48 protein-coding genes, 1 tRNA gene and 2 pseudogenes (2 of these 51 cut by a window edge) are annotated in these 57,671 nt (G+C 62.5%); 11 read left to right on the top strand and 40 right to left on the bottom strand.

Annotated elements, in window-relative coordinates; translation table 11 throughout:
* A protein-coding gene (locus tag PBR20603_RS15705; RefSeq protein ID WP_150560446.1) for a LysR family transcriptional regulator crosses the window boundary here: on the bottom strand, positions 1–788 show its 5' portion. 127 nt of this gene lie to the left of the window's left edge; the window shows 788 of its 915 coding nt (coding positions 1–788); its start codon is at positions 786–788; the stop codon falls past the left edge of the window.
* A 206-nt stretch (positions 789–994) separates the two neighbouring features.
* Between PBR20603_RS15705 and PBR20603_RS15700 the strand changes: the two genes are divergently transcribed.
* Positions 995–2,071, top strand: a complete 1,077-nt coding sequence (locus PBR20603_RS15700) for a sigma-54-dependent Fis family transcriptional regulator (protein ID WP_150560445.1) — start codon at positions 995–997, stop codon at positions 2,069–2,071.
* A 79-nt stretch (positions 2,072–2,150) separates the two neighbouring features.
* Here PBR20603_RS15700 and PBR20603_RS15695 read toward each other — a convergent pair whose 3' ends face one another.
* Complete coding sequence (locus tag PBR20603_RS15695) at positions 2,151–3,149, bottom strand: aldo/keto reductase (protein ID WP_217425971.1); 999 nt, start codon at positions 3,147–3,149, stop codon at positions 2,151–2,153.
* Between the two features lie 439 nt (positions 3,150–3,588).
* Here PBR20603_RS15695 and PBR20603_RS15690 point away from each other — a divergent pair, with 439 nt between their 5' ends.
* Both PBR20603_RS15690 and PBR20603_RS15685 read left to right on the top strand, forming a co-directional pair.
* Complete coding sequence (locus tag PBR20603_RS15690) at positions 3,589–4,344, top strand: 4'-phosphopantetheinyl transferase family protein (protein WP_150560443.1); 756 nt, start codon at positions 3,589–3,591, stop codon at positions 4,342–4,344.
* 457 nt (positions 4,345–4,801) lie between these two features.
* Positions 4,802–7,378 carry an autotransporter outer membrane beta-barrel domain-containing protein gene (locus PBR20603_RS15685; RefSeq protein ID WP_343041943.1) on the top strand — a complete coding sequence of 859 codons (2,577 nt, stop codon included), beginning with the start codon at positions 4,802–4,804 and terminating at the stop codon, positions 7,376–7,378.
* A 139-nt stretch (positions 7,379–7,517) separates the two neighbouring features.
* Here PBR20603_RS15685 and PBR20603_RS15680 read toward each other — a convergent pair whose 3' ends face one another.
* The 14 genes and pseudogenes from PBR20603_RS15680 to PBR20603_RS15615 form a co-directional block, all read right to left on the bottom strand.
* Positions 7,518–8,177 carry a GntR family transcriptional regulator gene (locus PBR20603_RS15680; protein ID WP_174977941.1) on the bottom strand — a complete coding sequence of 220 codons (660 nt, stop codon included), beginning with the start codon at positions 8,175–8,177 and terminating at the stop codon, positions 7,518–7,520.
* 25 nt (positions 8,178–8,202) lie between these two features.
* Positions 8,203–9,012 (bottom strand): alpha/beta hydrolase, encoded by an 810-nt coding sequence (locus PBR20603_RS15675; RefSeq protein ID WP_150560440.1) that lies wholly within the window; start codon positions 9,010–9,012, stop codon positions 8,203–8,205.
* Positions 9,013–9,029: 17 nt separating this feature from the next.
* Complete coding sequence (dapA, locus tag PBR20603_RS15670) at positions 9,030–9,917, bottom strand: 4-hydroxy-tetrahydrodipicolinate synthase (protein WP_150560439.1); 888 nt, start codon at positions 9,915–9,917, stop codon at positions 9,030–9,032.
* A 44-nt stretch (positions 9,918–9,961) separates the two neighbouring features.
* A complete protein-coding gene (locus tag PBR20603_RS15665) occupies positions 9,962–10,708 on the bottom strand; it encodes an ABC transporter permease (protein WP_150560438.1) in 747 nt (248 codons plus the stop codon).
* 10 nt (positions 10,709–10,718) lie between these two features.
* A complete protein-coding gene (locus PBR20603_RS15660) occupies positions 10,719–11,273 on the bottom strand; it encodes a VOC family protein (protein ID WP_150560437.1) in 555 nt (184 codons plus the stop codon).
* Between the two features lie 77 nt (positions 11,274–11,350).
* Positions 11,351–12,007, bottom strand: a complete 657-nt coding sequence (locus tag PBR20603_RS15655) for a malonic semialdehyde reductase (RefSeq protein WP_150560436.1) — start codon at positions 12,005–12,007, stop codon at positions 11,351–11,353.
* A 65-nt stretch (positions 12,008–12,072) separates the two neighbouring features.
* The gene (locus tag PBR20603_RS15650; protein ID WP_150560435.1) at positions 12,073–13,161 is read right to left on the bottom strand and encodes a porin; all 1,089 of its coding nucleotides are present in this window, start codon (positions 13,159–13,161) and stop codon (positions 12,073–12,075) included.
* Between the two features lie 68 nt (positions 13,162–13,229).
* Complete coding sequence (locus PBR20603_RS15645) at positions 13,230–14,105, bottom strand: ABC transporter ATP-binding protein (RefSeq protein ID WP_246174736.1); 876 nt, start codon at positions 14,103–14,105, stop codon at positions 13,230–13,232.
* Complete coding sequence (locus PBR20603_RS15640; RefSeq protein WP_042116895.1) at positions 14,102–14,503, bottom strand: VOC family protein; 402 nt, start codon at positions 14,501–14,503, stop codon at positions 14,102–14,104. The genes PBR20603_RS15645 and PBR20603_RS15640 overlap by 4 nt, the downstream gene beginning before the upstream one ends.
* Before the next feature lie 105 nt (positions 14,504–14,608).
* Positions 14,609–15,604, bottom strand: a complete 996-nt coding sequence (locus tag PBR20603_RS15635) for an ABC transporter substrate-binding protein (RefSeq protein ID WP_150560434.1) — start codon at positions 15,602–15,604, stop codon at positions 14,609–14,611.
* A 63-nt stretch (positions 15,605–15,667) separates the two neighbouring features.
* The gene (locus PBR20603_RS15630; RefSeq protein WP_150560433.1) at positions 15,668–16,597 is read right to left on the bottom strand and encodes a fumarylacetoacetate hydrolase family protein; all 930 of its coding nucleotides are present in this window, start codon (positions 16,595–16,597) and stop codon (positions 15,668–15,670) included.
* Positions 16,598–16,950: 353 nt separating this feature from the next.
* Positions 16,951–18,446: pseudogene (gene mctP / locus PBR20603_RS15625) on the bottom strand (monocarboxylate uptake permease MctP).
* On the bottom strand, positions 18,447–18,626 hold the full coding sequence (locus PBR20603_RS15620) for a DUF3311 domain-containing protein (protein WP_150560432.1): 180 nt from the start codon (positions 18,624–18,626) through the stop codon (positions 18,447–18,449).
* Between the two features lie 253 nt (positions 18,627–18,879).
* Positions 18,880–19,224: pseudogene (locus PBR20603_RS15615) on the bottom strand (LysR substrate-binding domain-containing protein); the annotation flags it as partial.
* Between PBR20603_RS15615 and PBR20603_RS24175 the strand changes: the two are divergent.
* Positions 19,202–19,399 carry a hypothetical protein gene (locus PBR20603_RS24175; protein ID WP_174977933.1) on the top strand — a complete coding sequence of 66 codons (198 nt, stop codon included), beginning with the start codon at positions 19,202–19,204 and terminating at the stop codon, positions 19,397–19,399. The pseudogene PBR20603_RS15615 and the gene PBR20603_RS24175 overlap by 23 nt on opposite strands.
* Positions 19,400–19,665: 266 nt before the next feature.
* Here PBR20603_RS24175 and PBR20603_RS15610 read toward each other — a convergent pair whose 3' ends face one another.
* The 12 genes from PBR20603_RS15610 to PBR20603_RS15555 form a co-directional block, all read right to left on the bottom strand.
* Positions 19,666–20,895, bottom strand: coding sequence for a porin (locus PBR20603_RS15610; RefSeq protein WP_150560431.1), 1,230 nt, complete (start codon positions 20,893–20,895; stop codon positions 19,666–19,668).
* Between the two features lie 128 nt (positions 20,896–21,023).
* Positions 21,024–21,776, bottom strand: a complete 753-nt coding sequence (locus PBR20603_RS15605; protein ID WP_150560430.1) for a response regulator — start codon at positions 21,774–21,776, stop codon at positions 21,024–21,026.
* On the bottom strand, positions 21,773–24,436 hold the full coding sequence (locus PBR20603_RS15600) for a sensor histidine kinase (protein ID WP_150560429.1): 2,664 nt from the start codon (positions 24,434–24,436) through the stop codon (positions 21,773–21,775). The genes PBR20603_RS15605 and PBR20603_RS15600 overlap by 4 nt, the downstream gene beginning before the upstream one ends.
* 41 nt (positions 24,437–24,477) lie before the next feature.
* Positions 24,478–26,559: a potassium-transporting ATPase subunit KdpB gene (gene kdpB / locus PBR20603_RS15595; protein WP_150560428.1), complete on the bottom strand. Its 2,082-nt coding sequence runs from the start codon at positions 26,557–26,559 to the stop codon at positions 24,478–24,480.
* Positions 26,560–26,573: 14 nt separating this feature from the next.
* A complete protein-coding gene (kdpC, locus tag PBR20603_RS15590; protein ID WP_150560427.1) occupies positions 26,574–27,248 on the bottom strand; it encodes a potassium-transporting ATPase subunit KdpC in 675 nt (224 codons plus the stop codon).
* An 11-nt stretch (positions 27,249–27,259) separates the two neighbouring features.
* Positions 27,260–28,963, bottom strand: a complete 1,704-nt coding sequence (gene kdpA, locus PBR20603_RS15585) for a potassium-transporting ATPase subunit KdpA (RefSeq protein WP_150560426.1) — start codon at positions 28,961–28,963, stop codon at positions 27,260–27,262.
* Positions 28,964–29,103: 140 nt separating this feature from the next.
* Positions 29,104–29,193, bottom strand: coding sequence for a K(+)-transporting ATPase subunit F (gene kdpF / locus PBR20603_RS24610; protein ID WP_150560425.1), 90 nt, complete (start codon positions 29,191–29,193; stop codon positions 29,104–29,106).
* An 801-nt stretch (positions 29,194–29,994) separates the two neighbouring features.
* Positions 29,995–30,085, bottom strand: a tRNA-Ser gene (locus PBR20603_RS15575).
* A 103-nt stretch (positions 30,086–30,188) separates the two neighbouring features.
* Positions 30,189–31,493 carry a serine--tRNA ligase gene (gene serS / locus PBR20603_RS15570; RefSeq protein ID WP_150560424.1) on the bottom strand — a complete coding sequence of 435 codons (1,305 nt, stop codon included), beginning with the start codon at positions 31,491–31,493 and terminating at the stop codon, positions 30,189–30,191.
* A gap of 163 nt (positions 31,494–31,656) precedes the next feature.
* Positions 31,657–33,063 carry a replication-associated recombination protein A gene (locus tag PBR20603_RS15565; protein WP_150560528.1) on the bottom strand — a complete coding sequence of 469 codons (1,407 nt, stop codon included), beginning with the start codon at positions 33,061–33,063 and terminating at the stop codon, positions 31,657–31,659.
* 123 nt (positions 33,064–33,186) lie between these two features.
* Positions 33,187–33,837, bottom strand: a complete 651-nt coding sequence (gene lolA, locus PBR20603_RS15560) for an outer membrane lipoprotein chaperone LolA (RefSeq protein WP_150560423.1) — start codon at positions 33,835–33,837, stop codon at positions 33,187–33,189.
* A 5-nt stretch (positions 33,838–33,842) separates the two neighbouring features.
* Positions 33,843–36,164, bottom strand: coding sequence for a DNA translocase FtsK (locus tag PBR20603_RS15555; RefSeq protein ID WP_150560422.1), 2,322 nt, complete (start codon positions 36,162–36,164; stop codon positions 33,843–33,845).
* A 409-nt stretch (positions 36,165–36,573) separates the two neighbouring features.
* Between PBR20603_RS15555 and trxB the strand changes: the two genes are divergently transcribed.
* The 3 genes from trxB to PBR20603_RS15540 all read left to right on the top strand — a co-directional run bounded on the left by trxB (position 36,574) and on the right by PBR20603_RS15540 (position 39,042).
* On the top strand, positions 36,574–37,530 hold the full coding sequence (trxB, locus tag PBR20603_RS15550) for a thioredoxin-disulfide reductase (RefSeq protein WP_150560421.1): 957 nt from the start codon (positions 36,574–36,576) through the stop codon (positions 37,528–37,530).
* Between the two features lie 106 nt (positions 37,531–37,636).
* Positions 37,637–38,314 (top strand): Smr/MutS family protein, encoded by a 678-nt coding sequence (locus tag PBR20603_RS15545; RefSeq protein WP_150560420.1) that lies wholly within the window; start codon positions 37,637–37,639, stop codon positions 38,312–38,314.
* A 107-nt stretch (positions 38,315–38,421) separates the two neighbouring features.
* Positions 38,422–39,042, top strand: coding sequence for a trimeric intracellular cation channel family protein (locus tag PBR20603_RS15540; protein WP_425495824.1), 621 nt, complete (start codon positions 38,422–38,424; stop codon positions 39,040–39,042).
* Positions 39,043–39,186: 144 nt separating this feature from the next.
* Here PBR20603_RS15540 and PBR20603_RS15535 read toward each other — a convergent pair whose 3' ends face one another.
* From PBR20603_RS15535 to PBR20603_RS15525, 3 genes are all read right to left on the bottom strand, one after another.
* On the bottom strand, positions 39,187–39,525 hold the full coding sequence (locus PBR20603_RS15535) for a P-II family nitrogen regulator (RefSeq protein WP_150560418.1): 339 nt from the start codon (positions 39,523–39,525) through the stop codon (positions 39,187–39,189).
* A gap of 114 nt (positions 39,526–39,639) precedes the next feature.
* Complete coding sequence (locus PBR20603_RS15530; protein WP_150560417.1) at positions 39,640–41,739, bottom strand: NAD(+) synthase; 2,100 nt, start codon at positions 41,737–41,739, stop codon at positions 39,640–39,642.
* 155 nt (positions 41,740–41,894) lie between these two features.
* On the bottom strand, positions 41,895–43,031 hold the full coding sequence (locus tag PBR20603_RS15525) for a GNAT family N-acetyltransferase (protein ID WP_150560416.1): 1,137 nt from the start codon (positions 43,029–43,031) through the stop codon (positions 41,895–41,897).
* Between the two features lie 176 nt (positions 43,032–43,207).
* On the opposite strand from PBR20603_RS15525, the gene PBR20603_RS15520 reads away from it, so the two are divergent.
* Entirely contained in the window at positions 43,208–43,822 is a 615-nt protein-coding gene (locus PBR20603_RS15520; protein WP_150560415.1) for an NAD(P)H-dependent oxidoreductase, read from the top strand.
* Positions 43,823–43,844: 22 nt separating this feature from the next.
* On the top strand, positions 43,845–44,447 hold the full coding sequence (locus PBR20603_RS15515; protein ID WP_150560414.1) for a TetR/AcrR family transcriptional regulator: 603 nt from the start codon (positions 43,845–43,847) through the stop codon (positions 44,445–44,447).
* 123 nt (positions 44,448–44,570) lie between these two features.
* Here PBR20603_RS15515 and PBR20603_RS15510 read toward each other — a convergent pair whose 3' ends face one another.
* Both PBR20603_RS15510 and PBR20603_RS15505 read right to left on the bottom strand, forming a co-directional pair.
* Positions 44,571–45,386 (bottom strand): YggS family pyridoxal phosphate-dependent enzyme, encoded by an 816-nt coding sequence (locus tag PBR20603_RS15510; RefSeq protein WP_150560413.1) that lies wholly within the window; start codon positions 45,384–45,386, stop codon positions 44,571–44,573.
* Positions 45,386–46,609, bottom strand: coding sequence for a benzoate/H(+) symporter BenE family transporter (locus PBR20603_RS15505; RefSeq protein WP_150560412.1), 1,224 nt, complete (start codon positions 46,607–46,609; stop codon positions 45,386–45,388). Before PBR20603_RS15505 ends, PBR20603_RS15510 begins: the two co-directional genes overlap by 1 nt.
* Positions 46,610–46,716: 107 nt before the next feature.
* Between PBR20603_RS15505 and pdxR the strand changes: the two genes are divergently transcribed.
* Positions 46,717–48,207: a MocR-like pyridoxine biosynthesis transcription factor PdxR gene (gene pdxR, locus PBR20603_RS15500; RefSeq protein WP_150560411.1), complete on the top strand. Its 1,491-nt coding sequence runs from the start codon at positions 46,717–46,719 to the stop codon at positions 48,205–48,207.
* Positions 48,208–48,392: 185 nt separating this feature from the next.
* On the opposite strand, the gene ppa is transcribed toward pdxR, so the two are convergent.
* Both ppa and PBR20603_RS15490 read right to left on the bottom strand, forming a co-directional pair.
* Complete coding sequence (gene ppa, locus PBR20603_RS15495) at positions 48,393–48,920, bottom strand: inorganic diphosphatase (protein WP_150560410.1); 528 nt, start codon at positions 48,918–48,920, stop codon at positions 48,393–48,395.
* Positions 48,921–49,022: 102 nt separating this feature from the next.
* Positions 49,023–50,207, bottom strand: a complete 1,185-nt coding sequence (locus PBR20603_RS15490) for an alpha-hydroxy acid oxidase (protein ID WP_150560409.1) — start codon at positions 50,205–50,207, stop codon at positions 49,023–49,025.
* A gap of 151 nt (positions 50,208–50,358) precedes the next feature.
* Between PBR20603_RS15490 and PBR20603_RS15485 the strand changes: the two genes are divergently transcribed.
* Positions 50,359–51,234, top strand: a complete 876-nt coding sequence (locus PBR20603_RS15485; protein WP_150560408.1) for an IclR family transcriptional regulator — start codon at positions 50,359–50,361, stop codon at positions 51,232–51,234.
* Positions 51,235–51,274: 40 nt separating this feature from the next.
* Here PBR20603_RS15485 and PBR20603_RS15480 read toward each other — a convergent pair whose 3' ends face one another.
* From PBR20603_RS15480 to PBR20603_RS15460, 5 genes are all read right to left on the bottom strand, one after another.
* Positions 51,275–52,186, bottom strand: coding sequence for a dihydrodipicolinate synthase family protein (locus PBR20603_RS15480; protein WP_150560407.1), 912 nt, complete (start codon positions 52,184–52,186; stop codon positions 51,275–51,277).
* A 47-nt stretch (positions 52,187–52,233) separates the two neighbouring features.
* Positions 52,234–53,940 (bottom strand): ABC transporter permease subunit, encoded by a 1,707-nt coding sequence (locus tag PBR20603_RS15475; protein ID WP_150560527.1) that lies wholly within the window; start codon positions 53,938–53,940, stop codon positions 52,234–52,236.
* Positions 53,941–54,039: 99 nt separating this feature from the next.
* Complete coding sequence (locus tag PBR20603_RS15470) at positions 54,040–55,161, bottom strand: ABC transporter ATP-binding protein (protein ID WP_150560406.1); 1,122 nt, start codon at positions 55,159–55,161, stop codon at positions 54,040–54,042.
* Between the two features lie 45 nt (positions 55,162–55,206).
* A complete protein-coding gene (locus tag PBR20603_RS15465) occupies positions 55,207–56,334 on the bottom strand; it encodes an ABC transporter substrate-binding protein (RefSeq protein ID WP_217425970.1) in 1,128 nt (375 codons plus the stop codon).
* Between the two features lie 108 nt (positions 56,335–56,442).
* Positions 56,443–57,671, bottom strand: the 3' portion of a protein-coding gene (locus tag PBR20603_RS15460) for an FAD-binding oxidoreductase (RefSeq protein WP_150560405.1). 208 nt of this gene lie beyond the right edge of the window; only the last 1,229 of its 1,437 coding nucleotides appear in the window; its start codon lies off the right edge, out of view; the stop codon is at positions 56,443–56,445.

The raw sequence follows: 57,671 nt of genomic DNA, 5'->3' as shown, positions 1-57,671 counted from the left end.
GGCGCTTGCAGCAGCGGCACGAACTGCACGTTCTCCGCGCGCGTACTGCGCATCGAGCTATGCACGAGCGCCACGCCAAGCCGTTGCCCCACCAGATTGACGATCGTCTGCTGAAAATTGGTCTCGAGCCGCACGCGCGGCGTGAAACCCGCCTGGCGGCAATGATCGGTAATGGTGTTGTGAATGAAGGGCGAGGCCTCACGCGGCGAAATGATGAACGGATCGTCCCTCAGTTCTCCGATTGAAATGGCAGAGCGCGCCGACAACCGATGCCCTGCAGGCAGCGCCGCGACGAGCGGCTCACGGAAGATGGTCTCGGTGCATAACTCGTCGCTTGCATCGGACGAATACATGATGCCCACGTCGAGCCTGCCGCAACGCAGTTCGTTGGCAAGATCCGTCGGAATCGTTTCCTTGAGTTTCACCTCGATACACGGAAATGCCGCAGCAAAATCGCGCGTAAGTACGGGTAGCACGCTGTAAGCCACCGCGAACATGAAACCCGCGCAGAGCACGCCGGTCTCGCCAACTTCCGCCGCGCGGGCGTGGGAGCGGGCCTGGTCGAGGGTCGCCAGGACGGAACGCGCATCGCGGTAGAAGCGCCGCCCCGCAGCGGTCAGGCTCACACTGCGCTGCGTGCGTTGAAACAGTACGACGCCCAACTCCTCTTCGAGCATGGCGATCTGGCGCGACAACGGTGGCTGAGAGATATGCAGCAGGTTCGCCGCGCGCCCGAAGTGGAGTGTTTCAGCCAGGACTACGAAATAGCGAAGTTGCCTCAGTTCCATGGAGCCCGCTCCTGTAAAGAACATCGGTTTCTATTCATAGCAAACCCGTATCAGTCGTCACATCATATGGTATTGGAGACCTCTCACGAATCGAACTATGCTTGCTCTTGCTTTATGGAGCACCCCCCAATGGCAATCGCAACGATGCGGTAGCGCGCCGCCACACGCAGCGCGTGCCTATTCCTATAAAGTCAATGAGAGACGCTATGTACGCCCACGATCCACTGGACCGTTCAAACGCAAGCTTTCAGTCCTCCCTACGTCCATCCCTCGATCAACTCTGCGGTGACGACCCTGCGATGCTGGCCACCCTGGCTCGCGCCCGCCTGCTCATTGATCGTCAGCTACCCGTGCTTATCCTCGGAGAAACCGGCACCGGCAAGGAATTCCTCTCACGTGCCCTGCACGACTACAGCGCTCGCCGACAGGCCTCGATGGTGTCGGTCAACTGCGGCTCAATTCCGGAACATCTCATTGAAAGCGAGCTGTTTGGCTATCGGCGCGGCGCCTTCTCCGGCGCCCTGAATTCCGGAATGAAGGGAAAGGTGGAGCAGGCCCACGGCGGCACACTATTTCTCGACGAAATCGGCGACATGCCCGCAGCGCAGCAAACCCGTCTGCTGCGCGTACTCTCCGAACGAGAGGTCACGCCGATCGGCGCCGCCAAACCGGTAGCCGTCGATCTGCAACTCATATGCGCGACGCATCAGAATCTCGAGTCGCGTGTTCAAGCGGGATCGTTCCGCGAAGATCTTTACTACCGGATTGCAGTCGGGATCGTACACCTGCCCCCACTACGACTTCGACAGGACCGCGCCTGGCTGCTCAACACGATGATCGTCGCAGAGTCGCGCGGCAGCGCCAGTCTCGCTTCGCTTGACGCCGAAGCGCGCGAACTGCTGCTTTCGTGCCCGTGGCCGGGGAACCTTCGCCAGATGCGCGCCGCCGTTCAGTACGCCTGCGCAGTCAAGAGCGAGGACACGATCCGGCTGCGCGATCTGCCGGCGAATCTTGTAAAAAACGCCTCATTGCCCGCGACTGACGCGGCGCCATCGGTGGCGCCAACCAACGTCAACATCACGCCTATCGCCTCGCTGTCGGCCATCGCCAACGGCGAGCGGGAGATCATCATCCGAGTACTTTCCTCGCGGCGCTGGAATATCTCGGCGGCCTCGCGCGAGCTTGGCATCTGCCGCACGTCGCTCTATCGGAAGTTGCGTGAATTGCATATTCCGCACGTCCGCGACGTCAGCAGCGAGGTGCTGCTCGGCCCGCATCGCTGATCGCCGGACGGCGCCTGCCAGCAGGCGCCGTGACAAACGAGCCGGGGTTTCACGCCCCGCGCCCGCCTGCTCGCCGAGCTCAAGCCCGGTCCGCCAGCAATGCCATCATGGCCGTTTCCTTGTACCGCGGCCCGGTCGTCGCACCGGCCGAAAACTGGGTATCGAGCGCGCGCAGCATCGCGGCATCGATTCGCGCGTGCGCAGCCGCCAGATTCTCCTCCAGTCGGCTCACACGGCGGGTGCCCGGAATCGGCACGATGTCGTCGCCTTGCGATAGCAGCCAGGCGAGTGCGAGCTGTGCCGGCGTCACCCCCACTTGCCTGGCATAGTCCGCCAGTGTTTCTGCCAGACGCCTGTTGGCCTGGAAATTCTCCCCTTGCAGACGAGGATCGGATGTCCTGCGTGAGTCGCCTTCAGGGAAGTCTTCCGCACGGCGTGCAGTGCCTGTGAGAAAGCCCCGTCCGAGCGGTGCGAACGGCACGAGCCCCACGCCAAGTTCCCGCAGACATGGCAGGATCGACGTCTCGATCTCTCGGTGCCACAGAGAGTATTCGCTTTGCAAAGCGCTTACCGGATGAACGGCGTGGGCGCGGCGGATCGTGCGCTCACCGGCCTCGGACAGGCCGAAGTAACGCACTTTGCCTTCCCTGACGAGATCGCCGACGGTGCCTGCAACCTCTTCGATCGGCACCTCGGGATCGACGCGATGCTGGTAGAGCAGATCGATGTAGTCGGTGCCGAGCCGGGCAAGACTCGCGTCGACCACCTCGCGAATGTGCGACGGCCGGCTGTCCGCGCCCGTCACGGCACCGTTATCGAAACGGAATCCGAACTTTGTCGCGATGACCGCCTTGTCGCGGCGTCCTTTGAGCCAGCGTCCGAGGAGGCGCTCGTTCTCGAACGGCCCATAGACTTCCGCCGTGTCAAAGAAATTGCATCCCAGCTCCAGCGCTCGTTCCAGCACGCGAACCGATTCCTTGTCGTCGGACGGCCCGTAGGCATAGCTCATTCCCATACAGCCAAGCCCCATAGCAGGCACCTTCAGCCCTTGCGTCCCAAGCCGTCGTGTTGGCAGCATCATGCAGCTCCTGTGCGATTTGACATTTTGTTCGGTTGCCGAATCGTCCACCCGGCACCGCGCTCCTGACGATGCAAGTTTCGAACCAATCTTCAAGATATTTTTCGAGCGCCGATTCGAACCCGCTGGCTTCGACAGCCTCGCATCGACATGACCCGCACGCCAGCGTGATCTCGCGGCGCAGGCGAGGGGCAGATTCCGTCTCGTCGCATCAGCTCAGGCGGGCAGACTTCAGTCGAACCGTACGTGCGACATCTGTCCGATGCTGCGACACCTGTCGCACGCTGCGACAGGTGTGTGTGTCGCTGGCTTCGCATTGGGCGACGGATTTCCCCGGGCATTGGCCGCTTTCGGTTCGTCATGAGACTCGTGGCATCCAAATTGCTTGGCATCCGTCGTTCCTATCACCCTGTGCCAGGTCTCTGGTACCCGACTATCGATGACCCACTCCATGACGGCTGGACCGGCCGGGACGACGCTTGCGCTTTACGGCGAAACTCGCAACGTGCTGGCCCGATTCGGGGGATGGACGGCCTACTTGACCGGGGACGAGCGCAAGCGCGCTGATGCGTTCTCCCGACCTGACGACCGGGAGGACTATGTTGCGGCGCACATACTGGTTCGGGTCGCCGCCGCGCGTATCACCGGAAGCCCCGATATCCCGGGTCCCGCGGCGCGCACTTATGGGCTCGTGCAGCGCTGCGAGCGTTGCGGGGGGGCACATGGACGCCCACGTCTGCCGGCGCATCCCGGGCTGCACGTCAGTTTGAGCCACACCCGCGGCGCCGTGGCAGCGGCGTGCGCCATCGTGCCGATCGGGATCGACATCGAGCATTGGAATGGGGCGCTGGACGCAGACTCGGATTTTCCGGGGACGAACGAGCGAGAGCGGCTACGTCTGGACGCATTTTCGAGCGTAGCGCACACCCATCACGCGCCCTCCCCCCGCGCACTGGCGTGGCTGCGCCTCTGGACACGCAAAGAGAGTCTCGTGAAAGTCGGAGAAACGACGTTGGACGCAATGCCGGACGTCGACATGTCGAGGCTGCCGATGAGCGAAGTCCCGCTTCGCACGTGGCAGCGCCGCGTTGCTCATGGAAGGTGGGCGATGACGGACTGGCTTGATCCCGGACTACGCGTGACGGGCACCGTTTCCAGCGCGGGCGCTGTGGCGATCGAGCGGGTCGTGCCCTGACGCGTCCTCAATTGCTCGTGAGTGCCGAAGCCGATCTCACCGGCGGGGAACGCAGAGGCTAGATTGGCCGCAAACCTCTCTGCGCAAGTTTTACGCCCGCTGAAGCCCACTCGCCACCTCGGCAATCCCAATGAGCGCCAATGCGTAATCGCTTCGATTGTCTCGAAGCCCGAAATATTATTCCGTCCAGCAAAACAATTCTGCTCCCCACCAAAACCCACGCATTTTTTTAGAGAGATTGCAAGGATAGGATGCGGCGTTCGCAAAAAATATTTCCCGTTAGGGGAGACCACACCAGATGACCCACGAACGTCGCCACTTCAAACTGAAAGCACTGCCCTTGGCCATTGCCGCGGCCCTGTCTGCAATGACCTCTTTAGCCGACGCTACGCCGGCGCCCTGTTCCGTAACGTCTGCAACGAACGCCACGGTATCCTGGAGCTCGGGAGATTGTCAGGTGAGCGCCCCCGTTCAGACTGAGGACACAGCGATTTACGTCTCGGGAACGGTCGGCACACTCACCAACAGCAGCACCATCATCGGAAACAACGCGATCAATATCGAGGCCGGCGCAAACGTTGCTGCGGTGGTCAATAGCGCGGGCGGATTCATCTCGAACCAGTACATGTACGAGGTCGTTGTGAATAATGGCACGATCGCCACGTTCACCAACTCGGCCGGCGCAACCATTACCGGTTACACGGCGATTGACAACCGCAGCAACGCGTCAATCGTCACGCTGAACAACAGCGGGGAAATCTCTGGTCAAAACGGGATTGTCAACGCCGGCACTATCACCTCGTTGAACAACCTCGCTGATGGAAAGCTGTCCAACTACACCGGGGTTACGAACACCGTCGATGGGACGATCGGTTCACTGAGCAATGCAGGCACGATTACAGGCAACTTCACGGGGATCGCCAACAGTGGCTTGATTCAGCGCCTGAACAACGATGGTTACCTCTCCGCTCGCGAATATGTGATCGACAATCAGGGCACGATCGGCACGCTGAACAACACCGGGAAGATCACCGTCGGCATTGACGACCGGGGGGGCGAAACGTCTACCGCCCTGAATAACACCGGCTCGATCAGCTCGATTGTGAACACCGGCACCCTCATCTCGTCCATGGAGGCGGTGATCAACGCCGGGCGAATCGACTCGCTGACCAACAACGGCCTCATCAGCGGCGGCACCTTCGCCATTCAGAATGCGCAAGACGCCGTGTTGGGGACTATCGTCAACTCGGGCACCATCGCCGGCGATATCAACTCTGTTTCGGGTAAACCTCTGAGGTTCTCGGGCGGGCAAGGTTCGACCTTCGGTGTTCTGACGGGCCTAAACGGAGCGCCCGGCACGCTGATGAACGCCGGCGCAGACGTTGTGTTCTCGGACGGCAATCAACTGCTTGACGACAACGTAGTCGTCGGCGCCAAGAAAGTTGCCAACGTCTCGGGCAACCTGCAAATCAATCGAGTCATCTCGATCTACGGCAATTACGCTCAATATTCGGAGGCAACGCTACTGATAGGCGTAGGCAGCGGCGCCGTAGCCAATGGCAACATGGAAAGCGACACCGGTTACGGCCGTCTGGTGGTGTCGGGCTCCGCCAGCATCGCGCCCGGCTCAGCCGTGGCGTTGAAGAATACCGCCGCCTACGCGTTTGCCCCCGGTCAGCGTTTCGTAGTCATCGACGCGGCCGCCGCAGGGACGAGCTACAACGAAGGTCAGCTCAAATATTCGATGGTCGGTGTCAAGGGCACTGTCACCGGCGCCGCCGTCGCCAATGGCGATCGCAGCGATCTGGTGCTGACCGTGACGAGCGTGGACGCGGACACCGCACCGACCACACCGACGACGCCTACCGTGCCGACAACGCCCCCGGCGCCGAAGATTCAGGCAACGACGCCGAACGCCTACGCTTCCCTAAGCGGACTGTCACGTTACACCGGCATCAGCGATCCCGGCCTGTTGAACCTCTTCAATGCGGCAACGGCGCTTCAGCTTGGCGGCGCCGCAGCGTCGAACCGTGCCGGCGCGCAGTTGAGCCCGTCGGCGCCGGGCGCCAGCAGCCAGGCCGTGTCGGCCCCGACCCTCAGCGTCCTGAACATCATCGCCGGGCGCAGCGACAGTCTGCGACTGGCGCAGGCCGACGCCAGGAGCGGTGTATCGACGGGCGAAGCCGGGCCAAAGTGGGCCACGTGGGGACAAGCGTTCGGTGGCCATGCGAGCCAGAGCGAGCGCGATTCGGTCGATGGCTACAGCGCCAACTTCGGTGGCTTCCTGATCGGTGTCGACCGGGCGATCAACGACGCCTGGCGCGCCGGTGGCGTGTTCAGCTACACCAACACCACCATCAACAGCACCGGCAATACCGACGGCAACCGGACCCGCGTGAACGCCTTCGGTCTGATGGGCTACGCCAGCTACATTGCCGATACGTGGTACGGCAATCTGTCGGCTGGCGTGGTGCAACAGCGCTACGACACCAACCGTTCGATCAACTTCACCGGCTTCTCGGGCAACACCAACGCGCAGTTCAACGGTACTCAGTACGTTGCCCGCGCCGAGGCGGGATACCCGCTGGCCTTGTCCTTTGGCACGGTTACGCCGTTGGCCGCCCTGACCTACAGCTACTTGCATCAGGCCAGCTACACGGAGTCGGGGGGCAACGGTGCCGCGTTGGCGGTCAACGCCGCCAATACGACATCGGTCACGAGCGACCTCGGCGTCAAGATCTCGCGTGAGTTCGTCACGTCTTACGGCAAGCTGGTGCCGGAGTTGCAAGTGGGCTGGCGTCACCAATACGACAACAGCCGCAGCGCAACGAATGCCCGCTTCGTGGCAGATCCGTCCGGCGCCACCGCATTCACGTCGCTGGGTGCGCGTCCGGTGTCGGATCTGGCGTTGGTCACGGCAGGCGTGACGCTGCTGCGCGCGAACAACCTGAGCGTAACCGCGCGCTATGAACTGCAAGTGGGGGGCGGCCTCGTCGCCCAGGCTGGCACGCTGCGGTTGCGCCAGTTGTTCTGACCGACCGCGCATCGGCGTCTGAGGAAGACGTCTGCCGCATCCGGCGTCACAAGGCGGGGATAGCGATGTCTCCGCCTTGGACTTCGGATCGCTGCGCGCATTGAGGCTTTTGCAAGAAGCCTCGATGCGCGGCAACGCCTCAGGCGTTGGCTTCGAAGTACTCGATCACGTTCAGACTCGCGTTGCTCAAGTGCTCCCGGGCAGCGTTCTGGGCGTCCTCCGGCTTGCCGGCGACGATGGCCTCGACAATGCGCTCATGCTCGTTGTCCGAGGTCACCACGCGCTTTTTCTGATAGAACAACTTCGCCCGGAAAGGCGAGAGCCGCACCCGGAAGCTGCGTGCCAACTCAGCCAGCGATACATTGCGCGCCCCGTCAAACAGCAGTTCGTGAAACTTGTCGTTGATCTGCGCGTACAGCACTGCGTCGCCCGCGTTGGCCGCCTCGTGCGCTTGCTTCGCGACCATCTCCAGACGCAGCCGCTCCGAGCGCGTCATTCGCTCCGCAGCGAAGCGCGCGCATAGTCCCTCGATTTCGGCCGCCGTCTCGAACATGTCGCGAAGCCGGGCAACGTCCACACTGAGCACCGTCGCACCGCGTCGCGGCACGATCTCGACCAGCCCGGCAATGGCCAGCTCGCGCAGCGCGTCGCGCACGGGGGTTGCGGAAATGCCAAACCGATCCGCGATGACCTGAATTTCCAGTTTGTCACCACTTGGCACGCGCCCGCTGATGATGTCCTCGGTCAGCCCTCGCACGACCTTCTGCGACAAGGTGGTTTCTTCCCGGGTGTCATTCATGGTTGTCTCCCGCGGAATGGGGGGGTTAGCGTGATGTACATGTCGTGTAGAAACGGTAAGCGTCGTCGAATACCGGCGTTCCGGGTTTCGAGAAAGAGTCCAAGACTGAATAATGATGCAGTGCGGCCCAGCTTGCCAAGCACACCGGCAAGCCCAGCGCCACGCGCCGGTCATGCATGGTACGCGATTGCTCCTGTAGCGCCGGCAACTCTCCCCCTCCCACCCCCAGCATCACCGGCCCCGGCGGCGACGTTGCCCACAGCGCCGGACTCATCGCTTCGGCCGAGTCCTGCGTCAGCGCCAGCGCCTCGTTGAGCGACGTTCCGGTCAACGCTCTCAGGTCATACAAGCCGGACAAGGCAATGACGGCGTCTGCCTGGGCGCCCGCGCTCATCGCCAGATGGCCACCCGCCGACCATCCGGACACCACCACTTTCCTCACCGTTCCCACATGGGGCGCGAGCGCCGCACGCAAGCCCATCAACGCCTTGGTGACGCCTGCCACCATGGTCGATACGCTCGCCCCCGGCGCCAGCGGATAGCCCAGGTTGACGACGTGTATGCCCCGCGCTCGCCAGGCGGGCGCGATAAACGCGAAGACGTCTCGCGAATACCACTGCCAATAGCCCCCGTGGATAAAAACCAGCACATCGCCGTTCGGTGCCTCCCCCGGCATCAGATCGAACGCCTCGCGCTCGCCATCGCCGTAACGGATGCCGCATACCACCGCCGCGTCTTCGTACGCCAACGCGCTGCGCGCACGCCAATCGTCGAAATAATCGTCGCAGTTGGCTACGGAGCCCCGGTTGTCATAAGGATGTGCCGGCTTCGTCATGCGGTCCTCCTCAGCGCTCACGCGCTCGCCTGAATGGTTTCCAATACTTCGCGCAACTTCTCGCGCTTGGCTGGCGGCAACCCCTCGATGGGCGCACGCGCCGGGCCGGCGTCGCGGCCGACCAGCGTCATCGCCTCCTTGATCACCACCGGGAACGAGCCCAACGCCCATGCCGCGCGCAGCGGCGCGAGCTGGTCGTGCACGGCACGCGCCTCCCCCCACCGCCCAGCCCGTGCCAGTTCGTAGAGTTTGAGCACCCGCTGCGGAAACACGTTCGCTGCCGGAGAGATTGCGCCAGAACCGCCGTGCAACAGCATCGAAAGAAACAACGTATCACGTCCGCAGAAGCCTAGTGCCGACTTGCCACCCACGCGCATGTACTCGGCAAACTGCGTGAGGTCGCCACTTGAATCCTTGATGCCGACAATGTTCTCCACCTCCATGCACCGTTTGAACAACCCCACCGGCACATCCACCGCCGTTCGCGGCGGGTTGTTGTAGATCATCACCGGCAGCCGGGTCGCTTGCGCAACGGCGCGATAGTGATCGAAAAGCTCATCGGCGTTCGGTTGCACGAAGTATGGCGTGATGACCAGCGCCAGATCGGCACCGATCGACTCGGCCGCCTGCGTCAGTGCAATCGATTGACGGGTCGACGGCGCACCTGTGCCCGCGTAGACAGGCACTCGCCCGTCTACCGTCTCAACCGCAATCTCGATCAGACGCACGTGCTCCTCGAGGCTCAGGAAGTAGAACTCGCCCTGGCTGCCCGCCACCGAAATGCCATGTACGCCCGCATCGAGATAGCCCTCGATCAACTCGCGTGTGCGCGCTTCGTCGAAATTGCCGTTCGCATCGAACGGCGTGACCATGGCGGGAATCACCCCGTGAAAATGCTGAGTCATGAAGTCGTCCTTAAGTCGTCGTTACCCATTGAAGTCGAATACGCTCACAGGGCGCGCCACCAGATCTTTCGTCCGGCAAGATCGATCACGGCGTAGAGCGCCCCCGATATCACCGTGATGGTGACGATGACGGAGAACATGAGATCGGTCTTCGCCGACGCGTTGGCCAGCAGGATCAGGCTCCCCAGCCCATTCTCCGAGCCAACGAACTCGCCGACGATGGCACCGATCACCGCCAGCGGCATGGCCATCTTGCAACCGTCGACAAAGCTCGGCAGTGCGCTTGGCACGCGCAGCTTCCAGAACGTTCGCAAGGCAGACGCGTTCATCGCCCGGAAGTGCTCGACCAGATGCGACGGTGTGCCGGCCAAGCCCCCCAACGTCGAGATCACGATCGGGAAGAAGGCAAACAGAAACGCCATGAGGATCTTCGACGTTGCACCATACCCGCACCACACAATGAGCAACGGTGCGAGCGCCACTTTCGGGATACCCTGGATCGCCACGATCATCGGCATCACCGTGCGCCGCAGACCGTCGAAGAAGAACACCAGCAGGCTGATGACCACGCCTCCGAGCACTGCGGCGACGAATCCCGCAACGACCTGCCACGTCGTAATGAAGGCGTGATGCGCGAGCGCCGCCCGGTTCTCCCAGAACGCACTCGCGACGGCGCTGCCCGACGGCAGGAGATACGGTTTGATATGGAACAGCACCACACCCGCCTCCCACACGATCGCGAGCAGAACGAACCCGATAGCCGCGTCGAAACGACGCAAAGACTTACGCATGTTTCCCCCCTCACTGGTTACGGTTACCTTCGTCATCGCCGGTGCGCGGCCCCCACGCCGGAGGTGGCACCAAAAAGCGCTCGAAATGCCATTGATCGAAGGCGTCAAGGTTGTTTTCCCACGTACGCGCAACGTGAGGCGTAGTCGCGTCCATCTGGATCATGTCGCAATAGAATTCCACGTAGTTCCCGTCCGGATCCTTGAACACGAGGAAGACGTTCTCGCCTGGCCCGTGCTTGCCGATGCCGCGCACGATCTCAACGCCTTCTGTCTTCAGAAAGGCGGCAGCGCTCTCGATTTCGTCGAGATTGGCCAGTTGATAAGCGAAATGCTCCAACCCGGGCCGCCGCGTATCGGGCCCATCGTCGAACTTCGGGGAGTCGGCCGGCAGTTGTGCCAACGCCAGATCGTGGTGCTCGTCGCCACAGCGAAGAAAGACCATCTGGTCACCAATACGGTCCGACACTTCGAGGCCGACGATATCGACATAAAAGCGAGCGGACGCCTGCAAATCGCGCACCATCATGACCAGATGGCCGAGGCGGCGGGGACGGGGGCGAGTCATTGCGATATCTCCATGGCATGTGTGTCACAGGATCCGGGCATCGATGCGCTACGGACCCGCTTTGCTCTCAGGTTTGCCTACTCGAGGCGGCACGCTTCGTCAAAACGCAACCGGGGAGATCGCGCAAAGCACTTCGTCTCGTCGCCATATCCCAGATTGCACAGGAAGTTGACTTTCATTTGACCGCCCCACTGCCGCAGCGAGTCCGTGCTCAGGAATTCCCGTTCGATGGCCCCGGCGTCGAAGCCCGACATCGGGCCACAGTCCAACCCGACGGCGCGCGCCGCCATGATCAGATATGCCCCCTGAAGCGATCCGTTGCGAAACGCTGTCATCGCAGCCAATTCGGCGTCATCGGCAAACATTGCCGCAGCACCGGGGTTATGCGGGAACAATTGCCCCAGCCGAGTGTGGAAGTCGAGATCGTGCGCGATGATGACGGTCACTGGTGCGGTGCGCGTCTTCTCGACGTTTCCGGGCGATAGCAACGGCAGCAATCGCGCCCTGCCCGCTGGCGTACGTACGAATATCAACCGCGCTGGGCTGCCGTTGGCACTCGTGGGCGCCCACTTCATCAGCGCGTAGAGCGCGTGGAGCGTTGCGTCCGCAACCGGGACGTCACGCCACACATTGTGCGAGCGCGCCGTGCGGAACAGTTGATCCAGCGCCGCATCGGGTAACGTGCCGCGCACGGCATCGAGCCAGGCAACACCGCGAGAAAACACTTGCGTCATGGACAATCCCTCCAAGAGCGTCATTGAACCGGGGCGACCTCATCGCCAGTCCCCGGCTCACGGTTTCAGAACGCGTGCTGCATCCCCGTGACGACCGCCACCTGACGGTTCGTCGACGATGCACCGCCAATGCCCTGAAGCACGGCCACCGCGCCATTACCCGACGCCATCTGATACAGCACGTTCACGTATAGCGACGTGCGTTTCGAGAGCGAGTACACGTCTGCCACGCTGAATTGCGTCCAACGCTGGCCGTTGAACCGCGAGTACGCAACGCCTGCGTTGACGGCATTAGTCAGCGTCCACTGGAAGTTCGCGCCCACGTCGTAGTTCGTCATCGTTTGCGCGTTGCCGCCCGCGGCGATCCGTGTAGCCGTAAAGAGCGCATGCAGCAACCAGCGCTCAATCCGGTACGACATGCCCACGCCATAGTTGCGCACGTTGTCCGTCGGGAACGTTGCTCCGGTCGAGAGATTCACGCCCTGATAGCTCGGCAACCCGAGACCACCGCCCAGGTTCAATGCGCGGTTGTTCTCGCTCTCGTAGGTAGCACCGATCTTGAGCGGCCCGTTCACGTAATCCAGCGCGAACGCGTAATTGCGCCCCTGAGCAAACGCACCGGCCTGATTCGAAAACCCGTACATCGCTCCGGCCGTCAATCCGCCAAAGCTCGGCGTGCGGTATTTGACCGAATTGTCGTACTGGAACGTGTTGGCCAACTCGTCGAAGTTGCCCGGGTGCATGGCGTAGAAGCTGCCCAGATTGAAGCCTGTGGAAAACGGCGCGAGAATGTCGAAGTTGAACGTTGTCTGATGCCCGAGCGTCAACGTACCGGCATTCTGTGACGCCAGCCCCACAAACGCCTGGCGGTTGAACATCACGCCCGAGCGGATCATGTTGCCCGTCAGGACGGAAAACCCGCCCTGCAGGTTGAAGATCGCGCGATGGCCACCGCCCAAATCCTCGCTGCCGCGAATCCCCCAGAAGTTAGGCACCAGATTGCCTTCCTGTGCCGCGAACAGGTGGTTGCCTTTCACATTGTTGACGTACATCACGCCGGCATCGATGTTGCCGTACAGCGTGACGTTACTCTGGGCAAAAGCGGTCCCACTGCAGAGCGCCAGTAGCGCCGCTGCCGATCGAATACGGTTCATGAATGGGTCTCTCTCTGGTGGTCGGTCTCTGTCTGGGTCATTCGGCGCCGCCGATCTGCCCGGCGGCGTCAGGCAACGCCCATGATTTCGCCAAGCTCGGTGACTAGCCGCCCGTACTCGGGGAGTAGACGGGTGACTTTGGGATCGCGCGGGCGCGGCAGATCAATGCGAATGTCGTGCACGACGCGCCCCGGTCGAGGCGACATCACCAACACCCGATCTGCCATGAACACGGCTTCGTCGATGCTGTGCGTGACCAGCAGCACGCTTTGCCGGTTCGCCTGGCATAGCCGCAACAACTCTACGTTCAGACGGTCCCGCGTCAGGGCGTCGAGCGCGCCGAACGGCTCGTCGAGCAGCAGCAGATCCGGCTGCGTGATCAGCGCTTGCCCCAGCGCCACGCGCTGTCGCATGCCGCCGGACAGCTCGTGCGGATAGCGAGCGGCGAAGTCGGCGAGACCGAGCACTTGCAGCATGCCGGGCACCCGCTCGTCGATCACCTTTCGCGGCATGCCGCGCGTCTGCGCACACAGGCACAAGTTCGCGACCACGTTCAACCACGGCAGCAGGTTGTATGTCTGGAATACGATGCCGACGTGCGGGGACGGGGCTTTGACCTCGTCGCCGAATACCCGCACCACCCCCGGGGCGTCGCACGGATACAGCCCGCCGATCAGTCGCAGCAATGTGCTCTTGCCGCAACCGCTGGGGCCGAGCACGGCGACGAACTCGCCGCGCGGCACCTCAAGCGACAGCGGATCGAGCGCACGTACCCCCGCCCCTTCGAAGGTCTTTGCGACCTGATGCAGCGAAATGGCGGGTGCCGCCGGCAAATCGCCGGGCACCGCCACGCGCGGGCGCGCCGGTTCCGCCACGGGCGAATTCATCACCTTCATCGTCAACACATCGCGCTCCTTGCGAGGAATGGGCGAGGCGTGCGTCATTTGCGCGCGCCAACCCAGCCGTTATGGGAGATGTCGAACACGTTGCCGAGCGGATCGCGGAATTTTTTCTCGTAGTAGAGCGAGGTCTTGTCGATCGGCAGGTCCATGAAGAACTCGCCGCCGTTTTGGGTAATAGCGTCGGACTGTGCATCGAGGTCGTCGCACCAGAAGCCGATGTGGTGAAACCCGACAAAGTCCTTGCCTTTGTCCAGCCCCGCCGACTCGTCGTTCTTGTAATTCAACAGGGCGAGGCACACGGTGCCGTCGGTTAGATACACTCCGCTTGCCAGCGGCGAATCGGTCTGCCCTGCAATCGTCATGCCGAACGTCTCGCAATAGAATTTCGCGGTCTCGGCCGGGTTCGGCACGGCGAGGGCGATGTGGCGCAGCTTGGCCATGGTTGTGCTCCTGTCGGTAGTTCGTTGTTGTCTGGGAAAGCGGCGGTCGTGCCAGCCGCCATGCTTCAGTTGAGGCAAACCGATTGACGCGAACGCATCGACGACTCAGTCAACGAACGCGTCTGTGTAGATGTCCTCGCTCCTGACCTTGCCGCCGAGCTTGAATGCGCTGTCGATAAAGGCCGCCGTCTTGTTCATGCGCTCCGGCGACATCCAGCCGAGCTGCTTCTTCGATGCGGTCTTGTCGACGATCAGATCGGCCGTCTCGGACACCTGCTGGGCAAGTACGTCACGATCGAGCATGGGGTACTGCTTCGCGATGATGTCGACCGTCTCTTTCTGATGCGCCACAAGGTAGTCGTAGCCCTTATAGGTGGCCTGCACGAACTTGCGAACCATCTCGGGGTCTTTCCTGATCAGTTCGTCGGAGGTGACGATGCCGTTGCCGTAGATGTCCAGCCCGTAGTCGGCATACTCGATCGCGCGAATGGTGAGCTTCGCCTGACGCGCATCTTTCTGAATCACCGCACGGTTCGAGCCGCGCCAGCATTCGGCGAGATCGATCCGGCCCTGAATGAGTGACAGGTCCACCACGGAGGGGTCCATCTGCACGAGACGGAGATAGTCGCGCGGCAACTTGTTCTTTTCGAGCCAAGCGGGCGCAATGTTCTGCACCGGCGAACCCGCGCCACCGCCGAGGCGCTTGCCCGCCAGGTCCTTCAGCGACGCGGCCTTGGTGTTCTCCTCCACGTAGCACAGCCCGGCCGGCCAACGCGTGTTGATCGCGCCCACCATGCGTGTCTGGCCGCCGTTGGCCCGGTTCAGCGACACGCTCACCGGATCACCGTAACCAAACTGAAATGCACCGCGATCCACCTCGTTGACGGTTCGATTGCCGCCGTAACCGCGCACGGCCGTGACGTCGAGCCCGGCGTCGCGATAGAAACCCTTCTCGATCGCCACAAGCACGCCCGCCGTACTCCCCTGCGGGACCCACGCCAGATTGAACGTCACCGCCTGAGCGGCGTGCGCCGCCCCGGCGGTGAACGCTGCCCCCGCAACACACGCGGCCCAGTACTGAATTCGCTTGCCCCACTTCATGGTGTCTCCTGTGAGAACGTTTCCTGCAGTGCACACGAGGTTGCGGACGTACGATCAGCGGGTCTATGCGGCAGCGACCGGATTGCGCAACGTGCCAATGCCAGCGATATGCGCTTCCATCACATCGCCCGGCTTGAGATAGATGCCGCGTCCCATGCCCACGCCGGTGGGAGTGCCGGTAGCAATCACATCGCCCGGCTGGAGCGTGAGAATCGTCGACAGGTAAGCGATCTGCTCACGCACATTGAAGATCATCTCGGCGGTCGAGCCGTTCTGCATCACGTCTTCGTTCACCTTCAGACGCATGTGAACGTCCTGCGGATCGGGAATCTGGTTTGCCGGCACGATCCACGGACCGATCGGCGCGAAGGTGTCGAAGCACTTGCCGCGGAACCAGTCGAACTTGAAGGGGAAATCGGTGCGCATGTTCAGGTCGCGTGCGGACACGTCATTCACAACCGTGTAGCCCGCCACGCAATCGAGGGCGCGCTCGACGCTGATGTTGCGCGTCGTCTGGCCGATCACCGCCCCCAGCTCGATCTCCCAATCGACCTGCGTGGACGCGGCGGGCATGCGCACAACGTCGTTCTGGCCGATCACTGACGTGTTGGGCTTCAGAAACACATAGGGTTGGCTGTCCGCTTTGGCGGCCAGCACCGTCCCCATTTCGTTCGCGTGCTCGACGAAATTCGACGCCGCGCAGAACACCCGTTGCGGACGCACCGGCGGCAGGATGTCGTTCGCCCCGATCGTCAGCGGGCGCATCTCACTGCGCTTCGCCTCTGCCTTCGCGGCGAATCGATCCAGTTCCAGCGAGACGTCCGGCCATTGGGCAATCAAGCCGTCGACCGACAGCGTGGCCCAGGCGGGCAGCGCCCCGTCGAAGACGGCTCGCGCCGTGTTGGCCAGATCGAAAAGTTGTTCGCCGCTGAGCACAAGCGCCGCGCGCTCCGTCGGGCCGTTCCGGTAATTCGCCAATGCATACCACACCATTTTTGTCGTTCCTCGCGATGTTGTTCGGACCGCCGTGCGCGATCGAAGCCAGAGGTTCGATGTCTCACGCCAAACGGTTGAATGCATATTAGTTTCGTCACATATATGTGTAAACGATTTTATGCATTCATAGGGTAAGCACCAGTTTGTGCTGCAAAGCGGAAAAATGACGCAGATTTAAGCGAAGATGAGAGAAAGAATGAGCCATCGCGCGCGCATTCATCATGGCGCGATGCGGAAAACGGGGAGGAATGGCGGGAAGCGGGAGGGCAAGTGCCACACGTCCAACAGCTTGACGTGTGGCACCCGGCGCCGCGCAAAACGTTGCGCGACGTGATTGGACCTGAACGGACTTAGGCGTTACGCAGGGCTGGACGCGACCCGCTTCCCAGCACTACGTTGGCGATCACCACAACGACGATGTTTGCCGCCAATGCAATGAGGCCCGTGTAGAGGGATATCTTGTCCCCCCCCAACGTGAACGTGTGAACCGGCTTGATCCCGTCCGAGAAGGCCAGCCAACTCCCGCACACGATACCCACAGCCCATCCGCACAGCAGCGCACGCGCACCAAACCAGCTCACGAACAAGCCGAAGACGAGCGCCGGGAACGTCTGCAGGATCCAGACACCGCCCAGCAGTTGCAGATCCAACGCGAACTGAGTCGGCAGGAACAGAATAAACACCAGCGCACCGAGCTTCACAATCAGCGAAACGATCTTGGCAACCTTCGCCTCGCCTTCATGGGAAATGTTCGGGTTGACGTAAGGCTTCCAAAAATTGCGCGTGAACAGATTGGATGCACCGATGGACATCACGGCAGCCGGCACCAACGCGCCGATCGCAATCGCGGCAAACGCGAAGCCGGTGAACCAGCTCGGAAACAGTCCATTGAACAGCGCGGGTACGACGTCGTTGTTGGTCTGCACCTTCACACCGGCCGCGTAGGCCATTAAGCCAAGCAACGCAATCAGGCCGAGCAGCACGGTATAGGCGGGCAGGAACACGGCGTTCTTTCGAATCGTGTTTGCGTTCTTTGCTGCAAAAACGCCCGTCAGCGTGTGCGGATACATAAACGCCGCCAATGCCGAACCGAGCGCCAGCGTGGCGAACGGCAGGAACTGCGCTGGCTTGAGCGTCAACCCCGTCGCCCCGCCCTTCTTGGCAAAGACATCACGTGCCGTATCGAACACCGCACCGTAACCGCCCAGCTTGGCCGGCACCACGATCACAGCGACGAGCACGACGATGTAAATCATCAGATCCTTGACGAACGCGATCAGCGCCGGCGCGCGCAAGCCCGCAGAGTATGTGTAGAGCGCGAGAATGACGAACGCCGCCAGCAGCGGCAACTCGCCCGTCAGACCGAGCGCCTTGATCACCCTTCCATGCCGATCAGTTGCAGGGCGATGTAAGGCATCGTCGCCACAACGCCCGTGAGCGCAATCGCGAACTCGAGCGGCCGCGACTGATAACGCCCGAATACGACATCGGCGGCCGTGACGTGTCCGGCCTTGTGCGCCGCATGCCACAGCTTGGGCATGATCAGGAAGACGATCGGGTAGACGAGAATCGTGTACGGCAGCGCGAAGAAGCCGTAGGCGCCAACGGCGTAGACCAGTGCCGGCACGGCAATCACCGTGTACGCCGTGTAGAAGTCTCCGCCGACGAGGAACCAGGTAATCCAGGTCCCGAAGTTACGGCCGCCCAGCCCCCACTCATTGAGGTTGGCGCCCTTGGGTGAGGCGCCCGTCATCCATCGCGAGGCCCAGAATCCCATGACGGTCACGAGGGCAAAGAAGAACACGAAGACCGTCAGCGCGGTCCAGTTGATGCCGGAGGCGTCCATTTACTCCTCCCCTTTCTTCAGACCGTCGCGAAACACGATCCAGATCAGCAACGACGTCAGAGGCACCCAGGCAAACTGGTACCAGTAGAAGAACGGAAAACCCCAAAGCGATGGCAATTCCCGGTTGTAGAACGGGATCCACAACAAGCCGATGAACGGCAGCAATAGCAGTAACCGCATTTGACTGTCTCTCCTCGTTTTCCTTGGATCGATGCGCATTGACTCGCCACTGATTTGCACTCTAGTCCATCGGCGCAGGTTCTGCCGGGCACGCTCGAAAGCCCCGAACGGCGGCGCTCGGAAGCGTTTTCGAGGTGTTGTGCGTATTGAAACGGATGACCGGATCGCGTCGTATTTGCCGAGCATTCGTGCGGCAAACATGCAGTGGATCGATGCGAGGATGGGGTATCAACCGTCGTTCGATGACGACAGTCTTTCGAGCAAAAAGAGACACGAATGTTTGCGTGACGGGCGGCAATGACCTGCCACGCTTCTTTATCAACGCGATGGGCCGCAAGCACTCGCCGTGATCGATGGGACGCACCTGCAACTCGGGTTCCGCCCTGACCTCTCGCGCAGACGCCGGCAGGATTGTCACCCCAAGTCCCGCGCGGACCATAGCCACAGCCGTCATCATGTAGGTCGGCTCACAGGCAATTTCCGGCGTGCAGCTGGCTCGCGCAAACGCGCCGTCAACGACCGCCCGCACGCTGGTGCCACGGGCGGTGAGCACCAACGGCTCGCTTGCGAGATCCGTGAGCATCCACGCTAAACGGCGGTCTCGGTCCGGCATCGAGGCCGACAACCTCATTGAAAAATCGACGTATGCCATCGATGTCGCTGGTCACGATGGTGGCGTGATTGAAGTGCACGATTCGGCCTATGCGGGAAAATCTTGCCCTTATTCTGTCGCACGGCACCCGATTGTGAGAATTGGCGTCGCTATTGAATGAATATCAATGATGGCAATAGAGTTGCGGAAATGGGTTCAAACCCGCGACCTGTGCCTGTCACAATTCGCAGTCAAAGCCGCTAATGCCGCCCGCCCCCTTTTAGCGCGGCTCACCGGTGCTCCGAACTGCGACGCCGCTCAATGCCTTGCCCACCACTTCCCCGCACTGCCAACGTCGGATAACCCCTCGAGGTTCGTCCCGACGTCGGCAATTCTCAGACCTCCCCCTGCAAAATGGCCATCTGATCGTGGCGGTACGCCACCCGGTTAAAATCGCAATCCGACTTCGGCGAGGGCTCGCACCTGGCCTCGTCTTGTCCCGTCCCCGCCGAACGCCGCGTCGACACCGGGCTTCTGAATGCGAACATAGGCCAACTCGCCACGCGCAAAGAATCGCTTCGTCTGGAATGTGGGCGTCAGCGTTAGCGACCACGCTCCGCTGTTAGCCCCATACAGGAGATTGGTCGGTGTGCAGAGCGTGTCTTCGTCACACCCCTTACCCCGTGCCTTGATGTACTCCGCTCTCGCGCCGAGCGACCACTCGCTGGAGAAGTCGTATTTGACGAGCAGTGCGCCGCCAAACGTCTCCGCGCTGCGATCGAGCCCGATTGCCGGGTGGCTGCCCACGCGACTGTATTGGAAATAGGGGGTGAGCGAGAGTGCCCCTGCACTGTGCGTATAAATCAGGTTGACGATATAGCCATTGTTTTGCGCCAGCGGCGTGACACTCGACGACTCGGCATTGCGCGAAAAGCTCCCGCCGCCAACAAATGACACCGAGTTTGACGTATCGATCGCGTAGGAAAGACTCCCCGAGACCCAGTTGTACTTGTTCGAATAATAGCCGTCGTTCAATGACAGCGACGCGCTAACCGGCCCGCTCGCATAGCTCACCTGAACGCCGCGGCTGATAGCCGGCTCCTGGTTCCAGAGCAAGCCTCTTTGAATGTTCACATTCTGAAACGTAAAGGTCGACTCCGCGCCGATCAGCGTGGGAAGCGCGCCCACCATGACATTCAATTCGGGACTGACGACCACCTTCGCATAGGCCACGGGCAGAGGCCCGTAGAGTTGGTCGACGGCTTTGCTCGACTGGACGTACGGGTTCCCGAGCGAAGGCAACGCGTAGGTGCCGGCCTGAAGATAGAACTGGAGAGGGCCTTCCGTCGTTTGCACTTCCAGTTGGGCATTGCCGATGTCGAACCTGGACGAGCGATTACCGGTGCCCGGTGCGTTCACCGTGTTGTTCTGAAAAATCCCCAACGCAGAGACCTGCCCCGATATGTACACCGAACCCAACGGCCCGGCGTCGACCGAGATCGGATCCTCGATCGGCCGGAGGACCCCGGAGAATGCCGGTGCAGGTAGCGCTTCGCCCCACACCGCGCCAGCGGCCAGCAGCGCTGCACAGCCTGCCAATACCTGCGGAATTTTCTTCGATTGAGCAGGCAGCGCCGCTTCTTTACGTGCTTTTGAATCGTTCGAATATTGCGTCATTGATGCGTTCCATTTGTCAGCCATAGTGCCGACAACACGATATGCCTGGACGCATCCATTCCGTGTTTATACGATGACCCGCCACATAAATTCCGAATTCAATTTTGAAGTGGCCTGTGCACCGGCCACTATTGAGATGTCGCGTCACCGACGACATCGCCGCCAACGCTATCAGCACGCAAGATGGTCAATCCGGTGAGCCGGTATCCGACCTGTAGCTCCGTTTTCAGATACTTCGGCTGAGAGAAGTCCTCCTCGAGTTTTTGCCTTAACTGCATCATATAAACGCGCGGATAGTGTGCGCGATCTTCATACGCGGCGCCCCATATCTCGTGCAGCAGTTGCTTGTAAGTGATGACCCGTCCATGGCCGCGAATCAACGTGGCGAGTAACCGGTACTGGATCGGCGTCAGATGGACGATCTGGCCGCCACGCGTCACTTCATGCGTTGCCAGATCTACGCAGACATCGCCGAACCTCACATGGCGGGACGCGACTTCCGCGCCGGTAATGTTCTGCGTCCTGCGCAACAACGCGCGAATTCGCGCCACAAGCTCAGGCACGCCAAATGGCTTGACCAGATAGTCGTCTGCCCCGGCATCGAGCGACTTGACCTTCTCATCCTCCCGCTCGCGTGCCGATAACACCAGAATCGGCGACGAGATCCATCCCCGCAATTCTCTGACCAGTTCCTTGCCGTCGCCGTCGGGAAGCCCCAGGTCGACGATGATCAGATCCGGACGTCGCGTCGCCGCGTCCTGACGCGCTTCTTTAACGCTCGAGGCCTCGAAGACCGCCATCCCCTCCCGCTCCAGCGCGATACGCACGAATCGGCGAATATTGGCTTCGTCTTCGACGATAAGTATTTTCCAACGCATCATTCGACAGTCTCGCAATCGGTGCAGGGTGGGACGTGATAAGGGAGCACGATCTCGAAAGTCGACCCACAAGGCAGGCGTGAGCGCGCCGAGATGGTTCCGCCGTGTGCGCAGACAATTCTGCGGCACAACGCCAACCCCAGTCCCACGCCAGCAATCGACGATTCTTCCTTGCCTCGTGCGAAGGATTCAAATAGCCGCTCGGGGTCTCCCGGCGGCAAGCCCGGTCCGTCGTCTTCGATGGCAATATGTATCGACTCCCCGGACAGACGGGCGCGCACCGCCATCCGGGTGCCGGGCGGCGTGTATTTTGCCGCGTTATCGAAAATGTTGATGATGACGCGCTCCATAAGCAGCGCATCGACGTGAACGAGCAAGACCTCCGACAACAGGTCCATCTCCACGGTTCTGGGCCGCAGCCCCCCTGCCGAGCGAGCAAGTGCGCTACCGAGAATCTCACTCAGTGGATGCCAGTCCTTCTGGAGGTTGACGCCCTCGCTCTGCATGCGGGCCAGATCGAGCAGGTTCGCAACCAATCTGCGAAGCTCGTCCGACTCGACACGAATTGACCTCGCCAGATCGATGCGATCCGACTCGGCCATGCCCTCAGGATGCTCGAGCGTTTCCGCCAGCCCGCGAATGGCGGTAAGCGGTGTCTTCAGATCGTGCGAAACCGCAGACAGCAGCGTATTGCGCATTTTCTCTCCCTCGATCCGGACGATTGTGTCCTGAGCCACCTCAACGAAGTGAATCCGTTCCAGTGCTTGCCCAATCGCCGCACAACAGGCACCGAGCAGCCGCCGGCTATTGGCCGCGCTCGCTACCGTGCCGACATTGGGAAGCACCGCGAGCACACCCCGCGGGGCCATTGGCCCCTTCAACGGCAAGTACAGCGCCGATGCCGCATTCAACGTCTGCGTTCCATGCCCCGACTCTTCGTCATGGTCGAAGGACCACTGCGCTACCGAAAGATCCACGAACGGCGCCTCGCACGTGGCCACCAGATGCCCCCCGGCGTCCGGGACGATCAGCGCAACTTCCGTCTCGAAGAGCGGCTGGATGGTCTCCCGGCACACCTCGACAATCTGCTCCAGTGCGATCGCCCCCGCGAGATCCCGAGTCACACGCACCAGCGCGGACGCATTGCGCTCGCCGTCCCGAGCGATGCGCGCCTCCGCGCGCAACTTGGCAGTCAGTTGCCCGACAATCAGCGCCACGGCCAGCATCAAGCCGAACGAGAACAGATACTGCGTGTCGGTCACTGCGAAGGAAAACGTCGGCTCGACAAAGAAATAATCGAATGAGGCGACTGCCACGACCGATGCCCACACCCCGGCAATCCGCCCCAGCCGCAGCGCGACGAGAACAACGGCGATCAGGAACAGCATCACGACATTCGACAGATCGAACACGCGAAGCAGCCCGCTCGCGATCAACGTCGTGATGACACAAACGCCCGTCGCGATACCGACCGACGTCGCGAGATTGGCATGTCCGCCTAACGTCAGGCGCGCTCGCTGCGTCGGGTCATCGGCAACGTTGATCAGCAGCAGGTCGATCTCGGGATTCGACCGCGCGACACGCTCCGTCAAACGTGGCTTGAAAAGAAACCGGGCGCGCGAGACCCGGTTTCCCAAGATCAGTTTGGTAACGTTGCGCCGCTTCGAATAGTTCAGAATGGCCTGCACCGTATCCTGAGCAGGAATGCTGCAGAACTCCCCGCCCAGGCGCTTGGCGCAATCGGCCAGATGCAGCAGCACACCCTGTGCTTTCGCGTCGTTGCTCTCGCGCGGCAGGTCGACATGCAGAACGATCCATGGGGTCTGCATGTGTTTCGCCAGTCTGGCACCCTCGCGAATCAGCGCGTCATGCGAGGCATCTGCGCCCACGCATACCATCAGCATCTCTCGCGTGCGCCAGACCTTGCGAATCGCATTCGATATCCGGTACGACCTGACGTCCGCATTGACCCGGTCGGCGACCCGGCGCAGTGCCAGCTCGCGCAGCGCAATCAGGTTTCCCCGCCGGAAGAAGTTCTCTTTCGCCTGCGCAGCCGAAGGGGGAAGGTAGACCTTTCCGGCACTCAACCTCGACAACAGGTCGTCGGTGGGCAAATCGACCAGAATGACCTCGGCCGCCAGATCGAAGACGCGGTCCGGGACGGTTTCGCGCACGCGAACCCCGACAATCCCACTGACGATATCGTTCAGGCTCTCGAGATGCTGGACGTTCAACGCGGTGTACACGTCGATGCCGGCGTCCAGCAATTCCTCGATATCCTGCCACCGTTTCGCGTGGCGGCTGCCCGAGAGGTTCGAATGCGCAAGCTCGTCGACAATCACCAATTGCAATTCGGATGCCAGCGCGGCATCCAGATCGAACTCGGTCGCCAGACGTCCATTGACGGTCTGGCATCTGCGCGGCAAAACGGTGAGGCCGTGGGTGAGCGCCTCGGTCTCGTTGCGTCCGTGTGTCTCGACCACCCCGATCCCGACGGCCACGCCACTGCGCTGCATCTGGTGCGCAGCCTGAAGCATCGCGTAAGTCTTGCCGACGCCCGCACAGGCGCCGAAGAATATCTTCAGCTGGCCGCGAGCGGGTCTGTGCGGATCGTCTCCCACAATGCTCAGAAGCTCGTCGGGATCCAGGCGCTCATCTGCCATAAGTCAACGTTGAAAAAATCGGCAATCGACTGCCTAAAAAATCAAAAGAACGGTGTCAACGCGAGGTCGATCATCTTGATGCCGATAAATGGCGTGACAATGCCGCCCAACCCGTAGATCCACAGATTCCGCTTGAGAAGCTTGTCGGCCGGTTCGGCACGATACTTCACGCCGCGTAATGCCAGCGGGATCAGGGCAACGATGATCAGCGCGTTGAATATCACGGCGGAGAGAATCGCGGAACTCGGGCTGTGCAGCCCCATGATATTGAGCGCCGCGAGTGCCGGATAAGTTGCCACAAACGCCGCCGGAATGATCGCAAAGTACTTTGCCAGATCGTTGGCGACGCTGAATGTCGTCAACGCCCCGCGCGTCATGATCATTTGCTTGCCCACCTCGACCACGCGCAGCAGTTTAGTGGGATTGCTGTCGAGGTCGACCATGTTACCGGCCTCTTTGGCCGCCTGGGTACCGCTATTCATGGCCACGGCCACATCGGCCTGCGCCAGCGCCGGCGCATCGTTGGTCCCGTCCCCCGTCATCGCCACCAGCCGGCCCTCGGCCTGATAGTCGCGGATCAACTGCAACTTGTCTTCGGGCGTGGCTTCCGCGAGGTAATCGTCGACGCCAGCCTCAGCGGCAATCGTCGCTGCGGTGAGCTTGTTATCGCCGGTGATCATCACCGTCTTGATGCCCATACCGCGCAGTTCGGCAAAACGCTCCTTGATGCCGCCCTTGATGATGTCCTTGAGCTCCACAACGCCAAGCACCTTTGTCCCGTCGGCCACCACGAGCGGGGTGCTGCCGCGCCGCGAAATCTCATCGACAATGACATTCACCGCCGCCGGGAACACACCGCCCAGTTGCTCGACGTGCGATCGAATCGCAGACGCGGCGCCCTTGCGGATCTGGCGTCCACCGACGTCGATGCCGCTCATCCGTGTGCGTGCGCTAAAGGCGATGGGCACTGCGTCCAGGACTTCTCTGCCGCGAATGCCAAACGCATGCTTGGCGAGAACCACGATCGAGCGGCCTTCCGGGGTTTCGTCCGAGAGCGATGCCAGTTGCGTGGCCTCGGCCAGCGTCTTCTCGTCAACCGCCGGCGCCGGATGAAATTTCGTTGCCTCACGATTGCCCAGGGTAATCGTCCCCGTCTTGTCCAGCAGCAACACGTCGACGTCGCCTGCGGCTTCGATGGCGCGGCCGGAAGTCGCCAGCACGTTGGCGCTCATCATGCGGCTCATCCCGGCGATGCCGACTGCCGAGAGCAACGCGCCGATAGTGGTCGGAATCAGGCAAACGAGCAGCGCAATCAGTACCGTAATACTGACGCTGCGCCCCGCGCCGTTCACCAGCACGCTAAAGCTCGAGAAGGGAAGCAGCGTCACGCACACGAGCAGGAAGATCAGGCTCAATGCGACCAGCAGAATCGTCAGCGCTACCTCGTTGGGCGTTTTTCCCCGCTTCGCGCCTTCGACCATGGCGATCATGCGATCCAGAAACGCCTCGCCGGGTTTGGACGTGACGCGCACGATGATCCAGTCGGAAAGCACCCGCGTGCCGCCGGTCACCGAACAGAAGTCCCCGCCGGACTCACGAATGACCGGCGCGGATTCGCCCGTGATCGCAGACTCGTCGACCGAGGCCGCGCCGCTCACCACCTCGCCATCGGCAGGGATGATGTCACCGGCATTGACCAACACGTAAGCGCCCACGGGCAGCTCGTCGCTGGGCACCGGCCAGCTTTCGCTATCGAGGCTCGGCGTCTTCAGCGCTCGCGCAATGACCGTTCGGCGCGTCGCCCGCAGCGCAATCGCGTGCGCCTTGCCCCGCCCCTCGGCCAGCGCCTCTGCGGCGTTCGCGAAGAGAACCGTGAACCAGAGCCAGGCGGCCACGGTAAAAATGAAGCTCGCCGACTCGCCTGTGCGCTCGATCAGCGCCTGAGCGCCGAGCAGCGTTGCCAGGATGCTGCCGAGATATACGACGAACATCACCGGATTCTTCATCTGGACTTTCGGAGAGAGCTTGCGAAACGCCTCTGCTGCGACCCAGCTCCACGGAACGTCCTTGGGGTTGCGCCCCAACGTCGTCTCGTCAGAAACACCCACTTTTGCATGCGACATAACTACACCCGTTCTTATTGCGCGGAAGACTGGCGCTTGGCGGCCGCGTCTAACGCAAGATTGAGTTCGAGAACATTGACGCGCGGCTCGCCGAACACACCGAGTTGACGCCCTGCCGTATGGCGCTCAACGCTCGAGAGCACACTTTGCAGTGTCAGCCCCCGTGCATGGGCCACGCGGGCAGCCTGAATCCGGGCGTTTTCGACAGAGATATGCGGGTCGAGTCCGGATGCCGACGCCGTGACGGCATCGACCGGAACTTTGGCGTCTGCCCCGAGGCCATTCTCCTGGCGGTATTCCCTGGCGCGTTGCGCCACGGCGTCGAGCAGTTTTTTGCTGGCGACGCCCTGGTTGCTGGCACCGCTCATTGCCGCGTTATACGGACGATCGACCGACTTCGACGGATCGAGCGGATCCGGCTCCGAGGTCACACTCGGGCGGCCGTGGAAATACTGCGGCTGGGTAAAGTACTGCCCGATCATGCGCGAACCGACGACATGTCCGCCGGCCTCGATCAGGCTGCCCCGCGCCTGCGCCGGGAACAGCGCGTTTGCCGCCCCCGTCGTGGCGAGCGGATAAATCACCCCCGTCACAAGCATGAACAGCACCGACGAAATCAGCACCGGCCGGGCGATCCCTTTGAACGGGGAAACGGCCACCGTCTCCAGACCATTGACTGAATGTTTCATGATGGCAGTCCTCAGAACGTAATGCCCGAGAGCATCGACAGATGCTCGACGATCGGCCCCAGCGCCAGCGCTGGCAGGAAAGTCAGTCCGCCGACAATGACGACGACGAACACAAGCAACCCGGTAAACAACGGCGTTGCCGTGGAGAGCGTGCCCGGGCCTTCGGGAACCGCACGCTTTGCCGCCATCACGCCAGCAACGGCGAGCATCGGCAACATCGTGAGGTAGCGGCCGATGAGCATGGCCAGACCGATTGTGGTGTTGAAGAACGGTGTGTTCGCGTTCAGACCGGCAAATGCGGATCCGTTATTCGCCGTTCCGGAGGTATAGGCGTACAGCACTTCGCTGAATCCGTGCGGCCCCATGTTCGACAAGCTGCCCATCGTCGAGGGCATCAGGCAAGCGATGGCGGTGAAACCGAGAATGCTGAACGGATGCGCGAGAATGGCGAGCATCACGTACTTCATCTCGCGTGCTTCGATTTTCTTGCCCAGAAACTCCGGTGTTCGCCCGATCATCATGCCCACCAGGAACACGGTCAGAATGGCGAACGTAATCAGGTTGATGAAGCCGACCCCGATCCCGCCGAACACGTTGTTGAGCATCATCTGGGCAAGCGGAACGAGGCCGCCCAGGGGCGTGAGTGACGAGTGCATTGCGTCGACCGATCCCGTCGTTGCGGCCGTCGTCGTCGTCACGAACAGACTGGTTTGCGCAACGCCGAAGCGCAGCTCCTTGCCCTCCAGATTTCCGCCGCTCTGCGTTTGCGCCTGCTGCTGATCGATGCCCATCGGGTTCATCAGGTCATTCCCGCCGCGCTCAGCCGAATAAACGAGCGCGAGGAATCCGAGGAACATGACCAGGAAAGCGCCCAGGAATGCCCACCCCTGACGACGGCGCAACAACATCGAGCCAAACACGTACGTCAACGACGACGGGATGAGCAGCATGCTCAGGATGTGAAGCGTATTGGTGAGCGGTGTCGGATTTTCGAACGGATGTGCCGCGTTCATGCCAAAGAAGCCACCGCCGTTGGTCCCGATGTGCTTGATCGTTTCAAACGATGCCACCGGCCCAAGAATGATCTGCTGCTTTGCACCTTCAAGGGTAGTGACTACGGCGTCGGCACCGAGTGTTTGCGGCATGCCTTGCCAGACATAGACCAGTGCCATCGCAAAGCAAAGCGGCATCAGCAGGCGATACAGGCAGCGCGTAAAGTCCACCCAATAGTTACCGATGTCTCCCGCATTCTTTCGGCTGAGACCGCGAATGAACCCCGCAGCAGCGGCGAGTCCCGTCGTAGCGCTCACGCTCATTAGGAACGTGACGACGATCATTTGCGAGAGATTCGACAGGCTGGACTCGCCCGAGTACGCCTGCCAGTTCGTGTTCGTCATGAACGAGGCCGCCGTATTGAACGCCAGATCGGGCGTTTGCGCGGCACGCGCGAGCGGGTCTCCCGGCAGCAGATCCTGAACTCGCAACAGAAGGTAGCCGAGAAGCATCATGGCCGCGTTGCTGATGAGAAGCACCATCCCGTACCGCTTCCACGACATCTTTTCTTGCGGATCGACGCCGAGAATCCGGTAGGTGCCGCGTTCCAGAATATTGTGTTTCGGGCTAGTGAACATGTGCGTCATCCACTTTCCCAGAATCGTGACCAATCCGGCCATGATCGCGAGGACGATCGCAAATTGAGTGATATCGTCAAACATGTTTTGACCTATCAAATCCTATCCAAACCGACGATAAAGCCGGCCGTCAGTGTGAAGAAGACGAGCGTTAAAATTACAAAAATCAAGTCACCCATAGGCGCCACCCCGTGCTGGTTTGTGGAATTTCGATTGCCTTGCAATCAAAATCTTTCGGGATTAATCAGAGCGAAGAATAAATACGCAAAAAGAGCCATCGAAGCTGCGCTGGACAGAAGGTCGATAAATGTCATTCAATGCTTTTCCTTATTTAAATTGACAGATGACACAGGCCTCGGGCTCTGCTCAGCGATGCGCCGATCTGCGTATCGACTCAACGCCGATTCACAACCCCGACCTCTTTCGGATCTTTCGATTCGGTCCAGAGATTTTAGGTAGGACGCCGTAAATGCCGGAGTCTATTCCGGAGCACCGATATAAATCCGGCATATAAATTTCGCTCGAGTGCGCCGCGCCCCTTGACCCTTGCGCCGCTTCCGGCTGTGCGTCTAGATGGCACGCATTTCTTTTCGCGTATTTAGTTTTTCCATGAAATGGTGTTCTTAAATTTCTGACATGTGCGTTGAATACCATCGTTGTCGGCCTCTCCTAAAGGTAGGATTCCTATATGTTTTTTTCGACAAAGACGATCGCTTGCCGCTCCTCATCAGTCTGCTTGATTTTTGGCTAGCCCCGGACGGCGCCAGGTGGCACGAAACATGGTCGTGCCGCGTTGCGGCCGGAACACGGGAGCACATCTTCAAGCTCTCGCTGTCGACGGCCGAAACTGGAAAAACGACGAGGCCTGACTCATCAATGGATGGCATGCGTGCCGCTAGAGCGTATTGAGGTGCTGTGCAGCCAGGAAAGCGTGACGACGACCGAGATCTACGTGAAGTCGCATCATTGACGCGGTGTGGTGGGATGGGACCCAATCGCATGACGAAGAAAACGTCATAGGCGGGGAAATATTAGACAGCCGTCTAACATTCGAACGGTACAGACAAAAAAATGCCCGCTTGTTTAGCGGGCACTTTTTTGCAAAGCAAGAGGCTTGGCGGAGAGGGTGGGATTCGAACCCACGGTACGGTATAACCGTACACCGGATTTCGAGTCCGGCGCATTCGACCACTCTGCCACCTCTCCAAGCGTTCTTTCTGCTTTGGTTCGCTGCCTGAGTGGCCTCAAGCAGCGAGAAAGAGATTATAGCCGAATTTCTTCCGCTGCCAACCCCTTTTTTCCAAATTTTTTATGCATCCGGTTTGAGACACTCGATGCCTCCCATGTACGGACGCAGCACGTCAGGGATCGTCACCGAACCATCCGCGTTCTGATAGTTCTCCAGCACTGCCACCAACGCGCGTCCCACGGCCAGTCCCGAACCGTTGAGCGTGTGCACCAGTTCCGGCTTGCCCTGAGCATTACGGAAACGCGCCTGCATCCGGCGAGCCTGGAAGTTCTCCATGTTCGAACACGACGAAATCTCGCGATATGTGTTCTGCGCAGGAATCCACACTTCCATGTCGTACGTCTTCGCACTGCCGAAACCCATGTCGCCCGTGCACAGCACAATCGTGCGGTACGGCAGCTTCAGCTTCTGCAGAATCGCTTCCGCGTGGCCAACCAGCATTTCCAGCGTGTCGTACGACTCCTCAGGGCGCACCACATGCACCAACTCGACCTTGTCGAACTGATGCTGACGAATCATGCCGCGCGTGTCCTTGCCATAGCTGCCCGCCTCCGAACGGAAGCACGGCGTATGGGCCACCATGTGCATCGGCACGGCGTCGGCCGCCAGCAACTCATCACGCACCAGATTCGTCAGCGACACTTCCGCCGTCGGAATCAGATAGAAGTTCTCGATGCGCTCGCCGTCTTCACCGCCCACCTTGCGCGGCACCTTGAACAAGTCGTCCTCGAACTTCGGAAGCTGGCCCGTGCCACGCATCGACGCCGCATTCACGATGTACGGCACGTACATCTCCGTGTAGCCATGCTCCGACGTATGCGTGTCGATCATGAACTGCGCCAGCGCACGATGCAGTCGCGCAATGCCACCCTTCATCACCGAGAAACGTGCCCCCGCGAGCTTTGCCGCCGCATCGAAGTCCAGGCCAAGCGCAGCACCCAGATCAACGTGATCGCGCACCGGGAAGTCAAACACGCGCGGCGTACCCCAGCGGCGCACTTCCACGTTCTGCGTTTCGTCCGATCCGACCGGCACGCTCTCGTGCGGCAGATTCGGCACGCCCAGCAGCAGATCCGACAGACGCGTCTGAATCTCCTCGAGCCGCACCGACGACGTCTTGAGCGTATCGGCAATGCCGCCGACTTCGGCAATCTCGGCCGAAGCGTCCTCGCCCTTGCCCTTCTTCATGCCGACCTGCTTCGAGAGCGCATTGCGGCGCGCCTGCAGCTCCTCGGTTTGCGTCTGGATCTGCTTGCGCTCCGCCTCGAGCGCAGCAAACGTCGCTACGTCCAGCGTATAACCGCGCGCCTTGAGTCGCGCTGCAACGCCGTCGAGATCCTTGCGAAGAAGTTGAATGTCGAGCATGGTGGGATGTCTGTCGTTAGTGGCCCATTGTCTTGGACCATGGAATTCGTTCTGGCCGCCCCGCGCCCTCATGGCGCCGGATACAGCATCAAAGCGAGGATTTTACCAAACGCGCACCGCGATTTCGCCATTTGGCGCGTTTGTGATGTCGGCGGTATCCGCGTCAGGCCGTCTCGTCGTCGGAAGGCTCGGCCGGCGGGTTCTTGCCGGAAGATGTCGCCCCGCCGCCAGATGGCTTCGCCGTCGCGTCGGACTTACGCCCCTTGACGTTCGCACGCCGCCACTCGGCATCGAGCGACTTCAGCCAATTGAGCTTTTCCCCAATCTTGCCTTCCAGACCGCGCGGCACCGGACGGTACCAATTCTGGGCCCGCATATCGTCAGGGAAATACGTCTCGCCGGCCGCGTAAGCATCGGGCTCGTCATGCGCATAGCGATACTCGTGGCCGTAGCCGAGCTCCTTCATCAGCTTCGTCGGCGCATTACGCAGATGGATCGGCACGGCCCGTGACTTGTCCTTGCCAACGAACGCCCGCGCCTGGTTGTATGCGTTGTAACCCGCGTTCGACTTAGGCGCCGCCGCAAGATACAGAATGGCCTGTGCCAACGCGAGTTCGCCTTCCGGCGTGCCCAGACGCTCGTATGTCTCTGCGGCATCCAACGCGATGCGCGCCGCGCGCGGGTCAGCCAGACCGATGTCCTCCCACGCCATCCGGACAATCCGGCGCGAGAGATAGCGCGGATCGGCACCGCCGTCGAGCATGCGACAGAACCAGTAAAGCGCACCGTCCGGCGAGCTGCCGCGCACCGACTTGTGCAACGCACTGATCTGGTCGTAGAACGCATCGCCCCCCTTGTCGAAGCGACGCAGATTCTCGGCAAGCACGCTGGCAAGCAACGCGTCATCAATCGTTTTGAGACCCTGCGATGTCGCCGCCTGCGCGACGATCTCCACGTTATTGAGCAGCTTGCGGCCGTCACCGTCCGCCGAGTCGATGAGACCCTGCCGCGCCTCGTCGGTGAATCCAATATCGCCCAACTCGCGCGAGGCGCGCGTGATCATCTCGCCAAGCTCGTCGTCGTTCAGGCTCTTGAGCACATAGACAGCCGCGCGTGAGAGCAATGCGCCGTTCACCTCGAACGACGGATTTTCCGTCGTCGCCCCGACGAAAATGAAAAGCCCTGACTCGACGTGCGGCAGGAAGGCGTCTTGCTGCGCCTTGTTGAAACGGTGCACTTCGTCGACGAACACCAGTGTCTGCTTGCCCTGCGCACGCTGGATCTGGGCAGCCTCGACGGCGTCGCGAATGTCCTTTACGCCGGAGAGCACTGCCGACAGGGCGATGAAGTACGCCTTGAACGCATCGGCCATCAGGCGTGCCAGCGTCGTCTTGCCCACGCCCGGCGGCCCCCAGAGAATCATCGAGTGCGGACGGCCCGCCTCAAACGCCACGCGCAAAGGTTTCCCCTTGCCCAGCAGGTGGCGCTGGCCAATCACGTCATCGATGGTATGGGGGCGCAGGCGCTCGGCCAAAGGCACCGAAGCCGACAGAGGGGCGTCGTCTGGCATGTTCTCAAGCAGCGCGGCCGGGGAGTCCCCGGCCGCATTCGGATAATCAGATGTCCCCATTATGCCAGCCCCGTGGCCAGCCCGTGCGCTATATACATTCGCTGCGACGGGGACGAATCACACTCACCCCTTGATCAGGTCGGCCCCCTTGGGCACCGTGAACTTGAAGTTGTCCGCCGGCATGGGGGGGTTCTTCTGGATCTTGTCGAACGTCAGCAAAGTGACGTTGCCGAACGCGTCGTACAGTTCCATCGCCGCCAGATTGCCATCGCGAAAACCGATGCCCACGCGCTGGAATTGCGTGTCCTGCGACTTCGGCTTCAACTCCACCCAATCGATACCGTTCTTCACCCCCGCATCCTTGAGCGTGAAATTCTTCTCGATGTCGTTGCTGCCGAACAAGATCGCCGCCGGACTCGCGCCCAACGAGGTGCCCAGCTTGCGCTCCGTCACCTGATTCAGGTCCTTGTCGTAGATATAGAGCGTTTCGCCATCCGCCTGCAGCAACTGGTCGTAGGGCTTGACGTAACGCCAGATAAAGCGGCCCGGACGCGAAAACTCAAACGTGCCCGACGCCGTGTTCATCACCTTCATGCCACCGTCCTGCTGCCCTTTGACCTGCCTTTGCTCAAACTCGCCGCGCGCGGACTTCACCTGCGCCGCGAACGCCTTGAGCTGGGCCGTGCCGCTCGCATAAGCCGGAGCGACCAGCACCGCCAGCGTCACGCCGACAGCACCCGCGATGAGCGGCAAGCCGCGCTTGAATCCCAGCATGTTCCTTATTCTCCTTCGCGATTCGGCACCAGAATTTCCCGGTTGCCGTTGCTCGCCATCGCCGACACCACGCCGGACTGTTCCATCTGCTCAAGCAGCCGCGCCGCCCGGTTGTAGCCGATGCGCAAATGCCGTTGCACCAGCGAGATCGATGCGCGGCGCTGTTTGAGCACCACCGCGACGGCCTGATCGTAAAGCGGATCGGACTCGCCACCGCCCTCGGCAGTTCCGCCGCCGGCACCGTCGATGCCGCCGTCTTCACCTTCGACCGCCCCATCCAGAATGCCGTCGACGTAATTCGCCTCGCCCTGCTCCCTGAGCCGCTCGACCACGCGATGCACTTCGTCATCGGCCACGAACGCCCCATGCACACGCAACGGCAACCCGGTGCCCGGCGGCATGTACAGCATGTCGCCCATGCCCAGCAGCGTTTCGGCGCCCTGCTGGTCGAGAATGGTGCGCGAATCGATCTTCGACGACACCTGGAACGCCACACGCGTCGGCACGTTCGCCTTGATAAGCCCCGTGATGACGTCCACCGACGGGCGCTGCGTTGCCAGAATCAGGTGAATACCCGCTGCACGCGCCTTCTGCGCAATACGGGCGATCAGTTCTTCCACCTTCTTGCCCACGACCATCATCAGGTCAGCCAACTCGTCGATCACCACCACGATGTACGGCAGACGCTGCAGCGGCTCCGGTTCGTCGGGCGTGAGCGAGAACGGATTCGGGATGTGTTCTTCGCGCTTCGCTGCGTCGTCGATCTTGTTGTTGTATCCGGCCAGGTTACGCACGCCGAGCTTGCTCATCAGCTTGTAGCGGCGCTCCATCTCGGCCACCACCCAGTTCAGCGCATGGCCCGCCTGACGCATGTCGGTCACCACCGGACACAGCAAATGCTGGATGCCTTCGTACATGCTCATTTCGAGCATCTTCGGATCGATCAGGATCAGCCGGACCTGTTCCGCCGTCGCCTTGTAGAGCAGCGACAGAATCATCGCGTTGATCCCGACCGACTTGCCTGAGCCGGTTGTACCGGCGACAAGCAAGTGAGGCATCTTCGCCAGATCGGCCACAACCGGCTTGCCGCCGATGTCCTTGCCGAGCGCCAACGTCAGCAACGAGGACGAATCGTTGTAGATCTCCGAGCCCAGAATTTCCGTCAGACGCACCGTCTGACGGCGCGGATTCGGCAACTCCAGCCCCATGAAGTTCTTGCCGGGAATGGTCTCGACCACACGAATCGACACGAGCGAGAGCGAACGCGCCAGATCCTTCGCGAGATTGACGATCTGGCTGCCCTTCACGCCCGTCGCCGGTTCGATTTCGTAACGGGTGATGACCGGCCCGGGATAGGCGGCCACAACATTCACTTCGACGCCGAAGTCCTTGAGCTTCTTCTCGATCAGACGCGACGTGAATTCGAGGGTCTCGCCCGAGACGGTCTCCTGTGCAGCCGGCGCAGGATCGAGCAGCGCCAGCGGCGGAAGGATGGAATCAGGCAGATCGGCAAAGAGCGGCGCCTGCTTTTCCTTCTCCACGCGCTCGCTCTTGGGCACCACCTTGACCGGCGGAACGATCTGCACGGGCTCGTGCACTTCGGTGCGCACGCGGTTCTGCACGACCGCACCCTCTCGTGCGATGGCCGCCTCCTCGCCCAGCCGGCGGTCCTGACGCGCCTCGCGGCGGCGACGGATCACAGTGCCGGTATCGAGAATCAATGCGCCGAGCTTTTCGGCAGCGGAAAGCCAGGAAAAATGAAACAGCAGCGACAGCCCGAAGGCAAAGATCAGCAGCAGCGCCAACGTGCCGCCGGTAAAGCCCAGCGCGTGCTGGAAGAAACCACCGACGGTCTCGCCAATCACGCCGCCCGAGGCTCGCGGCAATTGCGCTTTGAAACGGTAAAGACGCAGCGACTCGATGCCAGCACTGGAGAGCAGCACCATCAGCGACGAGACGATCTCCACCCATCCGCCGCTGGCGAGCCTCTCGCGCAGTGGAGGCGCTTCGCGCTTGGCCGAGATCCGGCGGTAGCCCGAAATCACCCGCCGGCCGATGAAGACCACCAGCCAGTAAGCGGACAAGCCGAGCATGAGCAGCAGCATGTCGGCGACCCAGGCGCCGACACGCCCCGCCCAGTTGGCGATGCGCTCCACGTGCGCCGCATGCGTCCAGCTGGGGTCCAAGCGGCTGTAGGAGAACAACGCCATCAACAGGAACACCATCAGCGCGACTTGCGCCATCCAGCGGATTTCATGGAAAAGGTGCGTCACCCGGTTGGGTAACGACGATCCGGCACCAGCAGAGTAGGAAGATTTCGTCGTCATCAAGCCATGCGGTTGGGCGGGCAGACGGGCGGCCTGCCGCGCGGCAAGGCTCCATTGTAAACAACTATTACATCGCTCAAGGCAGGAAAAGGTGACAAGCAGTAACGCCGGGCCTCCCGGCCCCGTTCGGCGACGGCCGGTGACACGTCCTCGCCCGCGCTCCGGCACGCCGCTGCCTTGTGCCCGGCGCTTCTGCCCCCAAATTTAGGAGACGGCCCGGCGTCGCCATCCGTGGCCAGGTCCCGGGCGGTGTGTACCGTCCGAAGGCTATCGCGTCGATTGCAAGGCTCGATCAACGAAACGACGTCGGCCCCTTATAATGTCGGTTTGCGCCATTTCGCCCCCTGCTTCACGCTTGCAGCACGGGCTCCGGCGCCAGCCCCCATCCCCCTTTCCGGTGAGTCCGTCCATGTCCGTTGCCAAGCATGCCAAAGTCCTGATTCTCGGTTCCGGCCCCGCCGGCTACAGCGCCGCCGTCTATGCCGCGCGCGCCAACCTCAAGCCTGTGCTGATCACGGGTATCGCCCAGGGCGGTCAGTTGATGACCACCACGGACGTCGAGAACTGGCCCGGCGACCCGACCGGTGTGCAAGGCCCCGAGCTGATGGCCCGTATGCAGGCTCACGCCGAGCATTTCAACACCGAGATGATCTTCGATCACATTCATACGGTGCATCTGAACGAGCGCCCGCTGCGTCTGATCGGCGATTCCGGCGAATACACGGCCGACGCCCTGATCATTGCTACCGGCGCCTCGGCCCAGTACCTCGGCCTGCCGTCCGAAGAAGCGTTCTCCGGTCGCGGCGTGTCCGCCTGCGCCACCTGCGACGGCTTCTTCTACAAGGGTAAGGAAGTCTGCGTGGTCGGCGGTGGCAACACGGCCGTCGAAGAAGCCCTGTACCTCGCCAACATCGCCAGCAAGGTCACGGTGATTCACCGTCGCGACAAGTTCCGCGCCGAGCCGATCCTGATCGACCGTCTGCTGGAGAAGGCCAAGCAAGGCGCGGTCGAACTCAAGTACGACAGCGTGCTCGACGAAGTGACCGGCGACAACTCGGGCGTGACCGGCGTGCGCATCAAGAACGTGAAGACCGGCGCACACGAAGACATCGCGCTGCACGGCGTGTTCATCGCGATCGGCCACAAGCCGAATACCGACATCTTCGAGGGCCAGCTTGAGATGAAGAACGGCTACATCGTCACGCACAGCGGCCTGAACGGCAACGCCACGGCCACCAGCGTGCCGGGCGTGTTCGCAGCGGGCGACGTGCAGGATCACGTCTACCGTCAGGCCATTACCAGCGCCGGCACGGGCTGCATGGCCGCGCTCGATGCGCAGCGATACCTCGAAAATCTCGACCAGTAATCGCGCAACGCCTTGCTGCGGCGCCCACGCTGTGTGAGCTTGTGAGCTTTCATACGGTCAGGGCGCCGTTGTTGTCTTACCCTCCACCGTCCTTGTTCGCACGACCATGAGCAAGAAGCCTCCCAAACTCAGCCTCGGCGATCTCGCCAGCCTGCGCGATTCCCTCGCGAAGGAAACCGCTGCGCGCGAAGCCGAACGCCTTGCCGCCGCCAAACGCGCAGCGCAAGCCAAGCGCGATGCGAATGTGTTCCGCGACAGTATCGGCGACATCGCCCCGCTGCCCAGCAAGGGCGCGACCAATCGCGTCGAACATCCGCGCCAGCCGCCAGAGCCCGTGGCACGGCAGACCCAGGAAGACGAAGCGGCCGTGCTGTTCGAGTCGCTATCCGACGAGTTCGACCCCGAAGCTCTGCTCGACACCGACGACCGCCTGTCTTACCGTCGCCCCGGCATCAGTCACGACGCCGTGCTCAAGCTGCAACGCGGAGAGTGGGTGGTGCAGGCGCAGATCGACTTGCATGGCATGCGTCGCGACGAAGCCCGCGAAGCACTCTCCGCCTTCCTGCACGACGCCGTGAAGCGCGGCCTGCGCTGCGTGCGCGTGATTCACGGCAAGGGGCTCGGTTCGGTGAATCGCGAACCGGTGCTCAAGGACAAGGTGCGGGGCTGGCTGGCACAGAAGAACGAAGTGCTGGCTTGGGCACAGGCGCAAGGGCGCGACGGCGGTGGGGGGGCACTGGTAGTATTGCTCCAGGCTGCGCAGTCGCGCACATCGCGCGGGTAATCCACTCGCCCTGGGCGCGTCATCGCTTCGACGCGCGCGCCGTCACTCGGTCAATTCCGCCATAGATCACGACGTTTCACTGACAGGATTCGCCGATGATTCACGAGATGAGCGCCCAACTGCATACGATACTGGCCGTGATGGAGGCCATCGCCGTCATGTCGTGCGCCATTTCCGGTTTCGCCGAAGCCCGCAAGCAGCACCTCGACCCGGTCGGCGCATTCGTGCTGGCCTTTGCAACCGCCTTCGGCGGCGGCACGCTGCGCGACGTGCTGCTCGACCACCGTCCCTTCTACTGGGTGCAGCATCAGTGGTACACGGTCATCATCCTCGTACTCTCGCTATCGACGTCCGGCGTGTTGCGGCTTGTCTCGCGCGTGGCCACTGAGCGCATGCTGCTCATTACGGACGCGATCGGCCTGGGGTTCTTCAGTGCGTCAGGCACCTCGCTGGCGTTGCAGACCGACATGTCGGCGTTCATGTCCGTGATGATGGGTGTGATTACCGGCGTTGGCGGCGGCGTCATGCGCGACATCCTGTGCAATGAAGTGCCGCTGGTGTTACGAGACACTCGCCCCTACGCGGTGTGCGCCTTCATCGGCGGCTGGATCTACATCGCCCTCACCTACGCTGACCTCGACCCGGTCTACAGCCTGTCGATCAGCGCCCTCTCGGTCATTTTCGTGCGCCTGATCACTGTCGCATTCGACGTCCGGCTCAAGTCCTGACGCCCTGAACGACAAAGGGCGACGCCGCCTGCGCAGCCATCGCCCTCCTCGCTCTCCTCGCCTGCCTCGATCTCGCCCGCGTTCGTTGTCGCCCTGCCGCGATGTGCAGCGATGGCTGCAACGACGGTGACGACGGCGCCGGCCTCAGACCGCCTGCTCGCCCTCTTCGCCCGTGCGGATGCGGATCACGCGCTCGACATCGGTCACGAAAATCTTGCCGTCGCCGATCTTGCCGGTGCGCGCTGCGCCCAGCACCGCGTCGATGACCAGCTCGGCCTGCGCCGCGCTCACCACGACTTCGATCTTGATCTTCGGCAGGAAGTCGACAACATATTCCGCGCCGCGATACAGCTCGGTGTGCCCCTTCTGACGGCCGAAGCCCTTCACTTCCGTGACGGTCAGGCCGGTCACGCCGACTTCGGCCAGCGCTTCGCGGACTTCGTCGAGCTTGAAGGGTTTGATGATGGCAGTTACGCGTTTCATTGTCGCCTCGATATCTTGGTTGGTTTGTTCTGAAAATTCGCCGGGCTATTGTACCGGTCCGGGGACGGCACGCCGATGACAGCGTGCAGCCCCCACCCTCCCGTCATATGGCACTCAGGCGTGCGGGTCGTCGGGCACCGTGTCCAGGTCCGCGAGCCACACCACCGACTCCGAATCGCTCGGTGCGCGCCAGTCGCCGCGCGGCGACAACGAGCCGCCCGTGCCGACCTTCGGTGCATTCGGAATGCACGACCGCTTGAACTGACTCGTGCGGAAGAACCGGTCCAGGAAAATCCGCAGGTTGCGCTTGATCGCGATCAGATCGTAGGCGTTGCGGGCAAGATGCCCTTCGTCGGGCCAGCGTCCGGTCGAGGCGTCGTGCCATGCGCTCCACGAAAGGAACGCCACCTTGCGCGGGGCATAGCCGAAGCGCAGCGTGTAATAGAGGTTGAAGTCCTGCAGCTCGTACGGCCCGATGAAATGCTCGGTGCGCTGCTCGGGCGCACCGTTGGCCTTGCCCGGCACCAGCTCCGGGCTGATTTCCGTCTCGAGAATGTCGATGAGGACGTTGCGATGCTGCCCCGCCTCTTTGCCGCCCTTGGCGGGCTTCGCCGACGCCGCACCGCCCAACTGCCCCGTCTCGGCCACCCATCGCACGAGGTGCATGATGAGCGTCTTGGGCACGCTGGCGTTCACGTTGTAGTGGGACATATGGTCGCCCACGCCATACGTACACCAGCCCAGTGCCAGTTCGCTCAGGTCCCCCGTGCCGATCACGATCGCGCCCAGATGATTCGCCAGACGGAACAGATGATTGGTGCGCTCGCCAGCCTGCACGTTTTCAAAGGTGACGTCGTAGACGGCTTCGCCCTTCGCGAACGGATGATCGAGGTCCTTCAACATCTGCATGCAGCTCGGGCGGATGTCGATCTCGCGCGCCGTGCATCCGACCGCGTCCATCAACTCGCGCGCCTGACGCAGCGTGCGCTCGCTCGTGGCGAAGCCCGGCATCGTGTACGCCAGAATGTTGGTGCGCGGCAAACCCAGCCGGTCCATGACCTTCGCGCACACGAGCAACGCATGCGTCGAATCGAGGCCACCGGACACACCGATGACGACCTTCTGAATCTTCGACGACGCCAGACGCTGCATCAGCGCCTGCACCTGAATGTTGTAGACCTCATGGCAGCGCTCGTCACGCCGGCGCGGGTCGGACGGCACATACGGGAAGCGTTCGATGGCGCGCTTGAGCGGCAGCTCGGCGTCACGCGGCAACGTGACATCGACCTGGATCGTGCGGAATCGCGCGACCTCGCCGGCATGACGCCGCACGGACACGCCGAACGTCGTCTGGTGCATGCGCTCGCGCGCGAGCCGCTCCAGATCGACGTCCGCATATATCAGATGCGATTCGCTGGCGAAACGTGCCGACTCGGCCAGCATGTCGCCGTTTTCATAGATGAGCGCTTGCCCGTCCCAGGCGAGATCGGTCGTCGATTCGCCCTGCCCGGCCGACGTGTATAGATACGCCGCGAGGCATCGCGCCGACTGTTGACCGACCAGTTGATGACGATAGGCCGACTTGCCCACCACCACATTCGAAGCCGACAGGTTGACCAGTACCGTCGCACCGGCCAGCGCCGCGAACGACGACGGCGGCACCGGCACCCAGACATCCTCGCAAATCTCGCAGTGAAAGCGCAGCAACGGTTGATCGGCGGCTTCGAAGATAAGCGAGCCGAACGGCACGTCGCCGCCAAGCAACGTCACCGTATCGACGCCGGCGTCATCGGCGGCGTTGAACTGACGTGCTTCGTAGAATTCGCTGTAGTTCGGCAGATATGTCTTGGGAACAACGCCGTGAATGCGTCCGCGTGCGACGACAACGGCGCAATTGAACAGGCGCTGCTGCACGCGCACCGGCATGCCGACGATCAGCGCTGCGCCCAATTCGCGGCTCGCCGCCACGATATCGGCGAGCGCAGCGTCGCAGGCGTCGAGCAGTGCGCGCTGCTGGAACAGGTCTTCGCAGCTATAGGCGGGAATGCCCAGTTCGGGGAAGGCGACGAGGACCGCGCCGGCCGCATCGGCCTGCTTCGCGAGTGCGATGGTCTGCGCGGCGTTGTAGACGGGATCGGCCACGCGGCATTGCGGCACCCCGACGGCTACGCGCGCGAAATCGTGATTGTAGAGATTGAGAAATCGGTGGGTCATGTCGGCGGCTACCATGCATCGCCCGTGTGCCGTGACCTCGGCGGGCGCTGCAGCCCGAGGCTGGCGCCCGCCCGGCGCGGGCGGCGGACGTTAGATTCGCCAGTATATTACGCGAGGCCCCACTGTGCCGGAGGCCGATGCGCGATGCCGCGAGTTCACGTCGCCAGGCGCTTGAACGGGGTGTGCGCCTCGAGCTCGCCGATATGCTCGTCCATTGCCGAGGTCTCCGAATCAAGAAACTCGGCAATCGCGTCGGCGAAGCGCGCGTCGGCAATCCAGTGCGCCGACCACGTCGGGGTAGGCAGCAGACCACGCGACATCTTGTGCACGCCCTGCGCCCCGCCCTCGAAACTGCGCAGCCCGTGCGCGATGCAATATTCGATGCCCTGCGCGTAGCACGTCTCGAAATGCATGCCGGAGACGAAGTCCGTCGTGCCCCAATACCGCCCGTACATCGTGTCGCCACTCACCACATTCAGTGCGCATGCCAACGGCGCACCATCTCGCTCGGCCATGACAAGCAGCAACGCGTCCGGCATCGCCGCATGTACCTGCCCGAAGAATGCACGGGTCAGATACGGGGCATTCCAGTGCTCACGATAGGTGTTGTCGTAGCACTGATAGAAGAAGTCGAGCGCGGCATCGTCAATGTCGGCACCGCGCAGCCACCGGTATGTCACCCCGGCCTCGCGTACGCGTCGGCGGTCCTGCTTGAGCTTCTTGCGCTTTTCCTGATTCATCTGCGCGAGAAAGTCGTCGAACGTGGCAAAGCCCGGGTTCTCCCAATGGAACTGCACGCCTTCGCGCAGCATATAGCCAGCCTCGGTGAGTGCCGCCAGGTCGTCGTCATGGGTGAACAGCACATGGATCGACGACAACTCGAGCTGCTTCGCGAAGGCAATCGCGCCACGGGCGAGCGCCACCCGGTCGGCGTGCGTACGCGCGAGCAGGCGCGGCCCCGTCACCGGAGAGAACGGCACGGCGCACAGCAGCTTGGGGTAATAGTTCAGACCGTGACGCGCAAATGCATCAGCCCACGCGTGATCGAACACGTACTCACCACGCGAATGCGATTTGACATAGAGCGGCATGGCGCCCACAAGCACGTCTGCGGCATGCATGAGCAGATAAGCCGGCTGCCAGCCGGTGCGCTTCGACGCACATCCGCTCGTATGCAGGGCATGCAGGAACGCGTGCTGCACGAAGGGATTGCCGCCCGCGAGCGCATCCCACGCGTCGGCCGGCACGTTTTCAATCGATTGCACTACACGGATGACTACGTCGCTGCTCACATCACACCTCGTCTGCGAACCGGCGGCTACAGCACAGCACCCGCCAGCAGAGAACCCTGCCACTGGCCGACATTGTCGCCGAACTCGCCATTGTCTTCAGGCCGCCGAGTCGACGAAGCGCAACTTACCAAAAGTAAGTTACCATTGGTAAGTTATTTCAAATGGAGTGATCCGTCATGCATGCGCTCGTCGTTGTCGCACATCCCGACCCACATTCGCTGACCCATGCCATCGCCTCGCACGTTGCCGAGGGGATCGCCTCGACGCCGCAGCAACCACATCACACGCCTGCGCACTCCGCAGAGATTGCCGATCTGGCGGCGGAGGGTTTCGATCCGAGATTCGCCGCCGCCGATCTCGCGCTGTTCCGCAAGACGCAAGCGGCGCCCGCCGACGTTGCTGCCGAGCATGCCAGAATCGACCGGGCCGACGCGCTGGTTCTCGTCTACCCGATCTATTGGTGGTCGTTCCCCGCCTTGCTCAAGGGATGGATTGATCGCGTATTCACGCAGGGCTGGGCCTATGAGGACGTGGAAGGCGGCAAGGTGAAGAAGAAGCTGCAACGTCTGCGGGTGCATCTCGTGGCCGTGGGCGGTGCCGACCAACGCACCATCGCCCGGCACGGCTACTTCGGCGCGATGAAGACCCAGATCGATCACGGGATTTTCGACTACTGCGGCGCGCAGGTCGTGACATCCGAGTTGCTCCTGAGCTCCGACACCGGCTACCCTGAGGCGCATCTCGAGACAGCGCGGGCCATCGGCCAGAAGGTCTTCGCTCGCGCTTCCTGACCCGATACGTATCCTTCTGACCATGAGCCCAGCCGCCGATTCCTCTGCACGCCGCCGCATGCCACGCGAAGCCCGCACACGACAGTTGCTCGACGCGGCATGGGGACTCATCGGCGACGAGGGCACCGACGCCCTGACCCTGGGGCGTCTGGCGGACGAGGCGGGTGTCACGAAGCCGGTGGTGTACGACCACTTCGGCACGCGCAATGGGCTTCTGGCCGCGCTGTATCAAGACTACGACGAGCGCCAGACGGCGATCTTCGACAGCGCGGTGGCCGCCGCGAAACCCACCTTGCAGGAAAAGGCCCGCGTGATCGCCTCGAGTTATGTCACGTGCGTGTTGGCACAAGGCCGCGAGATCTCGGGCGTTCTGGCGGCACTCAGCGGCTCGGCGGAGCTTGCCGCCGTGAAGCGGCAGTATCAGCAAACCTTTATCGAGAAGTGTGCGGCGATTCTCGCCCCGTTCGCCGGGCCGTCAGGCGTCTCCACGCCCGCCATGTGGGCCATGCTGGGAGCCGCCGATTCGCTCTCGGACGCCGCCGTGGCAGGCGACATCACCCCTGACGAAGCCCGGGCGGAACTGTTGCAGACGATTCTGGCGATGGTCAAACGCCACAAGCCGTAGACGCATCCACAGAGGCGAGCACGGGCGGAAGATCCACGCCCCCACGGCCCAACGCCCGGCACCGCACGCGCCGGCGCTCCCGTCGCTGGTGAATCACATCGCCAGTCCATGGACTGACAGATTTCATGGACGTGAGCCGTCTGCGCTGGGTTCGCCGGGCCAGTAATGGCTGTCCGGCATGGGACGTGCGCCAAAGATGGCCTGGCCCACGCGTACCACGGTGGCGCCTTCCTCAACGGCGATCTCGAAGTCGCCCGACATACCCATCGACAGTTCGTCCAGAGCGATGCCGGCAGGGGCGCTCTGACGCAGTTGAGCGCGTAGCTGGCGTAGCCGGATGAAGCACTGCCGCACTCGTTCGGCATCGCTGGAGAAGAGCGCCAGCGTCATCAGCCCGCGCACGCGCAACGCGCAGAACGCCGGCAGCGCCTGGACAAAGGCGGGCACGTCCTCGGGGGAGAGGCCGTATTTGCTGGCCTCACCGGAGGTGTTGACCTGCACGAACACATCGAGCGAACGCCCTTCGATTTGCAGGCGGCGATCCAGCGCCTCGGCCAGCCGCAGGCTGTCCAGTGCCTGGAACTCCGCGGCAAAGCGCGCCACCAATTTCGCCTTGTTGGTTTGCAGATGGCCAATGACTGACCAGCGCAGATCGGTCAGATCCTGCATCGCCTCCCATTTGCGATGGGCCTCCTGCACCTTGTTCTCGCCCAGCATGCGGCAGCCGGCGGCGTAGGCCAAACGCAGGCTCGCCTCGGGCTTGGTCTTGCTGACTGGCAACAGCCGAACGTCTGCAGGATCGCGGCCTGCGCGGTGACAAGCGGCAGCGATGCGCGCCTGCACGCGCGACAGGTTGCGTCGAAAATCCTCGACCGTAGTGGCCTCTGGATAGCAGCCATGCTTGTCGTGACGGGTTTGTGTGTCGGCGGCCGTGAACATCAGCCTCTCCTCATGCCGGCGGATTTCAGCATCCTCTGTGGCAACCGGCCATTGAGTACCGCGTAAGCCATCAGCCCGACGACCAGTCCCCAGAACGCGCCGCCGATCCCCAACAGCGTGATGTTGGCGGCGGCGGCCAAAAAGGTGATCAGCGAGGCTTCACGGGTTTTGGCGTCGGCCATTGCGCTGGCAAGGCTGCTGCCGATAGTGCCCAAAAGGGCAAGACCAGCCAGCGTGGTGATGAACGTCGCAGGAAAGGCCGTGAACACTGCAGCCAGAGTCACCCCAAACAGGCCGATCAGGATGTAGAAAATCCCTGCGGCAACACCGGCAATCCAGCGCTTGGACGGCACTTCGTGCGCTTCTCGCCCCGTGCAGATGGCCGCCGTGATGGCAGCAATATTCAAGGCGTGCGAACCAAACGGCGCCATTAACAACGAGCCCAAGCCGGTGATGGTCACGATGGGATTGGCGCTGGTCTTGAAGCCTTCATTGCGAAGCACCAGCATGCCGGGCATGTATTGGCCGGTCAGCGTAATCAGGAACAGCGGCAGCGCCACACTGAGCAAGGCATTGAGGGAAAAGACGGGCATGGTAAAGACCGGCGCAGCCAGGGTCAGCGTTAGCCCCGACAGATCGACACGATTCTGAATCAGCAGGAAGGTCAGCCCCAGCACGAGAATGCCCACCACCGCGTAACGGGCAGAGAACCGCTTGAGCACCACATAGGCGGCGATCAGCAGCCCGGCCAGCAGCGGGTCGATGCTCATGCCGCCGAAAGCCTTGATACCGAACTGCAGCAAGATGCCTGCAAGCAGCCCAGCCGCCACGCCCGGCGGGATCAGGCGAATCACGCGATCGAACCAGCCCGACAGCCCGAGTATCACGAAGGCGAGCGCCGATATCAGGTAAGCGCCCACGGCTTCGGCATACGAAGTCGAGGCCAACGCGGTGACCAGAAACGCCGCCGCTGGCGTGGACCAGGCGGTAATGATCGGCTCGCGGAACATCCCGCTCAGGAGGAGTCCTGTCACTCCCACGCCAATGGAAATCGACCAGACCCACGACGCCGTCAAGGCCGGGCTGAGTCCGGCCACTTTGGCGGCCTGAAACACCAGGATGAACGTGCCGCCGTAATTGACGATGACCGAAATGAGACCGGCCACGACCGGATGGGGGAGATCGCGCCAACGAATGGACGAATGGGATGGGACAGATGCCATGGCCTGACGGCAACTCCTGAAAGATGGATGAATGCGTTCCGAACCGTATTTATAGTTTTAAAATGGCTGCCTGTGCCCCTCCATTTTTTCGAAGCGATACCAGCCAATTGTTCAAACACGCCCAACTCGAGTCCGTCAAAGCCTGGATCGGCGACCCGTCACATGGCGCTTTGCCCTTGCACGCGCGCGTGCAACGAGCCATTCGACAGTTGATCCTCGACGGCACGCTCGATGTGGGCAAACGGCTGCCGGCGTCGCGCTCCCTTGCCCACTCATTGGGGGTGTCCCGCGACACGGTCGAGTCGGCCTACAGCCAGTTGCATGCGGAAGGCTTCATCGAGCGGCGTGTCGGCAGCGGTAGCTTCGTATCGGCGCGTGCGCAACGTCTGCCAGGGCGCGGCACGGCTCGTCGCGCAGTCACGCCCAAGGAAACACTGCGCCTGAGCCAGCGCGGCAGCGCCATGTACCAGAGCGGTGGCGTGCGCGACTTCCTGACACCGCGCCCGTTCGCCCCCGGCGTGCCGGAAACACGCAGCTTTGCGCTCCAGACGTGGGAACGGCTGGAGCGGCAAGTCTTGAAGGAATACGGAACGCAAGCGCTGCTGCACAGCCCCCCACAGGGCATGGAGCCGCTGCGGCGGGCCATCGCGGACTACGTCAATCTCGAACGCGGTGCCCGAGCCACACCTGAACGCGTGCTGGTGCTGACCAGTTCCCAGCAAGCGCTGACACTTTGCGCCACCGTGCTGCTGGATGCCGGCGATCGGATTTTCATCGAAGATCCCGTGTACCACGGCGCACGCAAGGCATTTGATGCTGCCGGCCTCGAATGCTTGCCCGTGCCGCTGGATGCCGACGGCATGCAAGTCGATCATCTTCGCGCTGCGACGCAGCCCGGCAAAGCCGTGTTCTTAACGCCGTCGCATCAATTCCCGACCGGGGCCACGCTCGCGTTGGACAGGCGCCTGGCCGTCATTGAGTGGGCTCGCCAGCAGCGCGCCTGGATCATCGAGGACGACTACGACAGCGAGTTCCACTATGCGGGCAAGCCCACGGCCTGCGTGCAAGGGCTCGATCTGCACGAGCGGACGATCTATATCGGCACCTTCACCAAATCCCTGTTCCCCGGTCTTCGAATCGGCTACATGGTGCTGCCCTCGCAGCTCGTCGCCCCCATGACGGTAGCCCGTACCCTGCTGGACGGGCACAGCGCGCCCATTCCTCAGTTGACGTTGGCACGGTTCATCGAAGGTGGCCATTTCGGTGCGCATGTGCGCACCATGCGGACTGTCTATGCCGAGCGGCGCGATGTGTTGGCACGGCTGGTGCGCAAGCATCTGTCCGATTTCGTGGAACCACGAGTCCCTGCCGGAGGGATGCAGATGCCATGTGTCTTCGTGCGCGACATTCCCGAGCAGGAAGCGGTTGATGCGGCGCGCCGGGAAGGCATTGACCTGCTTGGACTGACTGCGCTGCATGCCACCAGCAAGCCCATACCCGGTTTCCTCATGGGCTTCGCCGCCCATTCCCCCGGAGAGTTGGAAATCGCTGTCAAGCAACTTGTCGGAGTGCTGTCTGCCTTGACGTTGCGCAGGTAAGGAACGCCCGGGCCGATGCCCTGGCTGGCAGCCCGCAGCCCATGAACGGGTCAACCACGTTTGCGCTATGTGGCTTGCCGGCTCACCGGCCGGTTGCCCGAATGGACGTCATCGCGAAACAAAAAACCCGGCGCTCGGCCGGGTTTCTCTGACGTCGACAGGCGACGCCGCAAGGCGAAAATCGCTTACTTCTTCGCGTTGGCCACGCCGTCGACGATTTCCTTATGGGCGGCTTCGATGCCTTCCCAGCCTTCGACCTTGACCCACTTGCCCTTCTCGAGCGCCTTGTAGTTCTCGAAGAAATGCTTGATCTGGTCCTTCAGGTAACCCGGCACGTCGTCGAGCGACTTCATGTGTGCCGTCATCGGGCAGATCTTGTCGACCGGCACGACCACCAGCTTGGCGTCCACGCCCGACTCGTCGGTCATGTTGAGCATGCCCAGCGCGCGGCAGCGAACGACCGAGCCCGCCAGCAGCGGGAACGGCGTGACGACCAGCGCGTCGACGGGGTCGCCATCGCCAGCCAGCGTTTGCGGAATGAAGCCGTAGTTGGCCGGGTAGCGCATGCCCGTGCCGATGAAGCGGTCAACGACCAGCAGACCCAGATCCTTATCGGCTTCATACTTCACCGGATCGCTTTGCGCCGGAATCTCGATGATGACGTTGAAATCGTTGGGGATGTCCTTGCCGGCAGGCACGTGGTTGAAGCTCATGATGGCATTCCTGTGTATGAAAAGGGGCATGCCGCCGCACGGCGTGCGCGCCCGCCAACCTGCCGGATGCCACGCCGCCCGACGGCAATCGGGCGCGGAACATTATAGCGGGTTTGCCTGATTCGCCTGCATGGCCGGCAGACGGGCGAGCCTCTGCGGGGTGAGTTCGTCAACGTTTGCGCAGCCCAGCAGTTGCATCGTCGTGCGCAACTCGCCAAGCAACAGCGCGAGCACCCCGGCGGCCCCTTTCCCGCCGCACGCCGCTACGCCATACAGCGGCGCCCGGCCGAGCAGCACCCCCTTGGCGCCCAGCGCGACCGCCTTGGCCACGTCGGCACCGCGCCGCACGCCACCATCGACGAACACGGCCATCGTGGAACCGCCAGCGCTCAACGCCTCGACGATCGGCGGCAGCGCCTCGAGAGGCGCGAGCGTGCTGCCCAGTTGCCGACCGCCGTGATTCGAGACAACGATGCCATCCGCGCCGTGCGCCTGCGCCAGCCGGGCGTCCCCCACCGTCTGAATACCCTTGACGAGCACTTCGCCCGGCCAATGGCGTCGCACCCAGGCCAGATCGTCCCAACTGAGCGACAAATCCATCTGACGGCTCAACATCGCCGAATGACGCGCCAGATCGGCACGCTCGCCCACGCTTTGGGCAATATTGCGCAGTTGCGGCGCGCCGTGGGTCAGCATCTGCCAACTCCAGTGCGGATGCCGCATGCAGTCCGCCACCAGTCGCGGCGTGAAGCGCAGCGGCAGCTTGAAACCGTTGCGCGTGTCGTGATCGCGCTTGCCATGCACCGGCGTGTCGACCGTCAGCAGCAACGTCCGGAAGCCGGCCTCGCGCGCACGCCGCATCATGCTCTCGGCAATGCGACGGTCCTGCTGCACATAAAGCTGGAGCCACAGTTCGCCATCGGGGACCGCGGCGCGCACATCCTCCAGCAACGAGGTCGACGCCGTCGACAACACGAACGGCAGCCCCGCGTCGGCCGCCGCGCGCGCGAGAAGTTCATCCGCCCGTGGCCAGAACAGACCGTTGAGCCCGGTCGGCCCTACCGCCATCGGGGCAGCCGCGTCACGCCCCCAGAAGGTCGTCGCGCACGCGATCCGCGACGTGTCGGTCAGTACCCGCGGCGAAAAGCCCCACTGGCCGAACGCGTCGCGATTGCGGCGCAGCGCGTCGCCATCCTCGGCGCCGCCTTCCAGATAATCGAACGCCAGCTTCGTCAGACGCCGCCGGGCAGCCCGGCGGTAATCCTCCACGCAGGAAAATGCGTGCATCACTCCCCCTGTCCTCATGTCCGCTCGCGGGGCTCGCCACGAGATAGGCATCCTTGCCCTCACAACTTGCCTCGGGGACAAATCGCTACTTGCTCACAAACAATTGCATTACAATCACAATCGTTACAATCCGAACATACCGGTACATCCCATGCCGCGCTTGCCCGCCCGGTCATCCCACCGCACTGAAGACGCGCCCGACACTCCGTCAGCCAAATCCACCGGCGCGGCGGATACTGCGCAACCTGCACCGCGCTCATCGCTCTTCGTCGGCTCGACCGAAAAGACGTTTCAAGTCCTGCACGCCTTTGACGGCCCGGCGCGCTACATGACGCTCGGCGACATCGCCAAGGCGGCGGGGCTTGATCGCAGCGCCACACAACGGCTCGTGCATACGCTGGAAGTCCTCGGCTACCTCTTTCGCGTGCCCGAGACGCGGACCTACGGTCTTACCACCAAGGTGCTGCAGTTCTCGTACAACTACATCCGCGCGAACGACCTCGTTGAGAAGGCCGCACCGTATCTGCTCGACATCTTCCGCCGCGTGGGCGAGACGACCAACCTGCAGGAGCTGGACGGTCACGAGATCGTGTACGTCGCGCGCTTTCCGGGTCAGCATCTCGTGAACATCGGCATCGTCGTCGGTGCGCGTCTGCCTGCCATGTTCACAGCGTCCGGCATCGCCATCCTGTCGCGCCTGCCCGAAGCCCGCGTGCGCGAGATTCTGGCGAACACGTCGCTCGAGCCGATGACGCCGTACACGGTCACGGACGAGAAAAAACTGCTCGAACGCATACAAATGGCCGCGCGACGAGGCTATGCCATCGTCGAGAGCGAGACGGTGATGGGTGATATTTCGGTCGCCGCTCCCATCACCGACCACGACGGACACGCCGTCGCTGCCATCAACATCTCCGTGCCGACCTCGCGCTGGACGCGTGAGCGTGTCGAAGCCGAACTCGCTTCGCACGTTCAGGTCGCCGCGACCTCGATCTCGAAGTCGCGACTGTCGACCTTCCGCCGCTAAGTCACATCAGGCGGCGGACAGGCCGCTGCATCCCAACGCCTCAACGCGCTTCAAAAATCGCCAGTTGCCGGGCCAGTTCCTCGCGCAGTTCGGCCGAGAGCGCCGGTGCGGGCGGCATCAGCGGTGCGAGCATCGCCGGCGCGTTCACACCGATCAGATCCATCACCGACTTCATCGGCCCCGGATTCGTCTCGGCAAACGCCAGGTTCATCAGCGGAATGAGCGAGCGGTGCAGCGCGAGCGCTTCGGCTGTCTCGCCCTTCGAGGCGAGCGCGAAGATGCGCTGCCACGCGGTGGGCAACAACGACGCCGTCACCACGATGCCGCCGCGCGCGCCTGCCGCCACATGCAGCGGGAACAGCGTGTCTTCGCCGCTCAGCACAGCGAACGACTCGTCGACACCGGCAACCGTGCGCAGGAAGTGCCACATGTCGGTGTTGCATGCCTTCATGCCGATGATGTTCTCGTGGCGCGACAGCTCGTGCAGCACGTCCGGCGCAATCGCGATACGCGTGCGATACGGAATCTCGTAGATCAGGATCGGCAGTGGCGACTCGTCGGCGTATCGCAGAAAGTAGTCGCGGATACCGGCTTGCGTCGGGTTCGTGTAGTAAGGCGTGAGCACGAGCAGGCCGTCGGCACCGGCGGCGGCGAAGTCACGGCCGGCTTCGATGGCGTCGTGATAGCCGGGGTCGAGTACGCCCGCAATCACCGGCACGTCGCGGCCGTGGTCCTTGACTTCCCGCGCCGTGAGTTCGGCCATGCGCACGCGCTCGTGGCGCGAGAGCGCCCCGTACTCCCCCGTGCCGCCCAGCGGCACCACGCCGTCGATGCCCTGCCCCAGCAGGTAGCGCATCAGCGCGCGTGCGGCGTCGGTATGAATCGTGTCATCGGCATTCACCGGCGTGGGAATCGCCGGCAAAATGCCCTTCAGTTGTGCAGAGCGAAGCATGAGTTAAACGTCCGTGAATCGTGAGTTCGGAGAAATCGGATACCGCATCAGGTCGCGAGGCTGCGCCGGCGCAGGCGCTCGGCCACCCAGATCAATGCGGCAATGAAAAGGAACAGGCACGTGGAGACCGCAGCGATCACCGGCGAGATCTGCATCGTGAGCTCGTCCCAGAACTGCTTGGGCAGCGTGGTCGACAAGCCACCCGACGTGAACAGGGCAATCGTGAGTTCGTCGAACGAGGTGGCGAACGCGAACAGGAACGACGACAGCAGGCCCGCGCCGAGAATCGGGAACGTCACGCGGCGCAGCGTGGCCCACGGGCGTGCGCCCAGGCTGTAGGCCGCCAGATCGAGACGCGTGTCGTAGTTGCGCAGCACCGCCATCATCGTGATGACGACGTACGGCACGGCAACCACCGTATGCGCGATGGTCAGCCCCACATTCGAGCCCACCAGACCGATCTTGGCGAAGAAATAGAACACGCCGACGGCCAGGATCATGCGCGGCACCACGATCGGGGCGAGCACGAAGGCAAGCATTGCCGACTTGCCACGCATGCCGCCGCGCACCAGCAGAAACGCGGCGGGTGTGCCAATCAGCATCGAGAGCAGACCAGCGCCAATGCCCACCAGCATGGAGCGCGTGACAGCCTGCATCCACAACGGCGAATCCCAGACCTGCTGATACCACTGCAGCGAGAAGCCCTTCGGCGGCCATGCCAGTGCAGAAGCCGAGTCGAACGACACCGGAATCATCAGCAGCGCCGGCGCGGCAAGGAACACCACCAGCAGGAAGACGATCGCGCGCAGCACGAGGCCATCGCCCTGCTCGCCCTTGTGACGCGGCATCACGCGAAGCAGCGCATCGGTCGCGCTGCCCAGCGCGCCGAGTACCTTCTCGCCGAGCATGCGGCTCCAGCCGCCGCGTCGCTTGCCCGCTTTGACGTCACCCGCGCCGCCTGCCATCGTCGACAGGCCGACCATGCGGTCGTAGACGAGGAACACGACGAGCACCACGGCCAGCAACAGCACCGAAATCGCGCCGGCAAAGCCCCAGTTCAACGCCTGCATCACCTGATCGATGATGAGCTGCGTAATCATCGTTTCATGACGTCCGCCCAGCAGCGTCGGCGTGATGAAGAAGCCGATCGACGTGACGAACACCATCAGCGCGCCGGCCGCGACACCCGGCAACGACAGCGGGAAATACACGCGCCAGAACACCGTGCCGGGACGAGCGCCGAGCGTCGACGCCGCGCTCGGCAAACGACGATCGATGTTCTCCATGACGGACAGCATCGTGAGCACGGCCAGCGGCATGAGCGCATGCACCATGCCGAGTATCACCGCCGGGAAGCTGTACAGCAGCGAGAGCGGCGCGTCGATCAGGCCGAGATCGAGCAACGTGCGGTTGACCACCCCATTGCGGCCGAGCAGCACCACCCACGCGAACGTGCGCACGAGGAAACTGGTCCAGAACGACACCAGGAGCCAGAAGAGCAGCCGCTGCTTGCGAGCCCCCGTGAGCGTCGAGAGCCGGTAGGCAATCGGATACCCCGTAAGCACCGCGAAGAAGGTCGTGTAGAGCGAGACCTTGAGCGTGATGAGCAACACCTCGACATACACCGGCGAGGCGAACAGACGCTGATATTCGGCGAGCGTGAAGCCGCTCTCGCCGCGAATGCTCAGCAACAGCAACTGGCCGACCGGATAGACCAGCATGACCGTCAGCAGGATGACGATCGGCGCCGCCATGAGCATTGGGCGCAGGCGCGCACGCCAGCGTGAGCGGCGCGGCGCCGGCTGGACGGGACTGGATGACGAAGGACGAACCACGGCGGATGCACTCATCACTTACCCCGCGATCGCGACAGCGTCGTCGGCGTGCCAGGCCAGACCCAGCGTCTGCCCGATCTCGAAACGGTTGCCTTGACGATGCGTGGGGAACGCCGCGACGAGCGACTTGCCCGGCTCGCCCGCCTTGCCGCCCGTGACGTCCGATTGCAAATACAGCTTCGTCATGCCACCGGTGACCATGATGTCGGTGAGCTTCGCCGAGATCGTCGCCACACCATCGCCGCCGCGCTGGCCATCCTGAATGTGCAGATTCTGCGGACGCAGCATCAGCTTGACCGGACGGCCGCGCTCGACCTGCGGGTCGTAGACCATGGCGAGCGCACCGTTCGCGCCTTCCACGCCAGGCATTGTCACGCGCACCTGATCGCCCGCGCGCTCGAGCACGGTGGCGTCGAGCAGGTTGGACTCACCGAGGAAGTCAGCCACGAACACGCTTTTCGGACGGAAATACAGGTCGTCAGGCGTGCCAAGTTGCGCAATTTCGCCGGCGTTCATCAGGCAAATGCGATCGGACATCGTCATCGCTTCTTCCTGATCGTGTGTCACGTACACAATGGTGGTGCCGAGTTCACGGTGAATGCGCTTGATCTCGAGCTGCATGTGATCGCGCAGCTTCTTGTCGAGCGCGCCCAGCGGCTCGTCCATCAGAATGATCGACGGCCGGTAGACCATGCAGCGCGCCAGGGCGATGCGCTGCTGCTGGCCACCCGAGAGTTCGCGCGGATAGCGCTCTGCCACATGCGGCAGGTGCACCATCTCCAGCGCGTTCATGACCATCTTGCGAGCCGTCTGCGCGTCGGTACGACGCATCTGCAACGGGAATGCGATGTTCTCCGCCACGGTCATGTGCGGGAACAGCGCGTAGTTCTGGAACACCATACCGATGTCGCGCTCGTACGGTGCGCCGTACGTGACATCGGTCCCGTTGATGCGGATAGCGCCCGCATCGGGCTGCGACAGACCGGCGATGAGCGAGAGCAAGGTGGTCTTGCCCGAGCCGCTCGGGCCCAGCAAGGTCAGGAATTCGCCCTGGGCGACATCGAGGTCGGTCGGTGCAAGCGCGACGAATTCGCCGTAGCGCTTGGACAGGCCCGAGACTTGGAGATTGGCAACGGTCATGAGATCAGCACCCCAAAAAACGTGAAACGAAACGGCAGGTGAGGATCAGGTCAGGATCCAGCGGTTGAAGCGTTCGAGCGCCACGCTCTGGTTCTGCTGCCAGAACTTCGCGTTGATCTGCACGCCGCTCTTGATGTTCTCGGGGAACGTCGGGCAGTGCTTCGCCACCTCGGGCTTCACGTAATTGAACGCGTCGGGTTGCGTCATGCCGGCCGGGAAGAATTTGGTCAGTTCGGCCTGACGCTTCGGATCGCTGGCGAACTTGATGAACTCGCGGCAGGCGGCAGCGTTCGGCGTGCCCTTGAGGATCGACCAGTTGTCGCAGCCCCAGATGTTCTGGTTCCACACGATCTCGACCGGTACGCCATTGGCCTGCGCCGACTGCGCACGCGAGGCCCACGTGGCAACCATATCCACTTCGCCCGAGCCGAGCATCTGCTCGACCTGTGCGCCGGTGGTCCACCACACGGCCACTTGCTTGGCGATCTTGTCCAGACTCTTGAACGCACGATCGAAGTCGCACGGGTACACCGAACCCGGCGCAACGCCATCGGCCATCAGCGCTTCTTCAATGGTGTCGAACGGGTACTTGCGGATCGAGCGGCGCCCCGGGAAATCCTTCACATTCCACAGGTCGGCCCAGGAGGCAGGCGCCTTGCGGCCCTTGAATGCATCGGTTCGGTAGGCAAGGACCGTCGAGTAGATGTTCGTGCCCACGCCGAACGGCGACATGTACTGCTGAGGAATTTTCGCGATGACCGGGTCCGACTCCAGGCCGTGGCGCTCCAGATACTCCTTGCCCCCTGCCGTCAGCAGCAAAATCGCCGGCTGGCTGATCTTGGCCATGTCCCACGTATAGCTGCCGGCCTCGACCATGCTCTTGATCTGCGCGGTCGGCTCCGCGTTCGCCTGCACGCCGACGACTTCGATGCCCGTCGCCTTGGCGAACGGCTTGTAGAACACGGCGTCGTACGCTTTGGTGTAGATGCCACCGTCGTCGCGCACGACGATGCGCTTGGTCGCGGCGCGCGAGGGCGTCCATACGAACGGGAACGCCACGGCGGCCGCGCCGACGAGCGCCGTCTTCATGGCCGTTCGACGGCCCGGTTGCGCGAGCGGCGATGCGTTGTTGTCGATGATGTCGAGCGGGCTTGCGGAGGTCTTGCGTTTCATCATGGTCTCCGATCTTGACTGGGAGGGTGGGCGCGGCGACGGACCGCAACTTCGGCACAGCCGCCGCGCGCGCAGTTATGGCAAAACAAACAGCAACACTGAAATGACTCAGGGAACGAGGCGTCCCGGATTGAATAATTGGTGCGGATCGAGCGCCGCTTTCACCGTGCGCATGAGCGCAAGTTCGGCCGGCGCCTTATAGCGCTGCATGAGGGGCAGCCCCGTCTGCCCGACGCCATGCTCGGCGCTGAACGTGCCGGACAGACGTGCGGCCACGTCGTTCACGCAGGCGCGCATCGTGTCGGCCATCGACGCACTGTCAGGCAGCGCCGCCCACGCGGCGAACGAGAACATCGGGATGAAGTGGACATTGCCGTCGCCCATATGGCCAACGATCGCCATGTCGAGACCCGGCACGACGGCGTGTACGGCACGCGTGGCGGCATCGATGAATTCGGGCACGCTCGAGACCGGCACGGCGCAATCCGTCGTGAGCCCGACAGCGGCCTTCTTGTTCGCTTCGCTCACGCTGTGGCGCACTTCCCACAGATCGGCGCGCTGGGTTTCGTTGGCCGCGATGACGGCGTCCTCGACCAGCCCTTGCTCGATGGCCTCGCCCAGCGTTTGCGTGAGCACGGTTTCGAGCCCTTCGGCGTCGCGCGTGTCGCCCAGCTCCACGAGCACATGCCAGGCATGCGCGCCCGTGAGCGGATTGCGGCGATTCGGCACGTTGGCCAGCACCAGTTCCAGTTGGTGACGATTCATGATTTCGAAGGCCGACAGACGCGAGCCGCAGGCGTTCTGGAACATGCCGAGAATCTGACGGGCAGCGGCCGGGTCGCGCGGGGCGAACCACGCAAGCGCGTGATGCGTGGGCAGCGGATGCAGCTTGAGCGCGGCGGCAGTGATGATGCCCAACGTGCCCTCCGCACCGATGAACAAATGCTTGAGATCGATCCCCGTGTTGTCCTTGCGCAGCGCGCGCAGGCCATCCCAAACGGTGCCGTCGGCCAGCACGACTTCGAGGCCCAGCACGTTCTCGCGCGTGTTGCCATAGCGCAGCACGCTCGTGCCGCCGGCGTTGGTCGAGAGCGTGCCGCCGATCTGACACGAGCCTTCCGCGCCGAGACTCACCGGATACAAGCGCCCGGCATCGGCCGCCGTATCCTGCACGGTTTTCAGAATGCACCCGGCTTCGACGATCATCGAGCCGTTGGCGGCATCGACCTGACGAATGTGGCGCATGCGCGCCAGATTCAGAATGACGGGCGACGGGCCGTCGGTCGGCGGCACCGCACCGCCGCACAGGCTGGTGTTCCCCCCCTGCGGGAGGATCG

This window comes from Pandoraea bronchicola (genome assembly GCF_902459805.1).
Classification (GTDB): domain Bacteria; phylum Pseudomonadota; class Gammaproteobacteria; order Burkholderiales; family Burkholderiaceae; genus Pandoraea; species Pandoraea bronchicola.
Note: the sequence above shows the minus strand (reverse complement) of the source record. Positions and strands in the feature narration are given on the sequence as shown.

What these genes read in the sequence shown, in the direction of transcription:
- PBR20603_RS15635 (WP_150560434.1), bottom strand. Translation starts at nt 15,604, where the DNA reads ATGAAGTGGGGCAAGCGAATTCAGTACTGGGCCGCGTGTGTTGCGGGG.
- PBR20603_RS15700 (WP_150560445.1), top strand. Translation starts at nt 995, where the DNA reads ATGTACGCCCACGATCCACTGGACCGTTCAAACGCAAGCTTTCAGTCC.
- PBR20603_RS15650 (WP_150560435.1), bottom strand. Translation starts at nt 13,161, where the DNA reads ATGAACCGTATTCGATCGGCAGCGGCGCTACTGGCGCTCTGCAGTGGG.
- PBR20603_RS15545 (WP_150560420.1), top strand. Translation starts at nt 37,637, where the DNA reads ATGAGCAAGAAGCCTCCCAAACTCAGCCTCGGCGATCTCGCCAGCCTG.
- PBR20603_RS15520 (WP_150560415.1), top strand. Translation starts at nt 43,208, where the DNA reads ATGCATGCGCTCGTCGTTGTCGCACATCCCGACCCACATTCGCTGACC.
- PBR20603_RS15675 (WP_150560440.1), bottom strand. Translation starts at nt 9,012, where the DNA reads ATGACGAAGCCGGCACATCCTTATGACAACCGGGGCTCCGTAGCCAAC.
- PBR20603_RS15505 (WP_150560412.1), bottom strand. Translation starts at nt 46,609, where the DNA reads ATGGCATCTGTCCCATCCCATTCGTCCATTCGTTGGCGCGATCTCCCC.
- PBR20603_RS15680 (WP_174977941.1), bottom strand. Translation starts at nt 8,177, where the DNA reads ATGAATGACACCCGGGAAGAAACCACCTTGTCGCAGAAGGTCGTGCGA.
- PBR20603_RS15565 (WP_150560528.1), bottom strand. Translation starts at nt 33,063, where the DNA reads ATGCCAGACGACGCCCCTCTGTCGGCTTCGGTGCCTTTGGCCGAGCGC.
- kdpC (WP_150560427.1), bottom strand. Translation starts at nt 27,248, where the DNA reads ATGAAACATTCAGTCAATGGTCTGGAGACGGTGGCCGTTTCCCCGTTC.
- PBR20603_RS15510 (WP_150560413.1), bottom strand. Translation starts at nt 45,386, where the DNA reads ATGTTCACGGCCGCCGACACACAAACCCGTCACGACAAGCATGGCTGC.
- dapA (WP_150560439.1), bottom strand. Translation starts at nt 9,917, where the DNA reads ATGACTCAGCATTTTCACGGGGTGATTCCCGCCATGGTCACGCCGTTC.
- PBR20603_RS15620 (WP_150560432.1), bottom strand. Translation starts at nt 18,626, where the DNA reads ATGCGGTTACTGCTATTGCTGCCGTTCATCGGCTTGTTGTGGATCCCG.
- PBR20603_RS15475 (WP_150560527.1), bottom strand. Translation starts at nt 53,940, where the DNA reads ATGGCGGCGCCGATCGTCATCCTGCTGACGGTCATGCTGGTCTATCCG.
- ppa (WP_150560410.1), bottom strand. Translation starts at nt 48,920, where the DNA reads ATGAGCTTCAACCACGTGCCTGCCGGCAAGGACATCCCCAACGATTTC.
- PBR20603_RS15555 (WP_150560422.1), bottom strand. Translation starts at nt 36,164, where the DNA reads ATGACGACGAAATCTTCCTACTCTGCTGGTGCCGGATCGTCGTTACCC.
- trxB (WP_150560421.1), top strand. Translation starts at nt 36,574, where the DNA reads ATGTCCGTTGCCAAGCATGCCAAAGTCCTGATTCTCGGTTCCGGCCCC.
- lolA (WP_150560423.1), bottom strand. Translation starts at nt 33,837, where the DNA reads ATGCTGGGATTCAAGCGCGGCTTGCCGCTCATCGCGGGTGCTGTCGGC.
- PBR20603_RS15515 (WP_150560414.1), top strand. Translation starts at nt 43,845, where the DNA reads ATGAGCCCAGCCGCCGATTCCTCTGCACGCCGCCGCATGCCACGCGAA.
- PBR20603_RS15490 (WP_150560409.1), bottom strand. Translation starts at nt 50,207, where the DNA reads ATGCACGCATTTTCCTGCGTGGAGGATTACCGCCGGGCTGCCCGGCGG.
- PBR20603_RS15465 (WP_217425970.1), bottom strand. Translation starts at nt 56,334, where the DNA reads ATGAAACGCAAGACCTCCGCAAGCCCGCTCGACATCATCGACAACAAC.
- PBR20603_RS15660 (WP_150560437.1), bottom strand. Translation starts at nt 11,273, where the DNA reads ATGACTCGCCCCCGTCCCCGCCGCCTCGGCCATCTGGTCATGATGGTG.
- PBR20603_RS15600 (WP_150560429.1), bottom strand. Translation starts at nt 24,436, where the DNA reads ATGGCAGATGAGCGCCTGGATCCCGACGAGCTTCTGAGCATTGTGGGA.
- PBR20603_RS15665 (WP_150560438.1), bottom strand. Translation starts at nt 10,708, where the DNA reads ATGCGTAAGTCTTTGCGTCGTTTCGACGCGGCTATCGGGTTCGTTCTG.
- PBR20603_RS15645 (WP_246174736.1), bottom strand. Translation starts at nt 14,105, where the DNA reads ATGACGCACGCCTCGCCCATTCCTCGCAAGGAGCGCGATGTGTTGACG.
- PBR20603_RS15480 (WP_150560407.1), bottom strand. Translation starts at nt 52,186, where the DNA reads ATGCTTCGCTCTGCACAACTGAAGGGCATTTTGCCGGCGATTCCCACG.
- PBR20603_RS15605 (WP_150560430.1), bottom strand. Translation starts at nt 21,776, where the DNA reads ATGATGCGTTGGAAAATACTTATCGTCGAAGACGAAGCCAATATTCGC.
- PBR20603_RS15530 (WP_150560417.1), bottom strand. Translation starts at nt 41,739, where the DNA reads ATGACCCACCGATTTCTCAATCTCTACAATCACGATTTCGCGCGCGTA.
- PBR20603_RS15610 (WP_150560431.1), bottom strand. Translation starts at nt 20,895, where the DNA reads ATGACGCAATATTCGAACGATTCAAAAGCACGTAAAGAAGCGGCGCTG.
- PBR20603_RS15535 (WP_150560418.1), bottom strand. Translation starts at nt 39,525, where the DNA reads ATGAAACGCGTAACTGCCATCATCAAACCCTTCAAGCTCGACGAAGTC.
- PBR20603_RS15630 (WP_150560433.1), bottom strand. Translation starts at nt 16,597, where the DNA reads ATGGTGTGGTATGCATTGGCGAATTACCGGAACGGCCCGACGGAGCGC.
- PBR20603_RS15485 (WP_150560408.1), top strand. Translation starts at nt 50,359, where the DNA reads ATGCCGCGCTTGCCCGCCCGGTCATCCCACCGCACTGAAGACGCGCCC.
- PBR20603_RS15540 (WP_425495824.1), top strand. Translation starts at nt 38,422, where the DNA reads ATGAGCGCCCAACTGCATACGATACTGGCCGTGATGGAGGCCATCGCC.
- kdpB (WP_150560428.1), bottom strand. Translation starts at nt 26,559, where the DNA reads ATGTCGCATGCAAAAGTGGGTGTTTCTGACGAGACGACGTTGGGGCGC.
- PBR20603_RS15470 (WP_150560406.1), bottom strand. Translation starts at nt 55,161, where the DNA reads ATGACCGTTGCCAATCTCCAAGTCTCGGGCCTGTCCAAGCGCTACGGC.
- kdpF (WP_150560425.1), bottom strand. Translation starts at nt 29,193, where the DNA reads ATGACATTTATCGACCTTCTGTCCAGCGCAGCTTCGATGGCTCTTTTT.
- PBR20603_RS15640 (WP_042116895.1), bottom strand. Translation starts at nt 14,503, where the DNA reads ATGGCCAAGCTGCGCCACATCGCCCTCGCCGTGCCGAACCCGGCCGAG.
- PBR20603_RS15690 (WP_150560443.1), top strand. Translation starts at nt 3,589, where the DNA reads ATGACCCACTCCATGACGGCTGGACCGGCCGGGACGACGCTTGCGCTT.
- PBR20603_RS15655 (WP_150560436.1), bottom strand. Translation starts at nt 12,007, where the DNA reads ATGACGCAAGTGTTTTCTCGCGGTGTTGCCTGGCTCGATGCCGTGCGC.
- kdpA (WP_150560426.1), bottom strand. Translation starts at nt 28,963, where the DNA reads ATGTTTGACGATATCACTCAATTTGCGATCGTCCTCGCGATCATGGCC.
- serS (WP_150560424.1), bottom strand. Translation starts at nt 31,493, where the DNA reads ATGCTCGACATTCAACTTCTTCGCAAGGATCTCGACGGCGTTGCAGCG.
- PBR20603_RS15695 (WP_217425971.1), bottom strand. Translation starts at nt 3,149, where the DNA reads ATGCTGCCAACACGACGGCTTGGGACGCAAGGGCTGAAGGTGCCTGCT.